This window comes from Streptomyces sp. NPDC033270 (assembly GCF_055576575.1).
The window spans coordinates 225179-280981 of record NZ_JBVIRA010000004.1 but is presented as its reverse complement, the minus strand read 5'-3'; the positions used below and the strand labels follow the sequence as shown (position 1 = coordinate 280981).

Below are 55803 nucleotides of genomic sequence, written 5' to 3'. Positions count from 1 at the left end.
GACGATCAGACTGCCGGACGGCGCCGAGGGGGTTCGTCTGACCGTCGCCGACGACGGCATCGGCATTTCGGACGGCGGCCGCCGCAGCGGCCTGAAGAACCTCGCCAAGCGCGCGGAATCGCTGGGTGGCTCCAGCACGTACGGGCCAGGGCTCGGCACGGACGGAACGGGGACGATGGTGACGTGGGAGGCGCCGCTGTGAGGGCGCACCTCGTCGCGGCGGACGTTGCACGCGCGGGATGTTTCACGTGAAACCGTCCGGCCCGTGCTCGGTCAGGGCCGGTGTCCGCGTTCCAGGATCTCCTCGATGACGATCGCGACGCCGTCGTCGTTGTTGGACGCCGTACGGTGCGTGGTGGCCGCCAGTACCTCCGGGTGGGCGTTGGCCATGGCGTACGAGGTGCCGGCCCAGGTCAGCATCTCCATGTCGTTCGGCATGTCCCCGAAGGCGACGACCTCGTCCGGCGTGATGCCGCGCTCCGCGCAGCAGTGGGCGAGGGTGCCGGCCTTGCTGACGCCCGAGCCGCTGATCTCCAGCAGGGCGGTCGGGCTGGAGCGCGTGAAGGACGCGAGATCGCCCGCGGCCTTACGGGCCAGCGCCAGGAAGGCGTCGGGCTCCAGCTCGGGGTGGTGCGCGAGCAGCTTGATGACGGGCTGGTCGGGGAAGTCGGGGGCGGCGCCGTCAGTGCCGCCCAGCGGCGCCACGAAGTCCTCGGCCAGCAGCTTCTCCGCCGGCGCGACGAACGCGGTGGGATCCAGCAGGAGCGGCGGATACTGCGGCTCGTAGTGGATGCCGCTGGTGCGCTCGACCGCGAACGAGGTGCCTGGCGCGGCGCTGCGCAGCGCGTCCACGACCTGGAGCGCGGCCGTGCGTTCCAGGGGGTTGACCTCGACGATGCGGCCGCCGCGGTGCAGATCGACCACGGCGGCGCCGTTCGCGCAGATCGCCAGGCCGTGACCGTGCACATGGTCGCTGACCGGGCCCATCCAGCGGGCCGGGCGGCCGGTGACGAAGAACACCTCGATACCGGCCCGCTCGGCGGCGGCGAGCGCGGCGATCGTCCGGTCGGAGACCGTCTTGTCGTCATGCAGCAGCGTGCCGTCGAGGTCGGTGGCGATCAGCCGGGGCGCAACGGCTGGTCCGGGCGCCCTGGGCGGCGTGGCGGGGGCATCAGTCACGGCCCCATCTTCCCGTACCCCTGCGCACAGGCGTGCGGTGGGTTGCGCGGATGAGCCCGGAACGTCCGGGTCGAGGGGTGCGAACGGGGGTGGTACGGGTGGGGAAGAAGGCGGATCGCTGCGAGCGTGCGGGCCGCCGTACGCTCGGGGGCATGCGACTGAGCACCGTGATACTTCCCGTCCGCCGTTGGTCCGAAGGCGGGCGGGAGGAGTGGCAGCGCGCCGAGGAGCTGGGCTTCCACGCCGCCTACACCTACGACCACCTCTCATGGCGGACCTTCCGCGACCAGACCTGGTTCGGTGCCCTGCCGACGCTGACCGCCGCCGCGGCGGCGACCTCGCGGATGCGGCTGGGCACCCTCGTCACCTCGCCGAACTTCCGGCACCCGGTCACCCTCGCCAAGGAGCTGATCTCGCTCGACGACATCAGCGACGGCCGGATCACGCTGGGCGTCGGAGCCGGCGGCAACGGCTTCGACGCCACCGCGCTCGGCCAGGAGGCCTGGTCGCCGCGGGAACGGGCGGACCGCTTCGCCGAGTTCGTGCTGCTTCTGGACCGCCTGCTGACCGAGGACGCGGTCTCCTACGAGGGCACGCACTACTCCGCGGACGAGGCGCGCAACATCCCCGGCTGTGTGCAGCGGCCCCGGCTGCCGTTCGCGGTGGCGGCCACCGGGCCGCGCGGGCTCAAGCTGGCCGCCCGGTACGGCCAGGCCTGGGTGACGACCGGCGACCCCAAGGTCTCCAACGGGGGCGGTACGTCGGACGAGTCGCTCCAGGCGGTCCGAGGGCAGGTCGAACGGCTTGCCAAGGCCTGCGCCGAGGGGGGCAGGGACGCCGGTGAGCTGCAGAAGATCATGCTGACCGGATTCACCCCGGACCGTCCGCTGGACTCCGTGGACGCCTTCGTGGACTTCGCGGGCCGGCATGCCGAGCTGGGCTTCGACGAGCTGGTGATCCACTGGCCGATCGCCGACTCGATCTTCGCGGCCGACACCGCGGTCTTCGAGCGGATCGCCACGGAGGGCCTGGCGCAGCTGCGCGAGTAGGCCGTCCCGGGCCGGGCGCCAGGTAGGCGGCCGCGCTCGTCGGAGCCCTCCGGGTGGCCCGACGCGCCCGACCGCCTCTGGCCTCGGCTTTACCCCCTATATAGCCATCAAGAGGGAGAATCGGGACGACGGCGCAGTGCGGCGGGCACGGTGCAGTGTGGGGCTGCGCACCGGCGGGTCGGCGCACTGCGCGAAGCGCGGCGTTTGTGGAGGAGCCATGGCACGGACCCGATTCGCCCCGGACCGCGGACTCACCTCGCGCATGGTCACGACGATGTTCTTCATCGGACTGCTGTACGTCGTGGTCGTCAGCGCGCTGGTCGTGCTGCTCAAGGGCGCCTGGGTGGTGGTCCTGCTGCTCGCGGGCGGCCTGTTCGTCGCGCAGTTCTGGTTCAGCGACCGGATCGCGGCGTTCAGCATGGGTGCGCGCGAGGTCACGCCGGAGCAGGCGCCCGAACTGCACGGCGCGGTCGACCGGCTGTGTGCGCTGGCCGATATGCCCAAGCCGCGCGTCGCGATCGCCGAGTCGGATGTGCCGAACGCGTTCGCGACGGGCCGTAATCAGAAGAACTCCATGGTCTGTGCCACGACGGGGCTGTTGCGGCGGCTGGAGCCGGAGGAGTTGGAGGGGGTGCTGGCGCACGAGCTCTCCCATGTCGCCCACCGCGATGTCGCGGTGATGACCATCGCGTCGTTCCTCGGCGTACTGGCGGGCATCATCACCCGGGCCGCCCTGTGGAGCGGCGTCGGCCGCAACAACCGCGACCAGAACGCGGCCATCGCCGTGCTCATCGTCACCGCCGTCAGCGCGGCCGTCTACGCGATCAGCTTCCTGCTGACCCGGCTGCTGTCCCGCTACCGCGAGCTGTCCGCCGACCGGGCCGCCGCGCTGCTCACCGGCCGGCCGTCGGCGCTGGCCGCCGCGCTCACGAAGGTCACCGGCCAGATCGCGCGGATCCCGACCGAAGACCTGCGCAAGGCCCAGCCGTTCAACGCGTTCTACTTCGCCCCGGCGTTCAACAAGGAGAGCTTCAGCCGGCTGCTGTCCTCGCACCCGACGCTGGAGGCGCGGCTGGAGCAGCTGGGACGCATCGCGGCGCAACTGGGTCGGCCGTGACGGGCCGGAAGCGAAAGGAGTAAGCCGCGCATGGGATTTCTGGACGCCATCCTCGGCCGCAGCAAGCCGGTACGCCCCGATCTCGATCAGCTCTTCGCACTGCCGTCGGCCGCGGTGACTCTCCAGGCCGCGGCCGATTTCGAAGCCACCGGCGTGGGGTCGGTGTGTTTCGCGAGTGTCGAGGGCGGTGCGTTCGCACGTATCCAGGAGGAGGCGCGGGCTCTGCTGGACGGGTCGGTGGAGTTCTCGCAGGACTCCTATGGCTATACGTGGCTGCTCGTACGGCACTCGCCACAGGACGTGGCGGGCCTGGTCAACGACCTGCACGCGGTCAACACCTCCCTGGAGGAGGCGGGGTTCGGGCCGCAGCTGCTGTGCTCGCTGCTCGGCTTCCGCGATGCCCGGCAGCGGTCGCTGGCGCTGGTCTACCTCTACAAGCGGGGCACGTTCTACCCCTTCGCGCCGAAGCAGGAGGGCGGCGAGAAGCGCGACAACCCGCTGGAGCTGCAGGTGCGGGCGATGCTCGGGGACGATCTGACGATCGAGAAGGACCTGGCGCGATGGTTCCCGGTGTGGGGGGCGCCAGGGCTGTGAGCGCCCGCGCGCCGGGGCATACCGGGCTCAGCCCGGAAAGCGCAGGAACCGGGCCGGTACGCGGCTGGTGAGCCAGACGCCGTTGGCGCTGACCTGGAAGACATGGCCGGCCCGGTGCATCGCCGCCGCGTCCACGGTCAGAACCACGGGCTTGCCGCGCCGTGCACCCACCCGGGTCGCGGTTTCGCGGTCGGGCGAGAGGTGGACGGCGTGCCGCGACATCGGTCGCAGCCCTCGTCCCGGATGGTGGCCACGTTGCGGGCCACCGTGCCGTGGAAGAGGTACGGGGGTGGTACGGCCGGGGGCAGATCGAGGTCCACCCGCACGGAATGGCCCTGGCTGGCGCGTATCCGGCCGTCCTGCATGGCGTAGCGCTGCTTGTCGTTGTCGGCCACCACCGACTCCAACTCCGCCCGGGAGAAACGGAATCCATGGTGCGCGGCCGCCGCTATGAGCTCCTCCACGGGCACCCAGCCCTGGGCGTCGAGGGTGATGCCGATCCGCTCCGGTTCATGGCGCAGATGCTTCGCCAGATATTTCGAGATGCGCACGGAGCGCCGGTTGTCCATGTCCCCAGGGTGCCGCGCGGAGGCGACGACGGCACCTGAATTCGCGGCCGGACAACGGCGTCACTCCGCCTCCCCGGGGGCTTCCTCGCGCGGCTTCCCCTCGTGCCTCCCGCGCGCGAGCTCGCTCGCCTTCGTCGCCCGTGCGCTGGTCACCTCTTCGGCCGCCCAGCGGGCCCACTCCTCAAGGGCAGCCGTCATCCGCAGGCCGTACTCCAGGACGATCCGCCCGTGCACCGAGATCATTTCCTCGTCCCAGTCGGTGTTCTGAGCGATCTGCTCGTACGTGGCGTGGGCGCGGGCGGCGAACTCGGCCTTCTGGAGCAGGTACGCCTGCGCTTCGAGCGGGGTGACGATGCCGAGGAAGAAGACGCGCAGCACGCTGTCGTCGCGCGTGGGGCCGCCGGGCGGGACGTCGGTGAGCCAGCGGCGCAGCTCCGCCAGGCCCTCCTCGGTGATCGCGTACTCCTTGCGGCCACGGGGGCCGTGGGCGGCGACCTCGACGAGGCCGGCGGTGGTGAGCTTGGAGAGCTCGCCGTACACCTGACTCTGTGTGGCCGGCCAGACGTTCGAGAGTGAGGCGTTGAACAGCTTCATCAGGTCGTAGCCGCTCGCCGGGGATTCGGCCAGCAGGCCCAGCACCGCATGTCTCAGGCTCATGGTTCGCACTTTACCTTCCACTCTTGACATGTCAAAGGTGGAGCTTCTACATTCGACATGTCGAAGTTGGAATGTGGGCGGGCCGGACCTTCAAGCGTGCGGTCGCGATCGAAATCGGGGGAATCATGAACTACTTGCGCGGCTTCATCCCATGGCTGGTCTTCGCGGGCGTGGGCTCGTTCGGCTGGCAGTGGGGCGCACTGGCCGGCCTGGTGGTTTCGGTCGTGCTGCTCATAGCCGACCGCGCGGCCGGCCTCTCGTTGGACTACCGCCTGCTGGAGTACGGCACGATCGTCTTTTTCGCGGGCCTCAGCGTGCTGGCCTTCGCCCAGCCCGACAGCGGGCTCAAGATGTACGGCAGCTCGCTCTCGATGGGCTGGCTGGCTCTCATCGCCTGGGTGTCGATCGCTGTGCAGCGTCCCTTCACGATGGGGATCGCACGCCGTATGGCCCCGCCGGAGGTCTGGCACACCCCGCTCTTCCGCCGCATCAACGTGGTGCTCACGGCGGCATGGGCGGTGTCCTTCACCCTTACCGCGACCGCTCAGGCGGTCGTCTCCGCCTACGAGCTGAACACGGCCTTCACGATCGTCATCCAGGTCGCCGGGTTCGTGCTTCCCGTCCGCTTCACCTCCAGCTATCCGGAGCGAGCCAGGGCTCGATTCCTGCAGCAGTCCAGTGTGCGTACCGACATCCAGGAAGGCCTGGCGTCATGACCACCACACCCCCCACCACCGCAACCGAATCCACCGCCCCCGCACCGCACATGGCGGGCAACTTCGCGCCGGTCAAGGAGGAGCTGACCGCCTACGAGCTCCCGGTCACGGGCACGATCCCGCCCGAGCTCAGCGGCTGGTTCCTGCGCAACGGCCCCAACCCACGGGACGCCGCCACACCGCACTGGTTCTTCGGTGACGGCATGGTCCACGGACTGCGCCTGGAGGGCGGCCGGGCGGTCTCCTACCGCAACCGCTGGGTGCGCACCTCCACCTTCACCGACGGTGCGCCCGTCCTGGACGCCCAGGGCCGCCGCGATCTGACGGCGGGCGTGGCCAATACCCACATCGTCCGCCATGCCGGCCGCACACTCGCACTGGTCGAGTCCTCGTTCCCCTACGAGATCGACTGCCGGCCCGGCCATGAGCTGGAGACCCTCGGCGTCCATGACTTCGACGGTCGGCTCACCACGCAGATGACCGCCCACCCCAAGACCTGCCCCACGACCGGTGAGCTGCACTTCTTCGGCTATGGCGGCTCCGCCCCGCCCTATCTCACCTATCACCGTGCCGATGCGTCGGGGGAGTTGGTGATCAGCCGCCCCATCGATGTCCCGGGGCACACGATGATGCATGACTTCCATCTGACCGAGGGGCATGTCGTCTTCATGGACCTGCCGCTCGTCCATGACCGCAACCACCCCGGCATGCCGTACCGCTGGGATCCGGAGTACGGCGCCCGGCTGGGCGTGCTGCGTCGCGACGACCCCTATGGCGAGGTCCGCTGGCTGCCCATCGACCCCTGCTATGTCTTCCACGCACTGAACGCCCACGACGACGGCGATCACCGCATCGTTCTCCATGTATCCCGCTATGCCGACTTCGGGGGCAGAACCCCTCCCTGCCTCTGGCGCTGGACGATCGATCTCGCCGCCGGCACCGTCAGCGAGGAACAGCTCGACGACCAGTTCTGCGAATTCCCGAGGGTCGACGACCGACTCACCGGGCAGCCGGCTCGCTTCGGCCATGCCATAGCGGCCGAGGGTCCCGGGAGCGGGCAGATACCGGGCGCCCTTCTTCGCTACGACCTGCTGTCCGGCGCGGTTGTCCGGCACGACTTCGCCGCGGGGCGCACTCCGGGCGAGGCGGTCTTCGCCCCCGCCGACGACCGTCCGGGAGGTCCGGGCTGGCTGATCACTTACGTCTATGACGCCACCACCGACACCAGCGACCTGGTCGTGCTCGACGCCGAGGACATATCCGCCGACCCCGTCGCCACGGTCCATCTGCCGCAGCGTGTGCCCTATGGCTTCCATGGCAACTGGCTTCCGGATGCGGTGGGTTGATGGAGGCGGTACGGAGAGCGGTTTGGGGCGGCGCGGAGCGGCCGCGCCCGACTGATTCTTGACAACTGAAGAGCGGGTGAGAACGGGCACGGGGAGGCCGAGGTGTCCGCCCGCTCCTGCCCGGCCGGGCAGGCCCAGGGCTCTCTTCGACCGGGGGCCCTATGCCTCGGGGGCGTCCGTGCGGCACTCGGCGGAGACCAGTGCGTCCATGGTGCGGGCCTGCACCTCGCGGTGGGCGGCGGCGGTGATGAACGCGGCGGTGTTCTCCGTGCCCACCAGGGCCCGCACGGCCCGCACCGCCTCGGCGGGGAGCACCACTGCCTCGGAGTCCGCCTCCGAGTCGGTCGCGGGACGGGGGTCCGCGACCGACCGGACGTCGGGCGTCCCGGGGGACCTCCGCTCCGCTTCCAGGAGCGCCCCGTTGAGGTGACGGCGCAGATGGCGGGCTGCCAAGGTGCGCATGGCACGGGCGAGTTCGGCGTCGATGGTCTGCTGGGCCAGCGGGCGCAGCCGACGTACCAGGGCGGCGGCCTCCGCCGCCTCGGCATCGGTGGGCGGGTGGTCCAGGAACGGCTGGAAGACATGCTCGGTGGTGAAGTCCAGGAAGCGGGCGGCGATGTGCTCCACCTGGCCGCGCAGCTCCCGAAGATGACCCGAGATGGCGGGCAGCGGGACGCCGGCGGAGTGCAGTTCGGCGGCGACGGCGAGCTCCTGCGGGCTGGGCACGAGGAACTCGTCGTCCCGGCCGGGGACACGTTCCAGGACGCCCAGTTCGACGGCCTCGGCGACCGCCGCCTCGTCGGGGACGCCCCCGAAGGCGGCGCTCAGATCGGCGCGGCTGATGCGGGATGCCTTCTCGTCGGTCCAGGGCCCGTCGATCTCGGCGACCAGCCCCAGGACCCCGCCGAGGTCGAGACCGGCGTCCCAGGCCGCGAGGAGTTCCTTGATGCTGGCGAGGGTGTAGCCGCGGTCGAGCAGATCGGTGATCTGCCGCAGCCGAGCCAGATGGGCATCGCCGTAGACATTGGCGCGGCCGCGGCGTTCGGGGCGGGGGAGCAGCCCGCGGTCCTGGTAGGCGCGGATCGTACGGACCGTGGCGCCGCTGATGTGGGCCAGGTCCTCGATGCGGTATTCGGCGGTGCGGGGTGCGGCCGTCGGCGGCTGCTCGGTCACTGCGGTGCTCCTCACGAGATGGCCGCGCGTGACGAGACGGCCGACCGGCCCACCGCGACCGGCGCGGCCAGGGAGGACGCCAGGTGGGCGACGGCCGTGCGCAGCGACCCTTCCTGCGAGGGATGGTACGACCGCCGCAGACACCGCGGTATCGCCGCTCCCAGCTCACGCCGGGTGGGACGCGGCCCGTTGCGCGACACCGAGCACGACACCGGGCGCGACATGATCGCGTGGTGCTGGTGCTGGTGCTGGTGCTGGTGCTGGTGCTGGTGCTGGTGCTGGTGCTGGCTCTCCTGCGGGTAGGCGGTCCTCATGCGCGACTCCTGACGTGCGCAGTTGTCCGTTCTCGGGGGCCTTGACCCTTCTGCGAGCCCCGGGCCCGGACTCCGGACCCGCGGGGCGCGGGTCCGGAGGCGGGGCCGGGCGGGCCGCTGTTACAGCCGTGGCTCGATGCGGGCGAGGGCGCGCAGGGCACGCGGGGCGAAGCGGGACAGCAGATGGGCGCCGCGTGCCTCGGGAGTGACCGGCACCACCGCCTGGTTGCGGACCACGGCACGCAGGATGGCGTCGGCGACCTTCTCCGGTGGGTAGTTGCGCAGCCCGTACATCCGCGCGGCCTTGGTCTGGCGGCGCTTCTCCTCCTCGGCCGAGACACCGGCGAAACGGGCGCTGGCGGTGATCCCGGTGTTCACCAGCCCGGGGCAGATGGCCGAGACGCCGATGCCCTGGCCGGCCAGCTCGGCGCGCAGACACTCGCTGAGCATCAGGACCGCCGCCTTGGACGTGCTGTACGCGGGCAGCATCTTCGACGGCTGGAAGGCGGCGGCCGAGGCGGTGTTGACGATATGGCCGCCCTGCCCGCGGTCCGCCATCCGCCTGCCGAAGATCCGGCAGCCGTGGATGACGCCCCACAGATTGACGTCCAGCACCTTCTTCCAATCGTCGGTGCTGGTCTCAAGGAAAGAGCCGGACAGGCCCACGCCCGCGTTGTTCACCAGGATGTCGACGGTGCCGTACTCGGCGTCGACCTTGTCGGCGAGCTTCTCCATCGCCGCCTCGTCGGCGACGTCGACCACCTCCGCCCAGGCCTGCGGGGCCCCGATCAGCCGGGACATATCGGCGGTCCGGGCCGCGCCCTCGGCGTCCCGGTCGACGGCGATGATCCGTGCGCCGGCCTCCGCGAAGGCGAACGCCGTCGCCCGGCCGATGCCGCTGGCTGCGCCGGTCACCAGCACCAGCTGCCCGCCGAACCGGTCGGCGTAGGTGCCCGACGCGGCGATCTGCCTTGTCGGATCACCCTCTTCCTTGGCGGTGACGAATTCGGTGATCCAGGAAACGAGCTGGTCGGGACGGGTGCGGGGCACCCAGTGCTTGGCCGGGAGGGTGCGGCGTACCAGCTGGGGCGCCCACTGCTCCAGGTCGTCGTAGAGCCGCTGGGAGAGGAACGCGTCGCCGGTAGGGGTGATGAGCTGGACCGGACAGTGCGCATAGGCGTCGGTGCGCGGGCGGCGGAGCCGGGCGCGGACGTTGTCGCGGTAGAGCCAGGCGCCATGGGCCGCGTCGGCCGGCAGTGACGCGGTGGGGTAGTCGCCGCCCGGTACCTTCTCCACCCGCTGCAGGATCCGCGGCCAGCGTTTGCCGAGTGGCCCCTTCCAGGCCAGCTCGGGCAGCACGGGGGTGTGCAGCAGGTAGACGTACCAGGACTTGGCACCCTGGTTGAGGAGCTGGGCGGCTCGCCGGGGGGTGGGGCGCGCCATCCGCTGTTTGATCCAGTGACCGAAGTGGTCCAGGGAAGGTCCCGACATCGAGGTGAAGGAGGCGATCCGGCCCTCCGTGCGCCGCACGGTGGCGAACTCCCAGGCCTGCACGGAGCCCCAGTCGTGGCCCACCAGATGGACCGGCCGGTCGGGGCTGACGGCATCGGCGACGGCCAGGAAGTCGTCCGTCAGCTTCTCCAGGGTGAAACCGCCGCGCAGCGGCTTCGGGGCGGTGGACCGGCCGCAGCCCCGGACGTCGTAGAGCACCACATGGAAGCGGTCGGCCAAGCCGCGGGCGACCTCGGACCACACCTCCTTGCTGTCCGGGTAGCCGTGCACCAGCATCACCGTGGGCTGCGCCGGATCCCCCAGCTCGGCGACGCACAGCTCGACGCCGCCGGTGCGCACCCGGCGTTCCACCGCCCCGGTGAGCCCCGATCCCTGCCCTGGCGCCGTTTCCTGCCCCCGGACCTGTCCCTGACCCCGGCCCTTGTTCCGTTCGCTTCCCGTGTTCACGCGGCCTTCTCCTCCTGCCAGCGCCGCACGTGCGGCAGATCGTCGTCCAGCCAAAAGGCGCTCTCCTGCGGGTCCTTGGAGTCCGTGACGACCAGGATCTCCTCGAACTTCGCGCCCGTGCCCCGGAACCCGAGGTGGGGTTCGACCGCCCACAGCCCCGGCTGCGGCGGGTGGTCGGAGAAGGTGTACGGGCTCCACAGCGGGGACCAGCCGTCGCGGTGGCCGTGCAGGGCGTCGGAGGCCAGCCCCTTGAGGGACTGGGCGCCGAACCCGAAGAGAGTGGGGGACCAGCGGCGCTGCTTCACCCGGTCGATCTTGTGCGCGATGACGCCGAAGGGGTAGGCGCGGTGGCGGTTCGCGTACCCCTGCCGCACCATCAGCCGGTCGACGTCCTCATAGATCTCCCGCAGCGGCCTCCGCTCGCGCACTTCGCGCAGGATCAGCTCCCGGTGGGCTTCGAGGTCGGCGAGCAGCCGGTCGTGCACGGGGTTGAGACCGAGGCAGCCGGAGTAGCCGATGTCGGCCGTGAAGCCGTTGTGGACCGGTGCCATGTCGAGGATGAAGGCCATCCCCGGTTCCAGTTCGCGATTGGTGGGGAAGAACTGCAGCGGTATGCGGAAGTTGACGAAGGCGGTGCGGTCGCCGAACCAGGCGAACGGCAGATGGAACCAGTCCCGCACCCCGCGCTCGCGCAGCCATTCGCGCTGCATCCGCGCCGCCGCGCGCTCGGTGACCCCGGGCTTGAGCTGGGCGGCCACCGCTTCCGCGCAGGCATAGGCGAGCCGCTGGACCTCTCTGAACCCCCTTAGCTCAGCGGTGAGTTCTCCGGCTGCTGCTGAGGTCGCTGAGGTGACTGAGGCCATCGCCAACCGTCCGTCCGTGAGCGGTTCATCGCGGTACGTGCCCGTAACTTGACACTGATGAATGTGACAATGACCGGCGGCTGCGTCAAGGGGTGCGCACGCACCGACCAGGGAACCAGCCCACCGCCAGCCCACCGCGGACAGTCACCCCGCCCCGGCTCGGTGCCGGCCCGAGCCCCACTCCGGCCCTCCCCCGGCCTCGACCCACCCCCGACGCCGTCCCCGCCCCGCGCCGCAGCTGGCAGGCGGTCCCGCGCCCTGTGAACCCTGACGCCGGACCGCTCGAAGCAGGAGATCCCCTACGGGCCGTAATACCGCAGGGGGAGGCAGATCCCAGCATCTGGGTTGACGACCGGTGTGGCGGACGCCACTACCGTCGATGACGTGACTGTGATCGTGACCGAAAGCCTGAGCAAGCGGTTCCCGCGGGTGACCGCCTTGGACCGGCTCTCCGTTGACATCGCCCCCGGCGTAACGGGCCTGGTGGGTGCCAACGGCGCCGGCAAGTCCACCCTGATCAAGATCCTTCTCGGACTGGCCCCGGCCACCGAGGGGACCGCGCATGTCCTCGGCCTGGATGTGACCAAGGACGGCAGCGCGATTCGTGAGCGGGTCGGCTACATGCCCGAGCACGACTGCCTGCCGCCGGATGTCTCGGCCACCGAATTCGTCGTGCACATGGCCCGGATGTCGGGCCTGCCGCCGACCGCCGCCCGCGAGCGCACCGCCGACACCCTGCGCCACGTCGGCCTCTACGAGGAGCGCTACCGCCCCATCGGCGGCTATTCGACCGGTATGAAGCAGCGGGTGAAGCTCGCCCAGGCGCTGGTCCACGACCCGCAGCTGGTCTTCCTCGACGAGCCCACCAACGGCCTCGACCCGGCCGGCCGGGACGAGATGCTCGGCCTGATCCGACGCGTCCACAGCGACTTCGGCATCTCCGTCCTGGTGACCTCCCACCTCCTCGGCGAGCTGGAGCGCACCTGCGACCATGTCGTCGTCATCGACGGCGGCAAGCTGCTGCGCTCCTCCTCCACCGATGAGTTCACGCAGGTCACGACCTCGCTGGTGGTCGAGGTCACGGACACCGACGCCCACCCGGACGGCACCGAGGCCCTGCGCGGCGCACTGGCCGGCGCCGGGGTCGCGGTGACCACCCGCAGCGCCGGTGCCGAGGGACTCGCCTCCCCCGGCCATCTGCTGTTCGTCGAGGCGGCCGGCGAGGAGACCTACGACCTGGTGCGGGACACCGTGGCCGGACTCGGGCTGGGCCTGGTCCGGATGGAACAACGCCGCCACCAGATCGCCGAGGTCTTCCGCGACGCGGACGCGGCGCACGCCGCCCCCGAAGCCGTCACCACAGGCGCCCCGAGCGCCCCGTACGCCCCCCAGGACGGAGGCGCCCACGATGTCGCCTGAGCCCACGACCTCGGTATCCGCCACGCCAGGCGGCGCCTATATCCACAACATCGGCTACCGCCACTACGACGGCCCGCGGCTGGGCCGTGCCTACGCCCGCCGGTCGCTGTTCTCGCAGAGCCTGCGCGGCGCCTACGGCCTGGGCCGTTCGGCCAAGAGCAAGGTGCTGCCGATGCTGCTCTTCGCCGTGATGTGCCTGCCCGCCGCGATCATGGTCGCGGTGGCGGTGTTCACCAAGGCCGCCAGCCTCCCGGTCGGCTACACCCGCTACGCCATCTTCCTCCAGGCCGTCATCGGCCTCTATCTCGCCTCCCAGGCGCCGCAGTCCGTCTCCCGCGATCTGCGCTTCAAGTCGGTACCGCTGTACTTCTCCCGCCCGATCGAGCGGGGCGACTATGTGGCGTCGAAGTTCGCGGCCATGGCGAGCGCCCTGTTCATCCTCACCGCGACGCCGCTGCTGGTCCTCTACGCCGGGGCGCTGCTGGCGAAGATGGACTTCCTCGACCAGACCAAGGGGCTGGCGCAGGGACTCGTCTCCGTACTCCTGCTCTCGCTGCTGTTCGCCGGGATAGGCCTGGTCATCTCCGCGCTCACGCCGCGCCGCGGCTTCGGCGTCGCCGCCGTGATCGCCGTCCTCACCATTCCGTACGGTGCCGTGAGCGCGGTCCAGGAGATCGCCTTCGTCCAGGGCAACGAATCCGCCGTCGGCTGGCTGGGGCTGTTCTCCCCCATCACGCTCATCGACGGGGTGCAGTCGTCCTTCCTCGGCGGCACCAGCTCCTTTGCCAACAATCTCGCGCCGACGACCGGTGCCGGGTTCGTCTACCTCCTCGTCACGCTGATCGTGATCGCCGGCAGCTATGCCCTGCTGATGCGTCGCTACCGGAAGGCCGGACTGTGACCGCCCGCCCGTCACCCGCCACCCCTCGAAGGAATGGGCCGCGCCCATGAGCACTGTCACCATCGACCACGTCTCCCGCTGGTTCGGCAATGTCGTAGCCGTCAACGACATCACCATGACCATCGGCCCCGGCGTCACCGGCCTGCTCGGCCCCAACGGCGCCGGCAAGTCCACCCTCATCAACATGATGGGCGGATTCCTCGCCCCCTCCAACGGCTCCGTCACCCTCGACGGGACGACGATCTGGCGCAACGCCGGTATCTACCGCCACATCGGCATCGTCCCCGAGCGCGAGGCGATGTACGACTTCCTGACCGGTCGCGAATTCGTCGTCACCAACGCGGAGTTGCACGGCCTCGGCCGGGCGGAGGCGGCCAGGGCGCTGGCCACCGTCGAGATGGAGTACGCCCAGGACCGCAAGATATCGACGTACAGCAAGGGCATGCGGCAGCGCGTCAAGATGGCCTCCGCGCTCGTCCACGACCCGTCCGTGCTGCTGCTCGACGAGCCCTTCAACGGCATGGACCCGCGCCAGCGGATGCAGCTGATGGAGCTGCTGCGGCGGATGGGTGACCAGGGCCGCACGGTCCTGTTCTCCTCGCACATCCTCGAAGAGGTCGAGCAACTCGCCTCGCACATCGAGGTGGTGGTGGCCGGCCGGCATGCCGCGTCCGGCGACTTCCGCAAGATCCGCCGGCTGATGACCGACCGGCCGCACCGCTACCTCGTCCGGTCCGACAACGACCGGGCGCTGGCCGGGGCGCTGATCGCCGACCCCTCGACGTCCGGCATCGAGGTCGACCTCACCGAGGGTGCGCTGCGCATCCAGGCGGTCGACTTCGGCCGCTTCACCGAACTTCTGCCGCGGGTCGCCCGGGACCACGGCATCCGCCTGCTGACGGTCTCGCCCTCCGATGAATCGCTGGAATCCGTCTTCTCCTACCTCGTCGCGGCCTGAGGCCAGAAAGGAGCCCCGAGGCATGTCCACGACCACTCCGACGGCCCGGCCGGCGCCCGCCGGGCCCAGGGCCACGCTGTTCCACCCGACCGTCGCCCGGCTCACCTACCGCGCCCTGCTCGGCCGGCGGCGGGCCCTGATCCTCTTCGCGCTGCCCACCCTTCTGGTGGTCATCGCGGTGGCCGTCCGTACGCTGACCGGCGCCGACGACTCCACCGCCGGCGGCATCCTGGGCGGCTTCGCGCTGGGCACGATGGTGCCGTTGATCGGCGTCATCGCCGGTACGGGTGCCATCGGACCGGAGATCGACGACGGCTCGGTGGTCTATCTGCTGGCCAAGCCGGTGCCCCGGCCGACGATCATCCTCACCAAACTCCTGGTGGCCATAGGTGTCACGGTCGCCTTCTCCGCAGTCCCCGTCCTGCTCGCCGGCTTCCTGCTGAACGGCAACAGCCAGCAGATAGCGGTGGGGTACGCGGTAGCGGCGGCCATCGCCTCGGTCGCCTACAGCGCGCTCTTCCTGCTCTTCGGCACGATCACCCGGCACGCCGTGGTCTTCGGCCTGGTCTACGCCCTGGTCTGGGAGGCCCTCGTCGGCACCCTCGTCCCGGGCGCGAAGACCCTCAGCATCCAGCAGTGGGCGCTGGCGGTCGGCCAGCACACGGCCGCGGAGGGCGCGATCACCTCCGATGTCCAACTGCCCCTTGCAATATGCCTGTTGGTCGCCCTCACGGTTCTCGCGACCTGGTACGCGGGCCGCCGGCTGAAGGCACTGACCCTGGCGGGCGAGGAGTAGAGAGGAATAGAGCCGATCGATCCGGTGGGACCGGTCCGGTGGGATCGGGGAGGCCGGACACCGCTTGGGGCCTGCCCGGCGCATCACGGCCGGACAGGCTCCGGGACCGCCCCCGGCGGCCCCGGACCGCCCCGGACCCACCACCCCACCTGCACTGTCCTGGCCGCGCCCGACCCGACGCCGTCCTACGCGCCGCCCCCGCCGCCGGCACCGTTCTTCTGCTGGGCGTTGAACTCCCGCACGTTGCGCAGATGCTCCTGGTAGTCAGCGGTGAAGCGGGTGTCGCCCGGCTTGACGGTGACGAAGTACAGCCAGTCGCCCGCGGGCGGCGCGCCGGCCGCCTTCAGCGCGTCCGCCCCGGGGTTGTCGATCGGGGTGGGCGGCAGGCCCTCGTGCTTGTAGGTGTTGTACGGGCTGTCGGTCCTGGTGTCGGCGTGGCTGGTGGTGAGCGTGCTGCGGCCCAGCGCGTAGTTGATCGTCGAATCCATCTGCAGTGGCATGTGCCGGGCGATCCGGTTGTCGATGACCCGGGCGACCTTGCCCATATCGGCCGGCCGGTCGGCCTCGGCCTGCACGATGCTGGCGATCACGACCGTGCGGTAGGAGGTGATCTTGTCCGCGGCCAGCCGCTGATTGGCGGTCTTGACCATGTACGAGAGCAGCGACGCCGGCGTGGTGTCCGCGTGGATCGGATAGGTCGCCGGGAAGAGGTAGCCCTCCGGATTGCCCTGTGTCGCGTCGGGCAGCGGGAGCTTCGCGCTCTTGGCGGCCTTCGCGGTGGAGCCGCTGGGCAGACGCAGCGCCTTGTCGACGGCGGCGTAGACCTGGGTGGCCCGCTGCCCCTCCGGCACGGTCAGCTTCTCCTCGCCCCCCGGCCCGCGCAGCAACCGCGGCACGAGCAGCACGGCCAGGACGGTCAGGGCGGCCAGGACGGCGACAACGATGAGCCAGCCGGTGCGGGAGAGCCGCGGGCCTGGCCGGCGGGCGGTGTGCTGAACGTCGCTCATGGGGGCACGGTAGGCCACGGCCGTACGGCGAGGCGGGGGCCACCCCCGGATCGTTGCCGACGACGGAGATCGTTCACTCCCTCGTCATGGGGTGCCCACTCAGGTGGCCACTCAGGCGCCCGCGTGGGTGCCCGCAGGGCCACACAGAGCCCGCATGCCCACAGCGCCCCGGCGCCCCCCAAGTGCTCCCACCGGGCCCTGCGCCCTACGCCCCTAGGCCGTACGCCCCCCAGCCCTACGCCCCGCCCGCGTCCCCGATCCTGCGGTCGCGCCCCGCGCCCATGCCCAGCAGCGCCAGACCGGCGCAGACCCCGAACAGCAGCACGAGGGGAACCGTCCAGCCGCCGGTGGCCTGATGGACGGCGCCCAGGGCCAGGGGCCCGGCGGCGGCGAGGAGGTAGCCGCCCGTCTGGGCCATGCCGGACAGCCGGGCGGCGGTGTGCGCATCGCCCGAGCGCAGGACCATCATCGTCAGGGCCAGCCCCAGCGCGCCGCCCTGGCCGATGCCCAGAAGGGCGGCCCACAGCCATGCGCCCGCCACCGGTGCCAGCAGCAGACCGGTGACGCCACAGGCCATCAGCGCGGACACCGCCACCCCCAGCAGGCGCTGCCGCCGCATCCGTCCCGCGAGCATCGGCACCACGAACGATCCGACCATCTGCACCAGCGTGCTGAAGGCGAAGACCAGCCCCGCCTCGCCCTTGCCCATGCCGTGGTCGGTGAAGACGGTCGGCATCCAGGCGATGACCACGTACGCGATCAGCGACTGCGAGCCCATGAAGAGCGTGACCTGCCAGGCCAGTGGCGAGCGGCTCAGCCGCGGCCCCGCCTCGGCCTGGTGTACGGACGTGGCCGCGGCGGCACCGTGCCGGGTGCCACGGCGGGCCATGAGCGCCTGCGGGATCCAGGCCACCGCGGCGACCGCGGCCAGCAGCGACCAGGAGACCAGCGCTCCCTGCCAGCTGCCGAGCGCGTTCTCCAGTGGGACCGCGGAGGCGGCGGAGACCGTGGCGCCCAGGATCATCGCCGTCGAATACAGCGCCGTCATACCCGCGGCCCGATCGGGGAAGTCGCGCTTGATCAGCCCTGGCATCAGCACGTTCAGCAGGGCTATGGAGGAGCCGACCACCGCACACCCGGCGAACAGCGCCACCACCGGCGGCGCGATCCGCAGCACGATGCCGCCGCACAGCGCCACCAGCGCCGCGCACAGCGTCGCTTCGGTGCCCCATCGCCGTGCCAGCCTCGGCGCGATGATCGAGCCCAGACCCATGAAGATCAGCGGGATCGTGGTCACCAGGCTGCTGGCGGTCGCGGCCAGGTGGAAGTGTGCGCCGATCTCGCCGAGCAGCGGCGAGACCCCGGCCAGCGCCGCCCGCATGTTGAGCGCGGCGAGCACGATCCCGGCCAGCACGAGCGCCGGGTGGACGGCCCGCAGCCGCCGGCGGGCGGCGGCGACGGGCGGTGTCGCGACCAGGTCCTCCTCGGCGTCGATCAAAGGTGCTTGGGGCCTGGACCCTGACATGCGTGCGTTACCTCGCCATGAGTGTGTTCCGCGAAGGAATCCCGGAAGGAAGGGAAGAAAGGGAAGAAAGGGAAGAAAGGAAGGAAGGAAGGGAAGAAGGAGTCGGATGAGCGCAGGGGGAAGGAGAGGGAAGAGGGAGGGAACTGGGCGCGGAAGAGCGGAGAGTGGAGACCGGAGACCGGAGACCGGAGCGAGGAGATCGGCGCCTCAGTGGCCCTCGCCGTCGCCCAGCAGCGCCTCCACGGCCCGCTTCGGTTTCTCCAGCAGCTCGCGGGTGGCGCGCTCCGCGACCTCCGGGTCGCCCGCCGCGATCGCCTCCATGACGGCGCGGTGGTCACCGTGCACGATCTTCGGCATCGCCTGGTCGTCGAGCGCGTTGACCAGCGCCTCCCGTACCGAGCTGCTGAACCAGCCGTAGGTCGCCGTCAGCGCGGTGTTGTGCGCGGCCTCGACGACGGCCTTGTGGAAGGCGATGTCGTGGTCGGCGTAGAGCTCCAGATTGCCGGAGTCGGGCCGTCCGTCCGCGTCGGCCAGGTCCGCCTGGGCGTCCAGGGCCGCCCGCATCCGCTCCAGGTCGTCCGGCCGGTGCCGCAGCGCGGCGAGCCGGGCGGCCTCCGCCTCCAGGGCGATCCGCAGTTCCAGTACGTCGCGGATGCCGGCCCGTTGGACGCCGCGCATGATGTCGCCCGGATCCGCGGTGGAGACGACGAAGGTTCCTTCGCCCTGCCGTGAGCGCAGCATTCCGGCGTGTACGAGCACCCGCACCGCCTCGCGGACGGTGTTGCGGCCGACCTGGAGCTGCTCGGCGAGCGTGTGCTCGGTGGGGATGCGGTCCCCGATCCGCCACTCCCCGGCGGTCAGTTGGGACCGCAGGGCCTCGACGACGGTGTCCACGAGGGATTGCCGTCCTGCCGCCTGCAGTGCCATGTCCGTTCCGCCCGCCCGTCTGCCTGTGGGTGCTCCTGTGCCCCTGTGTCCTCTGTCTGCCCGGTTGCCCAGTCATCCTACAACCAGTTCCATGCATACTACACGGAAGTCGTGGGGGTGCGGGCAACAGTGACGGGCCCCTCGGGGCCGACCGTACTGCGATCGCCGCCCCCGAGGAGCCCCAACTCCTGTCCCCTACAACGGTATTACCGCTCCAACGGGACTGCCGCTCCGAAGGGACTACCGCTCCAACGGGACTACCGCTCCAACAGGATCACCGCTGCATAAGGACCACCGCTCCCTGCCCCGCCCTACAGCCCGACGTCCCGCCCCTGGATATCCGCCAGGGACTCCCGCCGTACGAGGAGGCGGGCGTGGCCGTTGGTGACCGCGATGACCGGTGGGCGGCCGACGAGGTTGTATCCGGAGGCCATGGAGAGGTGGTAGGCGCCGGCGACGGGCACCGCCAGCAGATCGCCGGGCCGGATGTCGCCCGGCAGTCGCACGTCGGTGGCGAGTACGTCGCCGGCCTCGCAGTGCCGGCCGACGACGGTGACGGGCTCCGACGCGGCGAGCGAGCTGCGCCCGACCAGCCGGGGCGCATAGCGCACCCCGTACAGCGCGGGTCGCGGATTGTCGCTCATCCCGCCGTCCACCGCCACGAACGTGTGCGCGCCGGTCCGTTTGACGGACAGCACCCGGTAGAGGACGACACCGGCCGGGCCCACGATGGCGCGGCCGGGTTCGACGGCGAGCCGGGGCACCGGCAGGCCGGCCGCCGCGCAGCTGCTCGCCAGCTCCGCGCGCACCTTGGCGCCGAGCGCGGCGGTGTCGAGCACGGGCTCACCGGGGCGATAGGCGATGCCGTGGCCGCCGCCGAGGTCCAGCTCGGGGAGGGCGACGCCGTGCTGCTCACGGACCCGGGCAAGCAGGCCGACCAGCCGTCGTACGGCCGACAGATACGGCTTGGCGGTGGTGATCTGCGAACCCAAGTGGCAGTGCAGGCCGACCAGTTGGAGGCGCGGCTGGGCGAGCACCCGGGTGACGGCGTGCTGTGCGGAGCCGTCGGCGATCGACAGCCCGAACTTCTGGTCGTCGGTCCCGGTGCGGATCTTGGCGTGGCCGCCCGCGGCGATCCCGGGCACGACCCTGATCAGCACCTTCTGCCGGGAGCCCGCCGGGACCGCGGCCGCCAGCCGGGCGATCTCCGACGTGGAGTCGATGACGATCCGTCCGACGCCGAGCCGCAGCGCGGTCTGCAGGTCGGCCGGGCTCTTGGCATTGCCGTGCAGCACGATCCGCTCGGGCGGGAAGCCGGTGGTGACGGCGAGTTCCAGCTCACCGGCGGAGCAGACGTCCAGGCCGAGGCCCTCCTCCTGCACCCAGTGGACCAGGGCGCGGCACAGGAACGCCTTGGCCGCGTAGTAGACGTCGGCGTCGGGGAAGTCCCGTAGGTAGGCGCGGCAGCGGTGGCGCACCTCGTCCTCGTCCAGGACATAGGCGGGGGTGCCGAAGCGGTCGGCCAGCTCGGTGAGCGGGACACCGCCCACGGCGACGTCGTCGTGGCAGAGGGGCACCGCGGAGCCGGGCCATATGGCGAGCGGACCGCGGTCGGCGGTGGGTCGGGCGGCGGCCGGCGGCTCGCCCTCAGGGGACGTGAGCAGGGCGTCCGGTCCGGCGGCCGGCGACGCCGTGGTGGGTGCCACCGCGGCGGCCGGCGGCGGAACGGCGGGCTCTTGGGCGGTCCGGGGCAGTGTGCTGTGGCTCATGGTGTCGCCCCTCCCTCAGACAGCCCGTAGGTGATGGTGCGTACGGGCCGTATGGAGCACCTCGGGGGTGCGCGCCGTACGGGGGACCTCAGGGGTGCGCGAGGGGCGCGAGACCTCGGGAGTGCGCGCCGTACGGGACACCTCGGGGGAGAGCCGCGGGTCGACGGTCACCACAGTCGCGCCGACGGGCTCGGCCAGCGCACGCAGTGCGGGCTCGGACAGCCTGACCCAGGGTTGGCCTCCGCCCAGAGCCGCGGCGAGCAGCTGGGCGGAGGTGAAGCCGACGGCCGTCCGGCCGCCGAGCGGGGTGCGGAACAGGCGGGCCGTGCAGCCCGCGGGGCCCGACCGGACGGGGACGAAGAGAGGCCCGGCCGGGACACGATCAGAGGGCTCAGGATCTTCCGCGTACAGATGGTGGGACACGGCGTTGCTCCTCGAACAGGACATCGGCGGCCCCGGACCAGTGGATGACGCATGTGCCGGGGCTCGGCTCTGACGACGCTATGCCCGGGGAACGGGCCCCTCCGCCAGTCGCTGACGCGTCATTGACGGGTTGTGGACACTGTTTGACGCGATGCTGCCGGGTGGTGGCCGATTGTGGGGCGGCGGTGACGCTGCGCGGCAGCCGGGGCGCGGCCGGACCGCAGCCGGATCCCGGCCGACGCGGCCCGAAACCAATGGCCCCGGACAAAGGCCCCGGATATCGCCCTACGGACCCGATGCCCCGGCTTCGGAAACCGCCTGACGACCCCGACGCCCTGGCGCGGCCCCGGACGTCGCCGACCGCGCAGCCCCTCGCGCACCGGAGGCGGGCCGCTGCTCACGGCCACCGCCGAGACACGCCGTGACCGTCTCCGCGAACTCCACCGCCGCCGGGCTCAGCGCCGCCCACGTGCGCACCGCCCAGCCGGTGGCCAGTGGGGGCAGCGCGGGTATCGGGACCAGGCGCAGGGACGAGTCGGCGGTGGACGCGAGACCTGGGAGGCGCGGGACGACCGCGTGGCCGACGCCGAGTTCGGCCAGCAGCAGGGCGGTGTCCCAGTCGGCGACGCTGGTGGTGCTCGGGGGCGGCAGCTGCCCTGCGTCCCGGTGGCTGAGGTGGCCGTCGAGCCGCATACGGGAGGTGGAGTTCTCCGGCAGCCGGATGGGCCGGAGGGCGGCCAGTTCCTCCGGCTCGATCCGCTCCCGGGTCGCGAGCGGGTCGTCGGCGCGTACGGCGAGCACCCAGGGCAGGCCGATGACCGGATGCTGCTCGATGCCGCGCACGGGCGGGCCGATGGTGATCCAGGCCAGTTCGGAGCCGCCGTCCGCGACCGCCTCGAAGCAGCGGCTGCTGGAACTCTCGGTCTGGAACTCCAGGTTGACGTGCGGATGGCGGGTGCGGAAGGCGACCACCGCGTCGGCCATGAAGTGCCGTACGGTCGTGGCACCGGTGGTGACCCGGACCGTGCCGCCGTCGCCCGCGCGCAGATCGCCCAGTTGACGCAGGGCCACGTCCAGGCCGCTGAGGCCGTCCGCCGCCGCGCGGTTGAGGATCCGGCCCGCCTGGGTCGGTGCGACACCGCGCGGCCGGCGCTCCAACAGGCTGATGCCCGCCTCGCGTTCGAGGCGTTTGATGCGCTGGCTGACGGCGGATTGCGTGCAGCCGAGACGTCGGGCGACGGCGCTGAGGCTGCCCGTCTCGCACACGGCCACGAAAGCGCGCAGGTCATCGAGGGTCACCCGGGTACGGTAGCCCCCTCCTGGTGGCCCTACCCAAGCTGTGGCTAAGGGATTTGGAACGAAACCAGAGGATTGACTGGGGTGTGGCATCGCCGCGAAGATCGTCACAGGGCCCAGGGCGGCAACCCGGAACCGCGCACGGCCGTACGGTTCCGGGTGCCGACCCGCACGTCCGGCCCTCCCGTAGGGGGGGCCACCCTCTACCCTCAAAGGGTGAAGACCGACCGAAAAGCCGTCAGATCCACCGACGGCCTCGGCAGTACCCACGGCCTCGCCGAACCCGACGACCGGCGAGGGGACCGCTGATGGAGCCGTTGCGCGGCGGCCGGTCGTGGTGGTCCGGGCGCGCCCTTGCCGACCGGGTCAAGGACTGGGTGCGGACGAGCCCGGGCACCCATATCTGGCTGCTGGTCATCGGCGTCACCAGCCTCGTGATCGCCTCCGCCTCCGAGGGGCTGGGGCAGTTCCTCGTCCACCGCACCAGCAGCAACATCCACGAGCTGAACGAGCATCCGCTGCCCTCGCTGCTGATCAGCGGCTTCTGGATCGAACGGCCGGAGTCGTTCCTGCTCTACGCGGTGATGTTCGAGTTGGTGCACGCCAACGTCGAGCGCTGGGTGGGGACCTGGCGCTGGCTGCTGACCGTCGGCGGCGCGCATGTCGCCGCCACCCTCGCCAGCCAGGAACTCGTCCTGCTGGCCATCGAGGGCCACCAGCTGCCGCGCTCGATGACGCATGTCGTCGACATCGGGGTCTCCTACGGGCTGGCCGCGGCCGCCGGCGTACTGACCTACCGGCTGCCCCCGCCCTGGTGCTATGTCTACCTCGTCGCGGTGCTGGTGTTCTTCGGCGTTCCGCTGACGACCGGCGCGACCTTCACCGACTTCGGCCATGCCATCGCACTGGTCATGGGTTTCGCGGCCTGGCCGCTGACCCCGGCGGCGGCCGTCGCCGACGAGGCGGAACCGGAGGCCGGTCAGAGCCCGTAGATCCGCTCCAGCACGACCGCGATCCCGTCGTCCTCGGGCGAGGCCGTCACCTCGTCCGCGACGGCCTTCAGCTCGTCATGGGCGTTGGCCATCGCCACGCCGTGCGCCGCCCAGGCGAACATCGGGATGTCGTTGGGCATATCGCCGAAGGCCACGGTCTCCTTGGCGGTGATGCCCAGGCGGCGGGCGGCCAGCGAGAGGCCGGTGGCCTTGGACAGGCCGAGCGGCAGCAGTTCGACGACGCCCGGCCCGGCCATCGTCACGCCCACCAGATCACCGGCGACCTGGCGTGCGGCCTGTGCCAGCGCGTCGTCGTCCAGCGTCGGGTGCTGGAGGTAGACCTTGTTCAGCGGCGCTGCCCACAGCTCGCCGGGGTCGTCCATCACAACGTTCGCCAGCGGGCCTTGCTGTACGCGGTAGCCGGGACCGACCAGCACCCGACCGTCCAGGCCGTCCCGGCTCGCGGCCAGGAACAGCGGGCCGACCTCGGCCTCGATCTTGGACAGCGCCAGACCTGCCAGCTGCCGGTCGAGCGTCACCGATGTCAGCAGCCGCTGCTCACCGGCGTGGTAGACCTGCCCGCCCTGGGCGCACACCGCGAGGCCGTGGTAGTCCAGGGCTTCGAGGATGTGCCGGGTCCAGGGCACCGAACGGCCGGTGACGACGATGTGCGCCGCGCCCGCCGCGGTGGCCGCGGCGAGCGCCCGGCGGGTGCGCTCGGAGACGGTCTCGTCGGGGCGCAGCAGCGTCCCGTCGAGATCCGTCGCGATGAGCTTGTACGGCAGCGGTGCGGCTGCCGCCGGAGCCGATGCGCTCACTTGGCGACGGGCTCCAGGATCTCCCGGCCGCCCAGGTAGGGGCGGAGCACCTCGGGGACGCGCACGGAGCCGTCCGCCTGCTGGTGGTTCTCGAAGATCGCCACGATCGTGCGGGGTACGGCGCAGAGCGTGCCGTTGAGGGTGGCGAGCGGCTGGACCTTCTGCTTGCCGTCGACGGTCTCGCGCATCCGGACCGAGAGCCGGCGGGCCTGGAACTCGTCGCAGTTGGAGGCCGAGGTCAGCTCGCGGTACTTGCCCTGGGTCGGGATCCACGCCTCGCAGTCGAACTTGCGGGAGGCCGAGGCGCCGAGGTCACCGGTGGCGACGTCGATGACCTGGAACGGCAGCTCCAGGGAGGTCAGCCACTGCTTCTCCCAGTCCAGCAGCCGCTGGTGCTCGGCCTGCGCGTCCTGCGGCGCGACGTAGGAGAACATCTCCACCTTGTCGAACTGGTGGACCCGGAAGATGCCGCGGGTGTCCTTGCCGTACGTGCCGGCCTCGCGGCGGAAGCACGGCGAGAAACCGGCGTAGCGCAGCGGCAGCTTGGCCGCGTCGACGATCTCGTCCATGTGGTACGCGGCGAGCGGGACCTCGGAGGTGCCGACCAGGTAGTAGTCGTCCTTTTCGAGGTGGTAGACGTTCTCGGCGGCCTGGCCGAGGAAGCCAGTGCCCTCCATGGCGCGCGGGCGGACCAGGGCGGGGGTCAGCATCGGCGTGAAGCCGGCCGCGGTGGCCTGGGCGATGGCGGCGTTGACGAGGGCGAGCTCCAGCAGCGCGCCGACGCCCGTCAGGTAGTAGAAGCGGGAGCCGGAGACCTTGGCGCCGCGCTCGACGTCGATCGCGCCGAGCAGCTCGCCGATCTCCAGGTGGTCCTTGGGGGCGAAGCCCTCGGCGTCGAAGTCGCGGATCGTGCCGTGCGTCTCCAGGACCGTGAAGTCCTCCTCGCCGCCGACCGGTACGTCGGGGTGGACGAGGTTGCCGAGCTTCAGCAGCAGCTGCTGGGTCTCTTCCTTGGCCTCGTCCTGGGCGGCGTCGGCGGCCTTGACGGCGGCGGCCAGCTCGCCGGCCTTCTTCAGCAGCTCGGCCTTCTCGTCGCCACTGGCCTTGGGGATGAGCTTGCCGAGCGCCTTCTGCTCGGCACGCAGCTCGTCGAAGCGGACGCTGGAGGACCTGCGCCGCTCGTCGGCGGAGAGAAGCGCGTCGACGAGCTCGACGTCCTCTCCACGGGCGCGCTGGGACGCGCGCACACGGTCGGGGTCCTCACGGAGCAGGCGAAGGTCAATCACACCCCCAGGCTACCGGGGCCGCGCACGGCTCCTCGACGCGATATTCCCCGGCATATCGATTTGCCCGTTTTGGGGTATTTATTCCCTTAGGGGTGCGGGGTGGAGGCGGAGGTGCCTGAGGGGTCGACCGGTAAGCGGCGGATAAGTGCGAGGGGGTGTGCGGCGGAATTCCCGATGTCCGCGATGGGGGCTTTCGTGGGGGCGGGCGCCGGGTGATCCATTATGTGGACAGCGGGAGTTGGGGCCCTGGTTTTCCCCGGAGATCCCTCGGTTGTCCACAGGGGGCAAGGGTTCTCCGACTCTTATCCACAGGCTGTGTGTGAGATCTGTGGAAGTCGGAGTCGATCATTCCGCTGTCGAAATGCTCGGCTATGGATTCTCGCCCCAAACCCCGCTCCCGCACTCTTTCGTGTGGGATTGCCTCGCTCTAAAGGATTGATCGCATGAATTGTGCTGACGGGGGGCGCGGTAGGGGGCTGTGGAACGATGTGGTGTCAGTAGACCGATTTGTCGACTCCGTACGGCTTTCATGTCGACTTACCCACAGGTCGAGAACCGCGCCTGTGGATAACTTTGTGGACAACCCACAGGCCACGGAAAGCCGCAGGTCGTGCCGGGACCGCGGGCGGCTCAGCCCCGCCCGTCGAGGCAGCGCGCCAGCCAGTCCGACGCCTCGGTGAACGCCGAGTCCGTCATCTGCCGCCGCACACTCGGCGTCGTCTCGTCCGCCCGCGGATACGAACCGAGGAACCGCACCTCGCGGCAGACCCGCTTGAGTCCCATCAGCACCTCGCTCACCCGGCGGTCGGTGATGTGCCCCTCGCAGTCCACCGAGAAGCAGTAGCGGCCGATGCCCTCCCCGGTCGGCCGGGACTCGATCCGCATCATGCTGACGCCGCGCACCGCGTACTCCTGCAGCAGCTCCAGCAGCGCACCGGGGTGGTCCTCGGCCAGCCACAGCACGACCGAGGTCTTGTCCGCGCCGGTGGGCGACGCGGGCCGGGCCGGGCGGCCCACCAGGACGAAGCGGGTGGCCGCGTTCTGCGCGTCGTGGATGTCGGTGACCAGCGGCTCCAGGCCGTACGTCGCCGCCGCGAACTCGCCCGCGAAGGCGCCGTCGTAGCGGCCCTCCTGCACCAGCCGCGCGCCGTCGGCGTTCGAGGCCGCCGACTCCCACACCGCTTCCGGGAGTTGAGCCGCCAGCCACTTGCGCACCTGCGGCTGGGCGACCGGGTGGCCGGTCACCGTCTTGACGTCGCCGAGCGCCGTGCCCGGGCGTACGAGCAGGGCGAAGGCGATCGGCAGCAGCACCTCGCGGTAGATCATCAGCGGCTCGCCGGAGGCCAGTTCGTCCAGGGTGGTGGTCACCCCGCCCTCGACGGAGTTCTCGATCGGCACCAGGGCGGCCGCGGCCTCACCGGCGCGCACCGCGTCCAGGGCGGCCGGCACCGACACCATCGGCACCAGCTCGCGGGTCGCCGCCTCGGGAAGGCTGCGCAGCGCGGCCTCGGTGAACGTGCCCGCGGGGCCGAGATAGGTATAGCGGCTGGCCGACATCCTTGAGCACTCCCTCGCGCAACTGCGGGGGCACCCCGCCGATCTTCTCCCTGCCCTGCCACGATACCGAGCCGTTCCGGCCGCCGGGCGGGGCTTCCAGCCGCTGGACGGCCCGGGGACGGCCCCGGGGGCGGCCCTGCCGCCGGGGAATCACCCCTCCAGCAGCGGCCGGCCCACGTAGTCGCCCGGTTCCGCGGCCGGCGGCACCGCGAACAGCCCGCTCGCCTCGTGCCGCAGGAACGGCGACAGCGCGTCCCCGCGGTCCAGCTTCCGCTGGATCTGGGTGAAGGCGCGCAGCGGATCGGCCTGCCAGCAGACGAACAGCAGCCCGGCGTCCGGGGCGCCGTCCTCGCGGTAGCCGTCGTGGAAGGAGAACGGGCGGCGCAGCATCGCCGCTCCCTGGTTGGACTCCGGCGCCGCGATCCGGGCGTGCGCATCGGCCGGGATGACCGGCAGCCCGTCCGGGCCGGTGGCGTCCAGCCGCATCGGGGTGGTCTCCGAGCCGCCGGTCAGCGGCGCCCCGTCGTCCTTGCGGCGCCCGATGACCTTCTCCTGCTCGTGCCGGGAACGCTTCTCCCAGTCGTCCAGCAGCATCCGGATCCGGCGGACGACGGCGTACGACCCGCCGCGCATCCACTGCTGCTCGGCGTCCCGTCCCACGAAGATCCGCTGGTCGAAGTCCTCGTCCGACGGCTTGGGGTTGTTGGTGCCGTCGACCTGGCCCATCAGGTTGCGGGCGGTCATCGGGTGCGCGGTGGCACCCGGCGTGCGGTTGAACCCGTTCATCTGCCAGCGCAGCCGGGCGGTGCCGGCCGCGTCCTTCTGCAGTGCCCGCAGCGCGTGGAAGGCGACCAGCGCGTCGTCGGCGCCTATCTGGATCCACAGATCGCCGTTGCTGCGCCCGGGGTCCAGCGCGTCCGCGGAGAATTCGGGCAGCGGGTCGAGCTGTACGGGGCGCCGCTTCGTCAGGCCCGTACGGCCGAAGAAGCTGTGGCCGAAGCCGAAGGTGACGGTCAGCGAGGACGGGCCGGCGTCCAGGGCGACCCCGGTGTCGGCGTCCGGGGCGCGTCCGGCCATCAGCTCCTCGGCCGTCCGCGACCAGCGGCGCAGCAGCGCCGCCGCGGCCTTGCGGTCCGCGCCGGGCGCCAGGTCGAAGGCGGCGAGATGCCCGTTGGCCTGCAGCGGCGTGGTGATCCCCGCCTGGTGCCGGGCACGCGCCGCCCGGAACGGCACCTCGGTCGACCCGATGGTGGTGAGGGCCTTGGGCGCGTCCTGCTGGGAGGCGGAGGCGCCGAGGGCGCCGCCGGCCCCGCCGACGACCAGCCCGGCCGCGCCGGCCGCACCGACGGTGCCCAGCAGCCGGCGGCGGGAGAGCTCCAGCGGGGCCTGTGGGGCACCGGAGGTCTTCGCGCCGCCGGAGGCCTTCGACTCGCCGGAGGCCTTCGCGCCGGCGGCCCGGGGAGCGGCGGCGGCTTGTTCGGTTCGCTTGCTCATCAGCCGATCTTCACGTTCTTGGTCTCGGTCACCTGGTCGATGTCGGAGGTCCGTACGAGCAGCGAGAGCTGCCACTGCCCGGAGACCGGCAGCTGGACGCCGCTCGCGCGCCAGTGGCCCTTGCCGACGTGTCGGGGGACGAAGGGCAGCGGCCCGATCTTCTGGGACTTCTGGGTGAAGGAGACCTTCACCTCGGCAACGTCCATGGCCTTGCCCGACGGGTCGGAGAGCCGCAGCCGCAGCTCGTTGGCGTTGCCGCTGCGCCCGGGGTCGAGGTCGAGGCGGGCGGTGCCCTTGCCGCCCGGACCGCCGGTGTCGAACGGGATGGTCAGCACCTGCGGCTGGTTGGCCGCGGTGGACTGCCCACCGGAAGCGGCCCTGACCGCCTCTTCCGTACGGGCCGGTTCGGTGGCCGTCAGCACCGTCGTGACCACCAGCAGGGCGACGGCGACCGTCGCCTCGGCCAGGACCGACCGGCGCAGCCCCAGCCGCTCGGGGTCCGCGTCGCGCAGCCGCTTGGTCCGGGCGGTGCGCAGGGCGGCTCGCTGACGGGCCAGTTGAGCGGCGCGGGCGGCGTCCGGAGCGGTTCCGGCGGCCGGGTCCTCGTCGGGCTCGGCCGCCGGGCCGTGGTCGGGGACGAGGGCGGGAACGGGCTCGCGGTCGGGCGCCTGGCGTGCCTCACCCAGGCGCCCCGTCCACCGCCGCGACACCGCGGCGATCCCGACGAGGACCACGACCAGGCCCACCTTGAGCAGCAGCAGCCGCCCGTAGGCGGTGTCGGTGAGCGCGTGCCAGGTGCCGACCTGCCGCCAGGACTGATAGACGCCCGTGGCCACCAGCACCACCACGGAACCGAACGCGATCCGCGAGAAGCGGCGTACGGCGCTCCGCTCGACCGGCGGGCCCCAGTACAGGGACACCACCAGCGCCGCCAGCCCGCCGAGCCAGGCGGCGACCGCGAGCAGATGCAGCACGTCGACCGGCATCGCGACGGCGGGCTGCAGCCCGGTCGAGGCGTGTTCGGCCATCGCCCAGGTCGCGGCGAGCCCGATCGCGACGATCACCCCGCCGATGCCCAGCCCGAAGGTGAGGTCCTTGCGCCGCCTGGCCTCCTCGGCGGGGTCCGCGGCTTGCCCGGCACCGTCGCCGGCCTCGTCGCCGGCCTCTGCGGTCCCGTCCCCCTCGGCTCCCTCCTCCTGCGCCCGCTCCGGTTCCTGCAGCCGCGCGTACGCCCCGAAGAGCACCGCGACGAACAGCGCCGCGGCCGCGAGCAGCAGCAGCCGGGAGACCAGCGCCGCGCCCGGCTTGGTGACCAGGACCTGCTGGAGGCCACCTAGGTCGAAGACGTCGGCGAGATCACCGGACCCGGTGTACGGGGTGCGCAGCAGCAGCATCGCGAGCGTGGTGGCGGTCAGCGCCACCCAGCCCTGGACGACCAGCCGCTGCACCGACCGTACGAGCGCGGCGGCCGGCCGGCAGGCCACCACGAAGGCGGCACCGCCGACCAGCAGCACGAACCCGGCGTAGGCCAGATAGCGGGCGATGCCGTAGAGCGCGCCCACCAGCCCGCCGCCGACCTCCTGTTGGGGGAGCGGGGCGGCGGACTTGGAGGGCGCGCCGACGGAGAAGGTGAAGGCGCCGGAGACGGGGTGGCTGTCGGCGGAGACCGCCTGCCAGGCGACGGTGTACGTACCGTCGCGGAGCCCCGGCGGCAGCCCCGTGCCGTATTTGACGACGCTGCCGCTGCACAGGTTGCGCAGCTTGCCGCGGTCCACCCGTTTGCCCCGCGGATCCAGGACCCGGATGGAGTCGTCGCCCATCGCGACGCCCTCGGAGAAGGTGAGCGTCACCTGCTCGGGTGCGCGGTCGACCACCGAACCCTGCGCCGGCGTGCTGCCGGTCAGCGCGGCGTGCGCGGACGCCGGGGCGGCGCCGCCGAACAGCGCGCCGGCCAGCGCCACCGCGACGATCAGCAGCCGCAGCGCGGCGGACCGTCGTGGCGGTAGCCCGGTGGTGACCATAGTGATCGCTCCCCTCAACTGCCGTGTGAGTGCTGTTGCCGTGACCTGCGGTGCCGCCCGTTACTTCTTCGGCTGGTAGTCGGCGGCCTTGACCTGGAGGTCCACGTTGACGGGCTCGGCGTGGGCGAACTGCAGCTGGACGCGGATGATGTCGCTCTTGGCCGGCTTGTACTTCAGGCCCATGAGCATCAGGTGGTTGCCGCCGCGTTCGAGCCTGAGCTCGCCGCCCGCCGGTATGGGCAGGGACTTGACCTGCTCCATCTTGTTGCCGGCGGTCTTGTGGATCGTGACGTCCTTGGCCTCGGCGGTGGTGACCGCGGTGAGCTTGTCGGCCGCGCCACTGTTCTTGATCGTGAGGAACCCGCCGGCCATGTCCTGGGTGACCGGCTGCGGCATATAGGCGCCGTCGACCGTCATCTGCGAGTCGGACTCCCCGGCGCCGCAGCCCGCGAGGGCGAGAGAGGCGGTCAGGGCGAGGGCGGCGGCGAGGGTGGTACGGCGGTTCACGGGTTCTGTCCCTTGATGATCTTCGGAAGTGCGGTGGTGTAGTTGTCGGAGGTCGCCTCCTGCATGCCCATCCAATGGACCTTGTCGTCCTTGGGGGAGCTCAGCAGGACCTGCGCGCCATGGGTGGAGACGACATCGCCGTTCTTCTTCTTGACCGGCTTCTCGATCCCGATGTTCACGCTGCGCGCGCCCGCCTGGATGGTGTCGAACGCGCCGGTCAGCCCGACGAAGTCCTTGTTGATGCCGGCGAGCCACTTCTTGAGGGCGGCCGGGGTGTCGCGCTCCGGGTCGGAGGTGACGAACACGACCCGCAGGTCCTTCTGCTCGGCCTTGGGCAGCTGCTTCACGGCGACCGCGATGTTGGCCATCGTCAGCGGGCAGACGTCCGGGCAGTTGGTGTAGCCGAAGTAGATCAGCGTCGGGTGGCCCTTGGTCCGCTCCAGCAGGTCGTACTTCTTGCCGTCGGTGCCGGTCAGGACCAGGTCGGGCTTCTCCAGCGGGCTGTCGAGGGTGACGATCGGCTTGGCGGTCGTCCCACCGGAGACGACGGCGGCGGGCTTGCTCTCGTCGCCGCCGCAGGCGGTCAGGCTGAGGGCCGCGGCCGCCGCGAGGGCGGACGCGAGCAGGGTCCTTCTATGCATTGCAGATAAATCCCATACGTTCTTCCGAGGGGAGCCGGGCCGGCGCGGGTCGGGCGCCGGCCCCGCGGTGGTCAGGCGCTGCGGCGACGGCCGGCGAACACGCCGAAGCCGACTCCGGCGACGCCGACCACGATGCCGATGACGCCCAGGACGCGCGCCGTGGTGTCGCTGGCGGACGTCTCCGCGGCGGCCGTCGTCATCTCGGCGTCGCTCTTGGCGCCGGCGTGCTTCGCGCCGGAGGAGCCGTGGCCGTCGTCCTCGGCCGCGGTGAGCTTGAGCACCGGCGCCGGGTTCTCGGGCTCCGCCGCGCCCTCCTTCGTCGGCTCGATCCAGCGCACGACCTCCTTGTCGTCGTACGTCTGGAGGGCCTTGAAGACGAGTTCGTCGGCGTCCTCGGGCAGCTGCCCGACGGAGACCGGGAACTGCTGGAACTGGCCGGGCTCGACGCCCTTGTCCTCGGCGGTCCAAGTGATCTTCGAGGGCGCCTCGTTGATCTTCTCACCGTGCATCTCGATCGGCTTGGCGAGCTTGGACTTGGTGACCGAGACCTTCCAGCCGGGCACCGGCTGCGGCATGGCGGACGCCAGCGGGTGGTCGGCCGGCAGCGTCACCTCCAGCTTCACCGTCGAGGCGTCGTCCCGCTCGTTGGGCACCTTGAAGTTGACGACCGCGTAGCCGCCCTTGGGTGCCTCGCCGGGCTGCACGCTGACGTGCGCGAAGGCCGGGCCGGCGAGCAGCAGCACGCTGCCGGCCGCGACGCCGCCCACGAGCGACAGGCGGGAAAACTTGGACATACGAGACTTATTCGACATCGAAACGCTCCACAGGAAGAGGAAAGGCACGGGTGACGCTGACGGTGGTGTGGCGGCGCGCGCACGGCGACGGCGCGCGAGCCCGTACCCTCCCCCAGGCCTCAAGGGCATGGGAGGGAGCCCCACGTGGGAGCGTGCTGCGCGACGTCAGGCCGCGAGGGCCAGGGCGGCCGGGGAGGGGGGTCCTCGCCTGACGACACTGTGGTGGAGCGCGACGTCCTTCGGGCCGGGTTTGTCATCCCCGTACGAAACGGAGGCGCGCAGCGCATCGTCGTGCGCCGCGCCGAGGACCGCGAGCAGGGCGCGGACCAGCGCGAGCGCTCCGCGCAGCGCACCGACCAGCGCCGCCACGGTGATCTCGTAGGCCGCCGGAGCCGACAGCCGGACCACTCGCCACAGCGCCGCCTCGCCCCGCCGCAGCAGCCAGCCGAGGGCGAGCGCGGCGAGCAGATGGCCCAACAGCATGGGCACGGACGGCACCACGCAGTGCGCCATGGACGGGTCGCCGGCGCCACCGGCCGCTCCGTGCGCGGCCGGTGCGGTGGCGGAGGCGGCGTCGAAGCCGGCCGTGCCGAGCATCCGCCGCGCCTGGTCGCCGTCCACCCGGCCCGCACCGAGCCCGCAGGTCAGGTGCCGGGCGAGCGCGATCGCCGCCGTATCGGACAGCGCGCCGCCGAAGCCGCTACCGACCCGGCCGCTCGTCGTCATCCCCGCCATGTCCGCCATTCCGGTCATGGCCGCCGTGCGGGACGCCGGAAGGACGGGCGCCTGCCCCCACGTGAACAGCGAGTGCAGTACGAGCTGGCCCACCGCGAGCCCCGCCGCGATCCCCGGCAGCGAGCGTTCCCGCCCGGCCAGCGGGGCCGCCACCGCGAACACCACGGCGGCCGCGACACCCAGCGTCCACAGCGGGACGGTCGCGCACGACGCGATCATGTGCCCGGCCGCGGACAGCGCGACGCAGACCACGGTGAAGACCGCAGCCCTCAGCAGCCGCAGGTCGGCGGCTGCGCGCGCGGTCGGGGCAGGTGGGGCAAACATGGCCGCGCCATCATCCCACTGCCCCTGCCCGCCGCCTACGGCAGGGCGGTGGGCAAGGGGCGCCTCCCGGGGCGTCAAGGGTGGCAGGCGGGGCGCGCGACAGCGCGTACGCGGCGCTTCACCTACACCGATGCGCTCAGTCTTCGCATCCGCCGAATGAGCGGTATCACGTCCCGGACATGCTTACGGACCTTGTGGCACGGCAATAGGTAACGATATGTCGAGCCGCGGCCAGGAGGCTGGAGCGATGAGCATCTGGTGGTCACTCCACTTGCGGCGTGAGGCGGCAAGCGTGCCGCTCGCCCGTCGCCTGTTGCTGGGCACGATGGAGACCGCGGGCGTCGACCCGGACATCTGTTACGACCTGTCGGTGGCCCTCACCGAAGCCTGCGCCAACGCCGTCGAACACGGCGGGGACGCCGCCACCGAGGACTACCGCGTCACGGCCTTCATCGACGGCGACACCTGTCGGATCGAAGTCGCCGACTCGGGTCCCGGCTTCCACGGCAGCTCCGCACCCCCGGCCCCTCCCCATACCGCCGCGGACCGCGCCGCCACACCGGCCCCCGTGCCCACCCCCGCGCAGGCTCCCGTGTTTGCCGAGGAAGGCCGGGGGCTCTTTCTGATCGAGGCCCTCACCGACCACGTCCGCTACCGCAACCGCACGGGCCGCCCCGGCGCGATCGTCAGCTTCGACAAGATCCTCAAGTGGCGGGACGGCGCGGCACTGCCGATGGCGTCGTGACCAGGTCGTCTCGGGCGGACTGTGACGGCGAGGGTGACGGCAGGGTGCTTGTTCAGCCGACCGGCGTGCTTTCCCCGGCCCAGGCTGCCAGCAATCGCAGCGCGGTGTGCGAGGGTGAGCCTTCCTCCACGGTGTGGGCGATCAGGGCCTGGTCCGGGTCGTCCGGCAGACGCAGGGTCTCGAAGCCGAGGTCCAGCCCGCCCACCACAGGGTGTCGGTAGACGTAGCGCCCGTGGGTCTTGTCCTTGAGGCGGTGCTCCGCCCAGACCGACCGGAACACCGGGCTGGCGGCGGTGAGTTCGTCGAGCAGCTCCGCCGTGTGGGGATCGTCGGGGTGGCGTGCGGCGTCGAGACGGAGGTAGGCGGCCACGTCACTGGCCTTGCCCCGCCAGTCGGCGTACAGATCGCGCATCCCCTCGTCAAGGAAGACCAGGCGAGCCAGGTTCCGCTGCTGGGGAGGCAGCGCGCCGAAGTCGGTGATCAGAGCCGCCGCGAGGCGGTTCCAGGCCAGGACGTCGGTGTTGCGGCCGACGATGTACGCCGGGACGTCAGGCGTCGAGTCCAGGAGCCGACGCAGGCCCGGCCGCACCTGCTGCGGGCGGGGTGAGCCCTCCCCGTACGCCGGTTCCGACCGGGGCGCCGGGCGTGCCAGCCGGTACAGGTGCTCGCGCTCCACCGCGTCCAGGCGAAGGGCGCGGGCGACCGCGTCCAGCACCTCCGACGAGAAGTGCAGCGTGCGGCCCTGTTCCAGCCGGACGTAGTGATCCACGCTCACCCCGGCCAGTTGGGCCAGCTCCTCGCGGCGCAGCCCGGGGACCCGGCGGCGGGCCCCGTAGTCCGGCAGCCCCAGTTCCTCGGGGCGCAGCCGTGCCCGGCGGGAGCGGAGAAACTCGCCCAGTTCGGTACGTCGGTCCAGTGCCATGCGGCCAGTATTCACGGCCCGGTGCCGTGCGCGGTGGCCTTTGCCTGGTCATGCCGTGCCCAGGCACGGGCTGCCACTGGGTGGGCTCGGCGGCCGGCAGCACAGTGGTGGACGCCGGAACGTTTCCGGCCGACCGGAGGCCACTTGGCCCCGGCCCCTCTCCAATCGCACTGGGAGTTCCGCGACATGAGCGCAACCAACCTGCCCGCCCTTCCGCTCGGCACCACCGGCATGGACATCACCCGCGTCGGCTTCGGATCCTGGGCGGTGGCCGGCTCGGGATGGTTCTTCGGCTGGGGCGCCACCGACGACGACGAGTCCATCGCTGCCATCCGCCACGCGGTCGCCTCGGGCGTCAACTGGATCGACACCGCCGCCGTGTACGGGCTGGGGCACTCCGAGGAACTGGTCGGCAAGGCCGTCGCCGATCTGCCCGAGGCCGAGCGCCCCTACATCTTCACCAAGGCCGGGCTGGTCTGGGACCCGGACAACCCGCAGGCCGCACCCCGCCGGATCATGAAGCCGGCCAGCGTCCGCCGCGAGATCGACGACTCCCTCCGGCGCCTGGGCGTCGACCGTATCGATCTGTACCAGGTGCACTATCCGGACACCGGCGAGTCGCTGGAGTACGCGGGAGGCGGCTTCGGGGCCGTCTCCCCGAATGCCACCCCGCTGGAGGAGTACTGGCAGGTCATGGCGGATCTCAAGGCCGAGGGGAAGGTCCGCGCGATCGGTCTGTCCAACCACTCGCCCGAGCAGCTTCAGGCCGCCGAGCAGATCGCCCATGTCGACGTCATCCAGCCTCCGTTCTCGGCCATCAACCGCTCGGCCGCACCCGAGATCGACTGGGCTCACGCCCACGACACGGGTGTGATCGTCTATTCCCCGCTCCAGTCCGGCCTGCTCACCGGAGCCTTCTCCGCCGAACGCGCCGCGAGCCTGCCCGCCGACGACTGGCGCTCCGCCCACCATGACTTCACCACGGGCCTGACGGCCAACCTCCGCCTCGCCGACGCGCTGCGGCCCGTCGCCGACCGGCACGGCGTCACCGTCGCCGAAGTGGCCATCGCCTGGACCCTGGCCTGGCCGGGCATCACCGGCGCGATCGTCGGCGCCCGCAACTCCCGCCAGGTCGACGGCTGGATCGCGGCCGGCGCCGTTCACCTGACGCAGGCCGACCTCGACGAGATCGCCACAGCGATCACCGACTCCGGCGCGGGCACTGGCCCCGCGCGCCCATAGCCGGCCGACCTCACACCACCCCGACCTCGCAAGGAGATCGCCGCCCATGACCCTCGTCGTCCTTGCCGAATGTCTGGCCGCCCCGGGCCAGGAGGACCGTCTGCGCACCGCCCTGGAGGCGATGATCGAACCATCCCTGGAAGAACCCGGCTGCCTCGCGTACAGCCCCTATGCCGATCCCAATCGCCCGGCCCGCATGGTGATCGTCGAGGAGTGGGCCGACCAGGAGGCTCTGCGGGAACACTTCGCCACCGCCCATTTCTTGCATGTCGAGCAGGTCCTGGACCGCGTCCTGGCCGAGCCCATGACCCTGCGGACGCTGGTGGCCACCCCCACCGGGTGACGACGCTGCCGGGCACATCCAGGGCACAGTGCAGCGGAAAACCCTGCGGACCAGTGAGAACTACCGAGCGTAGTTTTCCCTGGTCCGCAGGGTTTCCGGCGCGTACCCGCAGGTCAGCCCCTACCCCACCCCATTCGATCCTCAAGTGGCGGGACGGCGCGGCACTGCCGATGGCGTCGTAACTGATCGGTCTCTGCTCCGGCGCCTGCTCGGCCGCCCGCACCCCCTGCGCCGGGCCTGCCGAGGGGCTTGTCATTCGTCTCGCCCCGTGCTGCCCTGGTGAGTCAAGTGGCCTAGACCAAGGGGGAGTTGTGGCTACGTTCAGGAACGCGTGCGGCGAGTGCCGCTACATCACACCCTGGCTCAGGGAATCCGAGGCGGAACGGCGGATCATCGAGCACTACGCCCGCCACCATCCGGACGTCGTGCCGGGCGGCGCCCAGCAGATCAAGGGAGGCGGCGGCGGAGGGGGCTGCGGCGGCTGCGGCGTCATCGCACTCGGGCTGCTCGTCCTGCTCATCATCATCAGCCTGGCCGGCCAGAAGTAGCACGAGCGCGCCGGCACGGCGGACTTCCCCGGATGGCCAAGGCCCAGGTCCGAAGACCTGGGCCGTGAGCTTCCGGTGCTGGGCGGGTGGCGCGTTCGCCCCCGTGTGGGGAGGAACCGCCGGGGCTACCGCTCGATCGTGGTGATGGCTGCGGCGGGGCAGAAGCCGGCGGCCTGGCGGGCGGCGGTGGTGTGGGCGGCGGACGGTGCGGTGGTGCGGAGCAGCACCCGGCCGTCCTCGTCGTCCTGGTCGAAGACCTCGGGGGCGGTCAGTACGCACATTCCGGCGCCGACGCAGCGGTCGCGGTCGATGCTGAGGGTGAGGGCCATCGGGTTACTCCTTGTCCCAGGTGACCGGGAGCCGGCGCACCCCGTAGATGTTCGAGAAGGTGCGCAGCGGGACCTCGTCGGCCGGGATGGCCAGGCGCAGCGTGGGGAAGCGGGTGACGAGCGCCGGGAGGGCGACGCGCATCTCGACACGGGCCAGTTGCTGGCCCAGGCACTGGTGGATGCCGTGGCCGAAGCCGAGGTGGCCGGTGGCCTTGCGGTGCAGGTCGAGGCTGTCGGGGTCGGGGAAGCGCCGCGGGTCGCGGTTGGCGGCCTCCATGGACATGGTGACCGTCTCGCCGGCCCTGATCAGCTGGCCGTCCAGCTCGACGTCCTCCAGCGCCGACTTGAGGGAGGTGTGGGCGATGGTCAGGTAGCGCATCAGCTCCTCGACGGCCCGGTCGGCGAGGTCCGGATCGTCGCGCAGGGCGGCGAACTGGTCCGGGTTGCTCAGCAGCGCGAAGGTGCCGTGCGCGATCATGTTGGCGGTGGTGTCGAGGCCGGCGCCGAGCAGGAAACCGCCCAGGCCGGTGAGTTCCTCGTCGGTGAGATCGCTGGTGGTCAGGTCGCTGAGCAGGTCGTCGGTGGGCTCGGCACGCTTGGCCAGCACCAGCGCGTGCAGATACTCCCCCATCCCCGTCATGGCGGCGTACCGCTCCTCGTCGGTGGCCCTGAGGTCGGTGATCGTGTGCGTCTGCCGCTGGAAGGTCTCCCGCTCGGACGAGGGCACGCCGAGCAGTTCACAGATCATCAGGGCCGGGACGGGCTGGGCGAACGCCTGCACCAGGTCCACCGGGCCGCCTTGGCGTTCCATCGCGTCCAGGTGCTGCGCGGTGATCTCCGCCACGCGATCGGTCAGTGCGCGCATCCGCCGGACCGTGAACTTGCCGGCGAGCAGCTTGCGGTAGCGGGTGTGCTCGGGGGCGTCCATGCCGGTCATGTCGCCGACCGGTGCCGGGGGCAGGCCGCCTTCGGGGCCGCCGGGAAGCGGATAGTGCATCAGCTCGTAGCGTGCGCTGAAACGGGGGTCGGCGAAGATCGCGCGGACCGTGGAGTAGCCGGTGGCCAGCCAGCCCACGTGGCCGTCGGGGTAGGTCATCCGGCGCAGCGGCTGCTCCTCGCGCAGCTGCGCCAGTTCGGCGGGCGGGTCGAAGGGGCAGCCGGTGGGGCGGTTGATCGGCAGCTCGGAGAGCGGTGCCGGGTCCCCGGCGGTCGTCTCGGGCGCGTTCGTCGACGGTTCGTTGTGCATGGTGTCCTCCGGATACGGGGTCAGATGCGGTGGGCTAAGGCGTGGTGCCCGGCGCGGTGCGCAAGGGTGCGAAGTGGCCGGTGGGGCGGGGGAGTCACCGCTTGGCGTCCCGGTTGAAGGCCGAGCGCGCCCACAGGTAGCCGACCAGGGTGAGGCCGACGCACCAGGCGAGGGCGACGATCCCGCTGTTGCCGATCTCGGTGCCCATGAGCAGGCCGCGCAGGGTCTCGATGACGGGGGTGAAGGGCTGGTACTCGGCGAACCAGCGCAGCCCGGTGGGCATCGACTCCGGCGGGACGATGGCGCTGCCGAGGAAGGGCAGGAACGTCAGCGGCATGGGCATGTTGCTGGCGGTCTCGACGGTCTTGGCGATCAGGCCCATAGCGGCGGACAGCCAGGTGAGCGCCAGGATGAGCAGGATCATGACGCCGAGGAACGCGAGCCATTCCACGGCGGTGGCGTCGGGGCGAAAGCCCATCAGCAGCGCGACGCCGACCACGAGCGCGACGCTGAACAGCGTCTGGATGACGCTGCCGACGACATGACCGGTCAGGAACGAGGCGCGGGAGATCGACATCGTGCGGAAGCGGTTGACGATGCCCTCGGTCATGTCGGAGCAGACGCTGATGGCGGTGGACAGGGCGCCGGAGGTCGCGGCCATCAGGATGATGCCGGGCGCGACGTAGTCGATGTACTCACCGCCGCCGGTGGGCATCGCGCCGATCCCGCTCCCCAGGGCGCCGCCGAAGACGTAGTTGAACAGCAGCAGCATCACCAGGGGCATCGCGACGACCGACACCGTCATGGACGGGTACCGCAGGGCGTGCTTGAGGTTGCGCCGCAGCATGGTCATCGAGTCGCTGACGGCGTAGGACAGGGAGCTCATCGCACGCTCTCCTTCTGGGAGTCGGCCCCGGCGCCCGACTGGGTCTGACCGGTGAGGTTGAGGAAGACATCGTCGAGATCGGGCGTGTGCACCGTGAGGGACTCGGCCTTGACCGACGCGTTGTCGAGGACGTCGAGGACGGCACGCAGCGTGGGGATGCCGCCGTCGCCGGGGATCTGAAGGGTGAGCTCTTCGCTGTCGCGCGCGGCGGAGGCGAAGAGGGCCGCGGCCGTTTGGAGGCCGTCCGCGTCGCCGAAGCGCAGCCGGATGTGGCCGCCGGGGATCAGGCGCTTCAGCTCGTCCGCGGTGCCCTCGGCGACCAGCTTGCCGTGGTCGAGTACGGCGATGCGGTCGGCGAGTTGGTCGGCCTCCTCCAGGTACTGCGTGGTCAGGAAGATCGTGACGCCGTGGTCGGCGACCAGGCCGCGGATGATCTCCCACATGGTGCGGCGGCTGCGCGGGTCCAGGCCGGTGGTCGGCTCGTCGAGGAAGATGATGCGCGGATCGCCGACCAGGGTCATCGCGAGGTCGAGCTTGCGCCGCATGCCGCCCGAGAACGCGGCGACCGGCTTCTTGGCCGCCTCGGTCAGCTCGAAGCGGTGCAGCAGCTCCGCGGCGCGCCGTCGGCCCTCGCGGCGGGGCAGGTGCTGCAGGTCCGCCATGAGCATCAGGTTCTCTTGGGCGGTCAGCAGGTTGTCCACCGCCGCGAACTGGCCGGTGACGCCGATCGCGGCACGTACGGCATCGACGTCGCCGGCCAGGTCGTGCCCGGCGATCCGCGCCTGGCCGGCGTCGGCGGAGATGAGGGTGGAGAGGATCTGGACGGTGGTGGTCTTGCCGGCGCCGTTGGGACCGAGCAGCGCGAAGACCGTGCCCTCGGGGATGTGCAGGTCGATGCCGTCGAGCACCACTTTGTCGCCGAAGGACTTGGACAGGCCGGTGGCGGTGATCGCCGGTGCGGCGGTGGTCCGGGCCGGGGCGGGTGGGGGAGCGGCAGCTGACCGGGTCTTCATGGGCATGACAGGGCATCCTCCGTGCGGTGTGGTCTGGTGGTTGGGCGGGGAGCGGTGGCTCGCGCGGCCCGCAGCGCGTTCAGCGGGGTCAGCCGGGCGGCCGACTCCAGGGATCCGGTCAGCCGCTCGGCCAGGGCGCGGGCTCGTCACCGCCGGCGTCCGCGGCGACCGCGAGCTGGTGCCGAAGCGTGTCGACGTAGGGCGTGAGGTCCATGGCTCCACTATGGCATCACCGTGGTGCCATGACAAGTCATTGTGGTGTCACGTTGGCATGCGTGGCGCCACGGCGGCGTCATGGCGGCGCCATCGAGGCGCGGTGAGGTGCGGTGAGGGGTGGGAGGCGCAGTGAGGTGAAGGGTGGCGAGCAGCCCTGAGGGCGCGTACGAAGCCCGTTCGTGCGGTTCCGCGACCCGGAGTCCGGCGTCATGGCCTGGGTGGCGCGGCCCTGGGAGGTGTACCGCGGCGTCAACTCCCGTTGAGCGGCGGTGCGAACACGTGGCGCTGCTGCGGCGGGAGGTCCTCGTCCTGGACGGCGGGCGGATCGTGAAGTCCGGGCGCCATGCGGGGTTGCTGTCCGGGGCTACCGTTGAGAGTGTCAAACCAGGGCGAACATCGGGGGTCTGACGACCGGCCGGAAATCGCCCCGGGGCAGCGCGGTCTCGCGGTGGGAGGACCTCCCCCGCGGCGTCCCCTGTCCCAACGAGACCAGCGCACACCAGGGCTAACGCGAAGCCAATCGCGTTAGTCTTTGTCGGACAATACTTGGCGTGAACCCGCACTGCAATACGGAGCCGTCGTGACGACAGCGCACCATGCCCCGGGCGCGACCCGGCCCGGCGGGCGTACGGCCCGCACCCGGCAGGCCGTACTGGCCGCCGTCTTACAGGAGTTGGACGACGGCACCTTCGCCGAACTCACCATGGAGAAGGTCGCGCAGCGGTCGGGTATCCACGTGGCGACGCTCTACCGTCGCTGGCGCTGCACCGAGGGGTTGGTCTGCGAGCTGCTGACCGACCTGAGCGCCGATGTGCCGCTGCCGGACACCGGCACGCTGCCGGAGGATCTGCGGGTGCTGGCCCGCTCGATAAGCGCCTTCTACGGGGAGGCGCGGATGACCCGGCTGATCGAGGCGGTGGTCTCCGCCGCCGCCCGCGACCCGCAGGCGGCCCAGGCGCTGCGGTCCTTCTTCGACGAACGGCTGGTGCTGGCCGGACAGATGGTGCGGCGCGCCGTCGAACGCGGCGAGCTGCCCGAGGAGACGGATCCGGAGGAGGTGCTGGCAGCCCTCGGCGCGCCCTTCTACTACCGGATCCTGATCGCCCGTCGCCCCGTCGACGCCGCCCTCGCCGAGTCCGCCGCCACCGCCGTATGGGCGGCGGCCCGCGCGGGCGCGTACGCGCGGCGGGCCGACGCGCCGTCCTACGGACCGTCTCCCGGCGACGCCTGACGTCACCGGGAGACGGAACGGGGTGGTGTCGCGGCCTACTTCGCGAGCAGGCCCGCCATCCACGCCTCGACCTCGTCCGACCGCCGCGGCAGCCCCGCCGAGAGGTTGCGGTTGCCGTCCTCGGTCACGAGGATGTCGTCCTCGATCCGGATGCCGATGCCGCGGTACTCCTCGGGCACCGTCAGATCGTCCGCCTGGAAGTACAGGCCGGGCTCGACGGTCAGCACCATGCCGGGCTCCAGGGTGCCGTCGACATACGCCTCGGTACGGGCCGCGGCGCAGTCGTGGACGTCCAGGCCGAGCATGTGGCCGGTGCCGTGCAGGGTCCAGCGGCGCTGCAGCCCCAGCTCCAGCACCCGCTCGACCGGGCCCTCGACCAGGCCCCACTCGACCAGCTTCTCGGCGAGCACCCGCTGCGCGGCGTCGTGGAAGTCGCGGAAGGCCGCGCCCGGCTTGACCGCCGCGATGCCCGCCTCCTGGGCCTCGTACACCGCGTCGTAGATCTTGCGCTGGAGGTCGGTGTAGCGGCCGTTGATCGGCAGGGTGCGGGTGACGTCGGCGGTGTAGAGGGTGGTGGTCTCCACGCCGGCGTCCAGCAGGAGCAGGTCGCCGGAGCGGACCTGGCCGTTGTTGCGGACCCAGTGCAGGGTGGTGGCGTGCGGGCCCGCGGCGCAGATCGAGCCGTAGCCGACGTCGTTGCCCTCGACGCGGGCGCGCAGGAAGAACGTGCCCTCGATGTAGCGCTCGCTGGTCGCCTCGGCCTTGTCCAGGACCCGTACGACGTCCTCGAAGCCGCGCACCGTGGAGTCCACGGCCTTCTGCAGCTCGCGGATCTCGAACTCGTCCTTGACCGCCCGGGCCTCGGAGAGGTGGACCCGCAGTTCCTCGTCGCGCTCGGCGGTGACCTTGTCGGTCAGCGCGGCCTCGATGCCGGCGTCGTGGCCGCGCACGACGCGGACCGGGCCGGTGGCCTCCTTGAGCGCCTCGGCCAGCTCGCGTACGTCCTTGCAGGGGACGCCGAGCAGCGCCTCGGACTCGGTCAGGCTGTGGCGCCGGCCGACCCACAGCTCGCCCATGCCGTTGAGCCAGAACTCGCCGTTCTCGCGGTTGGAGCGGGGCAGCCGGTAGATCGTGGCGTCGTGGCCGTCGGCGCCCTCGCGGGGCTCCAGCACCAGGACGCTGTCGTCGGTCTGGTCGCCGGTGAGGTAGACGTACTCCGTCGCGGCGCGGAAGTCGTACTCGGTGTCGTTGGAGCGGGTCTTCAGATTGCCCGCCGGGACCACCAGGCGCTCGCCGGGGAAGCGCGCGGACAGCGCGGCGCGGCGGCGGGCGGCGTTCGGGGCCTGCTCGATCGGCTGCAGATCGCGCAGCTCGGTGTCGGCCCAGCCACCCTTCATGTTCTCCGCGAGCTCGTCCGAGAGACTCGGGTAAAGGCCGTTCTTGCGCTGCTTGATCGGCTGCTCGTCCTCGTCCGGGGTCTCCGGCGTGAGCTCGTCGGTCACTATGCCTCCTTTTAAGACTGAACCGCATTCCATCGTATGTGCGGATGGAAGGCCGTCCAGGGGGAAGAAGGTGTGACTTCTCGGGCATTCAGGCCATGAGGCGCACGGTTTCGGAGGCGTTCCGCCGCGCTACTCCTTGTAGTGCGTCGCGCTACTCCTCGAAGTACGCGACCAGCAGCACCACGTCCTCCTCCGACGACTCGTCCTCCAGGCCCCGCGGCAGCATCGCGCGCACGATGTGATCGGCCACCGCCTCCGGATCATGGCGGCTCGCCCGGGGGACGCCCGCGGCGGCCGCGTGCAGCCGGGCGAAGGCGCGGTCCATGGGCTCACCGGTGCGGTGCAGCAGCCCGTCGCTGTAGAACAGCAGGGTCTCCCCGCCGGCCGGTTCGATCTCCACGCTCGGCGCCTCCCAGCAGCCCAGCATGCCCAGCGGCGCGGACAGCGAGGTCTCCACGTACTCGGTCCGCAGATCGCCGAGGATCAACGGCGGGCAGTGGCCGGCCCCGGCGAGCACCACCTTGCGGGCGAAGGGATCGGTGATACCGCCGGGCATCGGGGGCGCCGGCGGCCCGCCCGGCGCGCCGGGCGGCGGCTCGGTGAAGGCGAACAGCGCGGTGGCGCTGCGCGCCGGCTCGGTCAGCCGCATCAGCAGTTCGAGGTCGGAGAGGACCGCGACCGGGTCCTCGCCCTCCATGACCGCGTACGCGCGCAGCGACGCCCGCAGTCGTCCCATGGCGGCCACCGCGCTCGGCCCGGAGCCGGTCACCGAACCGATGGCCAGGCCCAGCGCGCCGTCGGGCAGCGGCAGCGCGTCGTACCAGTCGCCGCCGCCACGCGGCCCGCTGCTGTGCCGCGCCGCGAGGCGTACGCCGGGGATCCGTGGCAGCCGGCGCGGCAGCAGCTCCTCGCGGAGGGTGCGGTTGGCCTGCCGGGCGCGGTGGAGTTCGAGGAGGCGGGCGAGGTGCTCGGCGGCGTGCGCGCGGTAGAGGCCGACGAGGTGGCGCTGGCGTTCGGTCGGCTCGGCCGGTTCGTCGTAGAGCCAGACCGCCGCGCCGGTCCGGCCGATGGGGTCGGCGGTGAGCGGGACGGCGTAGCTGGCGGCGTATCCGAGGCGGGCGGCGACCTCGCGCAGGCGGGGGTCGAGGTCCTTCTCGCCGGGGATGTCGGGCTCGGCGATCTCGGAGGTGTCCTCGCCGTCGGCGCCCGGCTCGGGGAGGCCGTCCAGTATCCGCGCGTACGACAGGGCGCGGCGCGGGATGGTCTCGATGTGGCCGATCTCGGCGTGGCCCAGGCCGAGGCCGACGGTGGTCTCGGGGCCGAGTCCGTCGGCCGGTGCGAGCACGACCATGCCGCGGCGGGCGCCGACCAGTGAGGCGCCGGCCCGCAGCAGCTCGTGGAGCGCGTCCTTGAGCGTACGGGTGCGCACGAGCTGTTCGAGCAGGTCGTGCAGGGTGCTCAGGTCGGAGATCCAGCCGGCCAGCCGGTCCTGGATCGCGGCGAGTTGATCGATGGCGGAGGCTTCGGGGGAGGTGCCGGACGGGAGGGCGGCGGCGCCCTGGGGGGTGGCCGGAAGGGTGCCGGACACGCCGTCCGACGAGGTGCCGGAGGGGGCGCGGGCGGCGGGGTCCGCGGGGGCCTGCGCCACGCGCGGGTCCGTAGTGTGCGTGGGGGCGGGAAGAGCTGGTTCGATTCCAGCCACTTTCGGTACGTGGGGCGCGGTCATGACTGGCGGCTATCGTCGCGACAGTCATTACCCCAGGTCAGGCGGGAGTTTGGTAGAGGGTGTGGCATTTCGTTGAGTGATGCTGTGCGGTACGTTTGGCCGCGCAAAGTCCTCAATAGCATCGCAAACCCCCATGTCATGTTGCTCCGCTATCAATGCTCCACATGTACACGCACCAGCGATGTGATGTCCAGCACTGTCCCCATGGGGTTTGTGGTGTCAACGAGGTCTGTAGATTGGCCTGAAAACAGCCCCCGGAGCGTCAATTTGATGTCGACTGACGGCGATCAGCAGCGCGTCATCACCACAGTGGCGGGTACGTAATCGGAAAGGTGCGGGGCCAGTTGGGGCCGCACCGGAACTCTCCGGCGGGCACCGGCGTCTCATAGGGCGACCACCGCGACGCACTCCCAAGTGGCGGGACTGCACTACGGAAGCGCAAGCGCCATGCGCGCGCCACCCCCCGCCACGTTTCCCGCTCGGCGTACGGCGTGATGCGCTGCCCTGTACACGCGGTGACCGAGATCCACGTGGCGTGATCGATGCGCGATCGACCCCGGAGCGCTTTGCCGGGCCGCAACAGACGCCACACCACGGCATGAAGCGGCGCGGCGCGAAGCGCAGGTGAACCGGTGAGCAGTGCCCTGTAGTGCCCAGTAGTGCCCTGTAGTGCGATGGACGAAGCCCTCGGCGTTAACGGAAAGGAACGAGCGCTCATGCGCGAGATCCTCGGAAGGCGACGCAAGCTCCTGTTCCGGCGCGGCGGAAGGTCGGCGTTGCTCGGTGCGGCGCTGCACTGCGCCACCGAGTGGCAGTGGCCCGTACTTCCCGGTGTGGGACTCAGGTCCGGCGGCCGCCAGCCGGCGGGCGCCCGGCTCGGCCTCACCGAGCGGCCCGCCCGTCAGTGCCACTGCCTCGACCCCGACTGTGTGGTCCCCGGCGCGCACCCCTTCGACCCCGGGCTGCTGGCGGCCACCACCGATCCCCGGATGGTGCGGTGGTGGTGGAGCAACCGCCCCGACGCCCCGGTCGTGCTGGCCACCGGCGGCCGCGCGCCCTGCGCGGTGAGCCTGCCCGCCGTCGCCGGCGCCCGCGCCCTGGCGGTCCTGGACCACTTCGGCGTACGCCTCGGCCCCGTGGTGGCCACCCCCAGCCGTTGGTCGCTGCTCGTATCGCCCTACGGCCTCCCGGAGTTGGGTGAGCTGCTGTACTCCCAGGATTGGGTGCCCAGCTCGCTGCGCTTCCACGGGGAGGGCGGCTATGTGGTGCTCCCGCCGTCCCAGATCGGTGCCGGCCGGGTGCGCTGGGAGCGGCCGCCGGCAGCCATCTCGGCGGCGCCCTGGCTGCCGAAGGTGGACACCATCGTCGACGCCCTGGTCATGGCGAGCACCGCCACTCCGGACGGCGGCAGCCGGCTCGCGTACTGAGCCGCCGGGCGACCCGCGCCCTGTTCACCCGTACGGGTGTGACCGCCCCGGATCACTACGGGAAACGGGTGTCCGGGCGGCCGGGTGGCCCCTTCCCGGCCGATAGGTTCGGCCCACCGTCAAGCCGCCGTCGGCGGCAACTCAATCGCAGGTGGGGCCCATGCAGCGTGCGCAGAAACTCCGCATGACCGGCCTCGGCGGGGCGGCGGTGCTCGCCATCGCTGTTCCGCTGGGCGCCGCGATCGCCGGTCCGGCGGACTCGGCGATGCCGGACAAGCCGGCGTCGGGCGCCGAGTCCGGGGCGAGAGCCAAGGCCGAAAACAGCCGTATGGAGGAAACGGGCGCCAAGGGGGAAGTGGGGGCCAAGCCGGGCAAGAAGCCCGCCGGCGCGGATCACTCGATCGGCCCCCTCGACGGCCTCGGCCTCCCGCTGCTCTCCGGGCGCACCACCCGATGCGGCCCCGAACTCGCCTCCCCCCAGGGCATCGAGGTGCAGACCTGTGTACTCGCCGAGCGCGGCCGGACCTGGGCGCGCACGTACTACCGCAACATCACGGGCAGCCCGCTGCGCGCCGTGCTGACCCTGATGCGGCCGGACGGCGGGACCGTCCAGGTGAACTGCGACCTGCCGGCGGCCGACGCCCCGGGCCTGTGCGAGACGCCGGCCGGGGGGACCGTGCGCCGGGGCCGGGAGGCGTACGGAGCGGTGGCGGAGATCGCCGACGCGGCGGGGGAGCGGCTGCTGCTGCGCTCCGGCAGCAACTCGGCTGCGGGCGGCGGGGGTTCGGACCGGCGGGGGCACGCGGGCCGCTGACGGCCGGCCCGGCCGATCGGAATACCTGGTTCCGGACATGGAAGCGCCCGGTCGCTGGCGACGGGGGATGCACCAGCGACCGGGCTTTTAGAACCGTAACAAGAGATCGGCGGTTAGCAAATTCGATCGTGGATTTCCGGACGCCTATTTACCGGCAGGTACGGGGAGTTGTGACCGGTGTCACGCGAGTCTCCCGAGGGGCGTACGGTCCCCACGATCGGAGCCGTACGGTCCCCACGACCAGGGCCGTACGGTCCCCACGACCGAGGCCTCCCCCGAGCTCTGTGCAGGGGGAACCCCACGGTCAGCTCAGGGTGATCTGACGGTTGGTGAGACCGCCGCGCGCCCGGCGCTCGTCGGGCGTCAGCGGGGCGTCGGTCGCGAGGGCCTTGGCCAGCCGCTCGGCGAACTCCTCGGCCGGCTTGGCTACCTCCTCGGCGCCCATCGACCGGGGCAGGTCCCAGACCGGCACGACGAGGCCGTGCGCGCGGAACGAGCCCACCAGCCGGGTGCCTTCGCCGAGCGAGGAGGTGCCCGCGGCGTGCAGCCGGGCGAGCGCGTCCAGCAGCTGCTCCTCGGGGTGGGAGGTGACCCAGCGCAGATGGTTCTTCTCCGGGGCCTTGCACCAGTAGGCGCCCTCCAGGCCGGGGATCCGGGCGGTCGGGATGGCGGCCGCGTTGGCCCGCTCCAGGGAGGCGGCGACCTCTCCCGTGGCGTTCTCGGCGTTCTCCACCCAGAACTCGAACCCGGTGTGGACGGTCGGCTCAAAATCCGCGTCCAGGTCGAGCAGATCCTGCAGCCGCGGTCCCTCGGGGGAGGGCCGCCCGGCAGCGACCGGATTGCCCGGTTCCGTCGCCAGTGCGCGCTGCAGGGCGTCCGCGAGACCGCGGCTGAGGTCACCGGACGCGGTGTCGTTCTGCACGCCGAGCATCACCGCGCCGTTCTCGCGGCGCAGCGCGGGCCAGGCCATCGGCAGTACGGTCGCGAGTGTCACGGAGGGCACGCCCTCGGGCAGCCCGCCCTTGAGCGTCAACTCCGCGGTGGCGGCGGGGACCAGCTCCCGCAGCGCCACCCAGTCGCACTCCCCGGGCAGGCCCTCGAAGGGGCGCTGCACCAGCTCGGTCGCGGCGTGCGCGGCGCGTCGCCCGTGACACGCCTTGTACCGGCGGCCGGAGCCGCAGGGGCAGGGCTCACGAGCGCCGACGACCGGGTAGTTCTCATCAGCGGCTCCGCCGCGCGCCCCGTCCTTGGTGCGGGCGTGTGCTGCGGCCTGGGGCTGAGGGCGGCGCTTCTTGGCCATGGCGACGGCTTCTCCTGGTCGATCCTGGACGTACGGACGCGTTTCGGCGCGAGCCTAGAGGATCGCGTACGAGGTCGCGCTCGGCTGTGGACAACGCCGTGTCCCGCCCTGGTGTCCCTGGCGTGTCCTGCACCGTGTCAGGAGGCCGTGCCGCATCCACCCGAGAGCCCCGCGCCCGGCGCGCGGCCGCTACGTCAGGTCGTCGAGGTCCGCGAAGGCCGGCCCCAGCGGCATCACCGGCCGCCCGCCGGCGGTGACCGACGACGGCATGTCGGGCGTCAGCTCCACGCGCGTAGCGAACGCGCCTTGAAGGGAGAGCACCGCCCAGACCGTCACTTCACCGGCCGTGGTGTCGCGTACGCCCCAGTCCTTGGCGAGCGACCGGATGATCGCCAGCCCGCGGCCGCCGTGTGCGGTGACCGACGGAGTGGCCGGAAGTGGTCGGGTCGGGCCGCCGCCGTCCGTGACCGCGACGGTCAGCCGGCCCTGTGCGTCGACACGCCATGACGCGCGTACGGATGCCAACGGGGCGCCCGGCGAAGCGTCCTTGGGCGGCGTCTGCGACGTGTCACCCGCCACGGCTCTTGCGGAGCCCGGTGATCCGCTTTCGTATATCGGACGCGCATGGCGACACGAATTGCTCAGCAGCTCCGAAAGGATGAGCACCGCGTCGTCGACGACATTGTCCTGAACTCCGCTTGCCAACAGCTCTTCTCGCATGCGTCGCCTGGCCATGCCCACACCCGCTGGGCCATGGGGTACGGCCATGATCGACGACGTCGGCACCTCTTGTGCCATCACCAACGCCACCCCCGAGACCTCCTTTGCCCCACGCCACGGGATGAATGCCCCAATGGACTGGACCGGAAACCGGCCAAGCGGCACGCAGTGACGCACTAGACACGATCGAATACGAGTCGAATGCGCCGGTGCACACCCTGTGATGGGCTTTAGCCAAGGCCGAGTTGCCTTCGCACCTGTTTGGGGCGGTTCGTAATGACCGCGTCCACGCCCAACTCCTGGCACAGCTCGACATCCGCGGCGTCGTTGACCGTCCATACATGGACGCGGTGGCCCGCGCGGTGCGCCTTGGCGACGTACTCCGGGTGCGCCCGGATGATCCGCATCCCCGGGCCCGCGATGCCCACGCCGATCGGCAGCCGGCCGTCGCGGTAGCGGGGGGTGAGGAACTGCATGAGGTAGACGCCGGGGATACCGGGCGCCGCGGCCCGCAGCCGGTGCAGTGAGCGCGCCGAGAAGCTCATGACGCGGACCGGGGAGGTCCAATCGGTGCGCTTGGCCGGTTTCGCATAACCGAACCGGTCGAGCAGCTCGACCAGCCGCTCCTCCACCTGTCCGGCCCAGCGCGTCGGGTGTTTGGTCTCGATCGCCAGCTCCACCCGCCGGTCCGCGTCGGCGACCAGCTCCAGCAGCCGCTCCAGCGTCAGCACGGACGTCCGCTCGGGGTCCTCGTGCTGCCGGTCCGGCGCCTCCCCGTACCCGTCCTCGGCGCCTTCCTTCCACGATCCGAAGTCGAGGGTGGCCAGATCGGCGAGCTCCAGGGCGGAGACCGCGCCGCGCCCGTTGGAGGTGCGGTTCACCCGCCGGTCGTGGACGCACACCAGATGGCCGTCCGCGGTGAGCCGGATATCGCACTCCAGGGCGTCCGCACCGTCCTCGATCGCCTTACGGTAGGCGGCCAGGGTGTGCTCCGGGGCATCCTCGGAGGCACCTCGATGGGCTACGACGGAGATCGTCGGACGATCCGGACGGGTGTCCTGGGCGGGGCGTACAGATGTCACCGAGTTATCGTGCCATTCCGTCGCCGACCGGCCGCCGGTGCGTACCCCCGGGGCACGGAACAGGCCATGCGTCTGTTTTGTCCGACATAAAGAATGAGGGGACAGTCACAGCCTCGGCTTACGGCGCTCTGACGCGCGGTGGGCAAGGCTGGGACACAGACTTGTCCGTACTGGCCGGTCCGGCCTTTCGGCCCTGGACCGGCCCACCGGGACTCGCCCGGATCGTCCGGATCCTGAATCCTGGGTGACGGGGCACGGGTTCCCGGTGGACCCGCGGCGAGGAGCTGTACACCCGCAAGACCCCGTACGGGCACCGCCGGCCCGGTACGGGACCGTAAGGCCCGCGTGAAGCTGAGGAGAGAGCTGTGAGCACCGAGAACGAGGGAGCCGCCGTCCCGCCGGAGGCCACGCCGCCGACCGGGCCGCAGTCGGACCGCGCCCCCGCGTCCGCCTCCGGCGCCCAGGCTCCCCACGCGCCCGCCGCGGCGCCCCCGCCGCCCCCCTTCGCCCCGACAGTCGCCGGTCCCCTCGGCGGCGGCCCCGGTGAGCAGGAACGTGCCCCGGGCTCCCCCGGGCACGCCCCGGACCCGGCCCACCCCGGAGGCGAACCCGCGACCGGAGCCGAGCAGACCGCCCAGATCCCCGCGTACGCGACCGCCGGCCACGGCTCGTCCGGTGGCGGCTGGGGCCAGCCCCCGTACGGTGGCCACCCCTGGGGCGCGCCGCCCGACAGCCCCGCCCCCAAGCGGCGCAACGGCGGCCTGATCGCCGCCGTCCTGGTGGCCGCACTGGTCGCCGGCGGGATCGGCGGCGGCATCGGCTTCTGGGCCGCGGGCCAGAACGACAGCGCCTCGACGACGGTCTCCGCGGCCGGTGACGCCGGCGCGCTGAACCGCAAGCCCACCTCGGTCGCGGGCATAGCGCAGAAGGCGCTGCCGAGCGTCGTGACGATCGAGGCGCAGGGTGCCACCGGCGAGGGTGGCACGGGCACCGGCTTCATCTACGACAAGCAGGGCCACATCCTCACCAACAACCACGTCGTCGCCAGCGCGGCCGGCGGCGGCAAGCTCACCGCGACGTTCTCCAACGGCAAGAAGTACGACGCCGAGGTCGTCGGCAACGCCCAGGGCTACGACGTCGCCGTGCTCAAGCTCAAGAACGCCTCCGACGCCACCCTCAACCCGCTGCCCCTGGGCAAGTCGTCCCACGTCCAGGTCGGCGACGCCACCATCGCGATCGGCGCGCCCTTCGGCCTCTCCGGCACGGTCACCACCGGCATCATCAGCGCCAAGGACCGCCCCGTGGCCTCCAGCGACGGCGGCGGCAGCAGCGCCTCGTACATGAGCGCTCTGCAGACGGACGCGTCGATAAACCCCGGCAACTCCGGCGGTCCCCTGATGGACGCCGCCGGCAACGTCATCGGCATCAACTCCGCCATCCAGTCGGCGGGCAACGGCGGCCTGGGCGGCGAGTCCGGCCAGTCCGGCAGCATCGGCCTGGGCTTCGCCATCCCCATCGACCAGGCCAAGCGCGTGGCCCAGGACCTGATCAAGACCGGCAAGCCGGTCTACCCCCAGATCGGCGTCCAGGTCGGCATGCGGGACACCGGCGACGGCGCGACCATCGCCCAGACCGGCAACAACGGCTCCGACGCGGTCACCCCGAACGGCCCGGCCGACAAGGCGGGCCTCCAGCCCGGCGACACCATCACCAAGCTCGACGACACGGTCATCGACAGCGGCCCCACCCTCATCAGCGAGATCTGGCAGCACAAGCCCGGCGACACGGTCACCCTCACGTACAAGCGCGCCGGCAAGGAGCACACCACCAAAGTGACCCTGGGCCAGCGCACCGGCGACAAGTGACGCGCTAGTCTGATCCCCGCGACACCCGCGCGACTGCGCGCCGGTGCAGCGGGGAGGCTTGCCCGAGCGGCCTAAGGGAACAGTCTTGAAAACTGTCGTGGCGGCAACGTCACCGTGGGTTCAAATCCCACAGCCTCCGCGGCTCAGCACAGCGAAAGGGCCCCTGACCAGGAAGATCGGTCGGGGGCCAACGCTTTGCCTGCATCCCGCGACCGTCCCGTGTTCCCCGTGGTTCCCCGGTCGTTCGGGCACGCAGGGGGCACCTGCGTCCTCTGGTCCGGTAGCTCCGTATAGAACGTCCCCTGGGGACAGCGTGCCAAGAATGCCTACCGTTCGGGATTGCCGTGCTTCGCCGATGCTCTGCCGACTACTTGACGGTAACTCAATGTCGAACTAAAGTTCGAGCAGACCCGGTTCCAAATTTTGGCCCTCGCGTGAGGTACGATTTTTGGAACGTAGATCGGGGAGGACTGCATGGAAGCCGTGTGCCACGTTGGGGTCGACGCAGAGCAGCGACTGCATACCCTCGGACTTCGGCCCGACGACATCTATACGCCGCTGGGTAGGGCGTCCGCCGAAGCAAGGCTCTCGACGGAACTGGACTCTCCCGGCATGGCCGGGTACACCTTCTGGTCGCGCTGCAACCGCTTCTTCCGTGAGCAGATGATGCAGGAGCAGCGTGGCTGGACCTACAGCAACTCCCAGCAGATCCTCCGCTGTATCCACCCGTCGGGGCGCTTCGCCGTCACTGCCGTGAGTGCTTCAGGGGGCGTCGGCGAAGAGGGTGCCTCTTGGTCCGGAGACATCCGTACTAAGAACCCGAAAGGTCCTGCTGTTGCAAGGCTGGTGCAGCGTAACGGCGAGCAGCTTGCCTTGTTCCACGTCCCGGGACAGCGGCTTGAAGCCCCCGACGTCAGCGAGATCCCCACATGGTTCCTCCTTTACAAGTCCACCAAGGAGGGGCTTTCGTTCGAACTCTCGATGCCGGTCGAAATGCACGGGAAGTTCGTGGACACCTGGCGGGAGCGGATCATCCTTCCGGACAACCCGTTCCGTGGATCGGAGTTCGACATCAAGAGGCTTGACGAAACCGTGGAAGACGTAATTGTCGACGTCCCGGTGGAGTTCAAGGGAGCAATTTAACCCACCTAACCTATGGAGATGGTTGTCATGCTGACTTCCTCGCGGCTAATTCTTGCGCGAAAGCGAAGGCGCATGACCCTATCCAGATTGTCGCAACAGTCCGGCGTTTCGGTGCGCAGTTTGACCGCATTCGAGAACGGTCATAAAGAGCCCTCGACTGAGACGCTGGGACTGCTTGCGGCGGCACTAGATCTACCCACTGATTTCTTCGTTGCCTCAGAGGTCGAAGAAATTGAGATTGACGCTCTTTCGTTTCGGGCGCTCTCTAAGATGAGTGCACTTGATAGGGATGCTGCGCGAAGTGCCGGCCGGTTGGCGGTTGAGATCAACCGTTGGATGGAAGAACGCTTCACGCTCCCTAAGTCGGATGTACCGACCCTTCCGCATCTGAGCCCTGAGGAGGCCGCGGAGAGGGTGCGGGCTCTGTGGGGGTTGGGGGAAGCTCCAATCCCCAACATGGTTCACCTCCTCGAATCCCATGGAGTAAGAGTCTTTTCCCTTGCTGCGGACTGCGCGGCAGTGGACGCTTTCTCCTTGAGGTGGAAAGAGGAGACTCCGTTCGTGTTCTTGAACCTCGAAAAAAGCGGAGAGCGGGGCAGGTTTGATGCTGCCCACGAACTGGGCCATCTCGTAATGCATGCGGCTCATAGAATTCCCCACGGCCCGGAATCTGAACAAGAAGCGCAGCAGTTTGCATCAGCTTTCCTGATGCCGCGAGCTGGAATTCTTGCGCAAGTGCTTCAGAATGCAGATTCTAAGAGGATTTTGAGTGCGAAGAGAAAATGGAAGGTTGCTGCAGTTGCGCTGGCGTACCGCCTAAAAGACCTCGGTCTTGTCACCGACTGGGGGTATCGAACCACTGTCAAGCAACTGTCACAGATGGGGTATCGGCGGGGTGAGCCGGATGGGATTGTGCGTGAAACGTCTCAGCTTCTGAGCAAGGTATTCTCTGCGCTTCGCTCCGGAGGCTTTTCGCCTTCCAAAATGGCAGACGATTTGAAAATGAATGTTGACGAGTTGAACCGGCACGTGTTCGGACTTGTGCCTTTGGCTCTCGACGGGGAACAGGAAGCTGGGCACGCCTCGGGGCGCCCGAATCTTCGGCTGGTCAGTAGCTAAGTACCAGGTGCAGAGTCGAAGCCCACGATGGTGGCGCGCTGAGCGGAGCGCCCATGACGGGCTCGGCCACATCGCGGCAGCAGACAGCTCCCCCTCAGCTACGTATCAGGGGCCCGGTCCGCTCACGCTCCCGCATCTGTGACGGTGGCGGTACGGCGGCCCGCTCATGGCGTCCTGCACGCCCGGAGTGCTCGCCCCGCCCGGCCCCACCCCTTCCGTAGCCAGCTCTCTTGACGGAACCGCGGCTTATGGGTCGGTCGGCAATGCGCCTGTCACATAAGCCGCTCACCTCTTCCGCCCACGCTCATGCACTCTTCTCCCTTCGCCGTGGCTGCTCCCCTCACTTGGAGCTGTGGTGTGTGCGGCGTGGGCATGCGATCTGGGGGCGTTGGGTGGTGGCGGCCTCGGTGCTTCAGGGGTGTGCTGCTGGGGGGCTTTGGTGTTACGGCCAGTGGCGCCCTGGTTGTTCGGCGGGTGGTCATCGGTGCGGCGGTGGTGTGGTGGGGGTGTGCCTGGAGCTTTGCTCCTAGCCTCCGGCATGTGTTTCCGCCTCTTGTGGGCGCCGGCCCGCGGCCGGCGCCGGGGGGGGGGGGGGGGGGGGGTTTTGGGGGGGGGGGGGGGGGGGGTTCCCCTGCCTGTTTGGGGGGGGTGAGAAGAG

Annotated in this window: 52 protein-coding genes, 1 tRNA gene and 2 pseudogenes (1 of these 55 running past the window's edge); 23 read left to right on the top strand and 32 right to left on the bottom strand. The window is 71.0% G+C overall.

All coding sequences use genetic code 11. The annotated features are described in order from the left end of the window. A protein-coding gene (locus ACZ5XZ_RS09450; RefSeq protein ID WP_468975980.1) for a GAF domain-containing sensor histidine kinase crosses the window boundary here: on the top strand, positions 1–202 show its final stretch. It extends 1478 nt beyond the left edge of the window; 202 of the gene's 1680 nt are visible here — the last part of the coding sequence; its start codon lies off the left edge, out of view; its stop codon occupies positions 200–202. Between the two features lie 71 nt (positions 203–273). On the opposite strand, the gene ACZ5XZ_RS09445 is transcribed toward ACZ5XZ_RS09450, so the two are convergent. Beyond that, the gene (locus ACZ5XZ_RS09445; protein ID WP_468975761.1) at positions 274–1179 is read right to left on the bottom strand and encodes a Cof-type HAD-IIB family hydrolase; all 906 of its coding nucleotides are present in this window, start codon (positions 1177–1179) and stop codon (positions 274–276) included. A gap of 152 nt (positions 1180–1331) precedes the next feature. Between ACZ5XZ_RS09445 and ACZ5XZ_RS09440 the strand changes: the two genes are divergently transcribed. The 3 genes from ACZ5XZ_RS09440 (at position 1332) to pspAB (ending at position 3939) form a co-directional block, all read left to right on the top strand. Continuing rightward, positions 1332–2228, top strand: coding sequence for an LLM class flavin-dependent oxidoreductase (locus ACZ5XZ_RS09440; RefSeq protein ID WP_468975759.1), 897 nt, complete (start codon positions 1332–1334; stop codon positions 2226–2228). 217 nt (positions 2229–2445) lie between these two features. Further along, positions 2446–3345, top strand: a complete 900-nt coding sequence (htpX, locus tag ACZ5XZ_RS09435) for a zinc metalloprotease HtpX (protein WP_468975756.1) — start codon at positions 2446–2448, stop codon at positions 3343–3345. A gap of 30 nt (positions 3346–3375) precedes the next feature. After that, positions 3376–3939, top strand: a complete 564-nt coding sequence (gene pspAB, locus ACZ5XZ_RS09430) for a PspA-associated protein PspAB (RefSeq protein WP_468975754.1) — start codon at positions 3376–3378, stop codon at positions 3937–3939. A gap of 27 nt (positions 3940–3966) precedes the next feature. On the opposite strand, the pseudogene ACZ5XZ_RS09425 reads toward pspAB, so the two are convergent. Both ACZ5XZ_RS09425 and ACZ5XZ_RS09420 read right to left on the bottom strand, forming a co-directional pair. Further along, positions 3967–4508 (bottom strand): annotated as a pseudogene (locus ACZ5XZ_RS09425) (RNA 2'-phosphotransferase). A gap of 60 nt (positions 4509–4568) precedes the next feature. After that, a complete protein-coding gene (locus ACZ5XZ_RS09420; RefSeq protein WP_468975752.1) occupies positions 4569–5165 on the bottom strand; it encodes a PadR family transcriptional regulator in 597 nt (198 codons plus the stop codon). 125 nt (positions 5166–5290) lie between these two features. Between ACZ5XZ_RS09420 and ACZ5XZ_RS09415 the strand changes: the two genes are divergently transcribed. Continuing rightward, positions 5291–5881: a hypothetical protein gene (locus ACZ5XZ_RS09415; RefSeq protein ID WP_468975749.1), complete on the top strand. Its 591-nt coding sequence runs from the start codon at positions 5291–5293 to the stop codon at positions 5879–5881. Then, complete coding sequence (locus tag ACZ5XZ_RS09410) at positions 5878–7227, top strand: carotenoid oxygenase family protein (RefSeq protein ID WP_468975747.1); 1350 nt, start codon at positions 5878–5880, stop codon at positions 7225–7227. Before ACZ5XZ_RS09415 ends, ACZ5XZ_RS09410 begins: the two co-directional genes overlap by 4 nt. A 159-nt stretch (positions 7228–7386) precedes the next feature. Here ACZ5XZ_RS09410 and ACZ5XZ_RS09405 read toward each other — a convergent pair whose 3' ends face one another. The 4 genes and pseudogenes from ACZ5XZ_RS09405 to ACZ5XZ_RS09390 all read right to left on the bottom strand — a co-directional run bounded on the left by ACZ5XZ_RS09405 (position 7387) and on the right by ACZ5XZ_RS09390 (position 11536). After that, on the bottom strand, positions 7387–8400 hold the full coding sequence (locus tag ACZ5XZ_RS09405) for a MerR family transcriptional regulator (RefSeq protein ID WP_468975744.1): 1014 nt from the start codon (positions 8398–8400) through the stop codon (positions 7387–7389). Positions 8401–8411: 11 nt separating this feature from the next. Next, positions 8412–8594, bottom strand: a pseudogene (locus tag ACZ5XZ_RS09400) (metal-dependent hydrolase); the annotation flags it as partial. Between the two features lie 240 nt (positions 8595–8834). After that, positions 8835–10577 carry an SDR family oxidoreductase gene (locus tag ACZ5XZ_RS09395; protein ID WP_468975977.1) on the bottom strand — a complete coding sequence of 581 codons (1743 nt, stop codon included), beginning with the start codon at positions 10575–10577 and terminating at the stop codon, positions 8835–8837. A 92-nt stretch (positions 10578–10669) separates the two neighbouring features. After that, positions 10670–11536 carry a M24 family metallopeptidase gene (locus ACZ5XZ_RS09390; RefSeq protein WP_468975742.1) on the bottom strand — a complete coding sequence of 289 codons (867 nt, stop codon included), beginning with the start codon at positions 11534–11536 and terminating at the stop codon, positions 10670–10672. A 357-nt stretch (positions 11537–11893) separates the two neighbouring features. On the opposite strand from ACZ5XZ_RS09390, the gene ACZ5XZ_RS09385 reads away from it, so the two are divergent. Genes ACZ5XZ_RS09385 through ACZ5XZ_RS09370 form a run of 4 tightly spaced genes read left to right on the top strand, consistent with a single transcriptional unit; the run spans position 11894 to position 15610 of the window. Then, positions 11894–12955 (top strand): ABC transporter ATP-binding protein, encoded by a 1062-nt coding sequence (locus ACZ5XZ_RS09385; RefSeq protein ID WP_468975739.1) that lies wholly within the window; start codon positions 11894–11896, stop codon positions 12953–12955. After that, entirely contained in the window at positions 12945–13856 is a 912-nt protein-coding gene (locus tag ACZ5XZ_RS09380) for an ABC transporter permease (RefSeq protein ID WP_468975737.1), read from the top strand. The genes ACZ5XZ_RS09385 and ACZ5XZ_RS09380 overlap by 11 nt, the downstream gene beginning before the upstream one ends. A 46-nt stretch (positions 13857–13902) precedes the next feature. Then, on the top strand, positions 13903–14814 hold the full coding sequence (locus ACZ5XZ_RS09375; RefSeq protein ID WP_468975734.1) for an ABC transporter ATP-binding protein: 912 nt from the start codon (positions 13903–13905) through the stop codon (positions 14812–14814). Between the two features lie 22 nt (positions 14815–14836). Beyond that, on the top strand, positions 14837–15610 hold the full coding sequence (locus ACZ5XZ_RS09370) for an ABC transporter permease subunit (protein ID WP_468975732.1): 774 nt from the start codon (positions 14837–14839) through the stop codon (positions 15608–15610). Between the two features lie 185 nt (positions 15611–15795). Here ACZ5XZ_RS09370 and mltG read toward each other — a convergent pair whose 3' ends face one another. From mltG to ACZ5XZ_RS09340, 6 genes are all read right to left on the bottom strand, one after another. Continuing rightward, the gene (gene mltG / locus ACZ5XZ_RS09365; protein WP_468975729.1) at positions 15796–16617 is read right to left on the bottom strand and encodes an endolytic transglycosylase MltG; all 822 of its coding nucleotides are present in this window, start codon (positions 16615–16617) and stop codon (positions 15796–15798) included. A 235-nt stretch (positions 16618–16852) separates the two neighbouring features. Then, positions 16853–18142, bottom strand: a complete 1290-nt coding sequence (locus ACZ5XZ_RS09360) for a CynX/NimT family MFS transporter (RefSeq protein WP_468975727.1) — start codon at positions 18140–18142, stop codon at positions 16853–16855. Between the two features lie 207 nt (positions 18143–18349). Continuing rightward, complete coding sequence (locus tag ACZ5XZ_RS09355; protein ID WP_468975724.1) at positions 18350–19069, bottom strand: FadR/GntR family transcriptional regulator; 720 nt, start codon at positions 19067–19069, stop codon at positions 18350–18352. Between the two features lie 311 nt (positions 19070–19380). Next, positions 19381–20838 (bottom strand): diaminopimelate decarboxylase, encoded by a 1458-nt coding sequence (gene lysA, locus ACZ5XZ_RS09350; RefSeq protein ID WP_468975721.1) that lies wholly within the window; start codon positions 20836–20838, stop codon positions 19381–19383. Positions 20839–20853: 15 nt separating this feature from the next. After that, a complete protein-coding gene (locus ACZ5XZ_RS09345; RefSeq protein ID WP_468975719.1) occupies positions 20854–21261 on the bottom strand; it encodes an SAV_915 family protein in 408 nt (135 codons plus the stop codon). Positions 21262–21546: 285 nt separating this feature from the next. After that, the gene (locus tag ACZ5XZ_RS09340; RefSeq protein WP_468975717.1) at positions 21547–22560 is read right to left on the bottom strand and encodes a LysR family transcriptional regulator; all 1014 of its coding nucleotides are present in this window, start codon (positions 22558–22560) and stop codon (positions 21547–21549) included. 305 nt (positions 22561–22865) lie between these two features. Between ACZ5XZ_RS09340 and ACZ5XZ_RS09335 the strand changes: the two genes are divergently transcribed. After that, positions 22866–23549 (top strand): rhomboid-like protein, encoded by a 684-nt coding sequence (locus ACZ5XZ_RS09335; protein ID WP_468975715.1) that lies wholly within the window; start codon positions 22866–22868, stop codon positions 23547–23549. Here the strand turns inward: ACZ5XZ_RS09335 and ACZ5XZ_RS09330 are convergent. From ACZ5XZ_RS09330 to ACZ5XZ_RS09290, 9 genes are all read right to left on the bottom strand, one after another. Next, the gene (locus tag ACZ5XZ_RS09330; RefSeq protein ID WP_468975713.1) at positions 23537–24367 is read right to left on the bottom strand and encodes an HAD family hydrolase; all 831 of its coding nucleotides are present in this window, start codon (positions 24365–24367) and stop codon (positions 23537–23539) included. The genes ACZ5XZ_RS09335 and ACZ5XZ_RS09330 overlap by 13 nt on opposite strands. Beyond that, the gene (gene serS / locus ACZ5XZ_RS09325) at positions 24364–25653 is read right to left on the bottom strand and encodes a serine--tRNA ligase (protein ID WP_384424317.1); all 1290 of its coding nucleotides are present in this window, start codon (positions 25651–25653) and stop codon (positions 24364–24366) included. The genes ACZ5XZ_RS09330 and serS overlap by 4 nt, the downstream gene beginning before the upstream one ends. 630 nt (positions 25654–26283) lie before the next feature. Continuing rightward, on the bottom strand, positions 26284–27210 hold the full coding sequence (pheA, locus tag ACZ5XZ_RS09320) for a prephenate dehydratase (RefSeq protein ID WP_468975710.1): 927 nt from the start codon (positions 27208–27210) through the stop codon (positions 26284–26286). 150 nt (positions 27211–27360) lie between these two features. Continuing rightward, a complete protein-coding gene (efeB, locus tag ACZ5XZ_RS09315) occupies positions 27361–28704 on the bottom strand; it encodes an iron uptake transporter deferrochelatase/peroxidase subunit (RefSeq protein ID WP_468975707.1) in 1344 nt (447 codons plus the stop codon). Then, the gene (locus ACZ5XZ_RS09310; RefSeq protein WP_468975704.1) at positions 28704–30725 is read right to left on the bottom strand and encodes a copper resistance CopC/CopD family protein; all 2022 of its coding nucleotides are present in this window, start codon (positions 30723–30725) and stop codon (positions 28704–28706) included. The genes efeB and ACZ5XZ_RS09310 overlap by 1 nt, the downstream gene beginning before the upstream one ends. 60 nt (positions 30726–30785) lie before the next feature. After that, entirely contained in the window at positions 30786–31232 is a 447-nt protein-coding gene (locus tag ACZ5XZ_RS09305) for a copper chaperone PCu(A)C (protein ID WP_468975702.1), read from the bottom strand. After that, positions 31229–31873, bottom strand: a complete 645-nt coding sequence (locus ACZ5XZ_RS09300) for an SCO family protein (protein ID WP_468975700.1) — start codon at positions 31871–31873, stop codon at positions 31229–31231. Before ACZ5XZ_RS09300 ends, ACZ5XZ_RS09305 begins: the two co-directional genes overlap by 4 nt. A 71-nt stretch (positions 31874–31944) precedes the next feature. Continuing rightward, positions 31945–32667 (bottom strand): YcnI family copper-binding membrane protein, encoded by a 723-nt coding sequence (locus tag ACZ5XZ_RS09295; protein WP_468975697.1) that lies wholly within the window; start codon positions 32665–32667, stop codon positions 31945–31947. Positions 32668–32832: 165 nt separating this feature from the next. Next, complete coding sequence (locus ACZ5XZ_RS09290) at positions 32833–33726, bottom strand: hypothetical protein (RefSeq protein WP_468975695.1); 894 nt, start codon at positions 33724–33726, stop codon at positions 32833–32835. Positions 33727–33973: 247 nt separating this feature from the next. Here ACZ5XZ_RS09290 and ACZ5XZ_RS09285 point away from each other — a divergent pair, with 247 nt between their 5' ends. Further along, entirely contained in the window at positions 33974–34471 is a 498-nt protein-coding gene (locus tag ACZ5XZ_RS09285; protein ID WP_468975694.1) for an ATP-binding protein, read from the top strand. A gap of 52 nt (positions 34472–34523) precedes the next feature. Here the strand turns inward: ACZ5XZ_RS09285 and ACZ5XZ_RS09280 are convergent, their stop codons facing one another. After that, complete coding sequence (locus ACZ5XZ_RS09280) at positions 34524–35393, bottom strand: helix-turn-helix transcriptional regulator (protein ID WP_468975691.1); 870 nt, start codon at positions 35391–35393, stop codon at positions 34524–34526. A 186-nt stretch (positions 35394–35579) separates the two neighbouring features. Between ACZ5XZ_RS09280 and ACZ5XZ_RS09275 the strand changes: the two genes are divergently transcribed. From ACZ5XZ_RS09275 to ACZ5XZ_RS09265, 3 genes are all read left to right on the top strand, one after another. After that, positions 35580–36635, top strand: a complete 1056-nt coding sequence (locus tag ACZ5XZ_RS09275; protein ID WP_468975688.1) for an aldo/keto reductase — start codon at positions 35580–35582, stop codon at positions 36633–36635. Between the two features lie 46 nt (positions 36636–36681). Further along, the gene (locus ACZ5XZ_RS09270; protein ID WP_468975685.1) at positions 36682–36978 is read left to right on the top strand and encodes a putative quinol monooxygenase; all 297 of its coding nucleotides are present in this window, start codon (positions 36682–36684) and stop codon (positions 36976–36978) included. Positions 36979–37289: 311 nt separating this feature from the next. Then, entirely contained in the window at positions 37290–37526 is a 237-nt protein-coding gene (locus tag ACZ5XZ_RS09265) for a hypothetical protein (protein ID WP_468975682.1), read from the top strand. A gap of 125 nt (positions 37527–37651) precedes the next feature. Here the strand turns inward: ACZ5XZ_RS09265 and ACZ5XZ_RS09260 are convergent, their stop codons facing one another. The 4 genes from ACZ5XZ_RS09260 to ACZ5XZ_RS09245 all read right to left on the bottom strand — a co-directional run bounded on the left by ACZ5XZ_RS09260 (position 37652) and on the right by ACZ5XZ_RS09245 (position 41006). Beyond that, a complete protein-coding gene (locus ACZ5XZ_RS09260; protein WP_468975680.1) occupies positions 37652–37855 on the bottom strand; it encodes a ferredoxin in 204 nt (67 codons plus the stop codon). Between the two features lie 4 nt (positions 37856–37859). Continuing rightward, positions 37860–39101 (bottom strand): cytochrome P450, encoded by a 1242-nt coding sequence (locus ACZ5XZ_RS09255; RefSeq protein ID WP_468975677.1) that lies wholly within the window; start codon positions 39099–39101, stop codon positions 37860–37862. Between the two features lie 94 nt (positions 39102–39195). Further along, a complete protein-coding gene (locus ACZ5XZ_RS09250; protein WP_468975675.1) occupies positions 39196–39987 on the bottom strand; it encodes an ABC transporter permease in 792 nt (263 codons plus the stop codon). Next, on the bottom strand, positions 39984–41006 hold the full coding sequence (locus tag ACZ5XZ_RS09245) for an ATP-binding cassette domain-containing protein (RefSeq protein WP_468975672.1): 1023 nt from the start codon (positions 41004–41006) through the stop codon (positions 39984–39986). Before ACZ5XZ_RS09245 ends, ACZ5XZ_RS09250 begins: the two co-directional genes overlap by 4 nt. Positions 41007–41796: 790 nt before the next feature. On the opposite strand from ACZ5XZ_RS09245, the gene ACZ5XZ_RS09240 reads away from it, so the two are divergent. Then, entirely contained in the window at positions 41797–42447 is a 651-nt protein-coding gene (locus tag ACZ5XZ_RS09240) for a TetR-like C-terminal domain-containing protein (RefSeq protein ID WP_468975669.1), read from the top strand. A gap of 35 nt (positions 42448–42482) precedes the next feature. On the opposite strand, the gene ACZ5XZ_RS09235 is transcribed toward ACZ5XZ_RS09240, so the two are convergent. Both ACZ5XZ_RS09235 and ACZ5XZ_RS09230 read right to left on the bottom strand, forming a co-directional pair. Continuing rightward, the gene (locus ACZ5XZ_RS09235) at positions 42483–43949 is read right to left on the bottom strand and encodes an aminopeptidase P family protein (protein WP_468975666.1); all 1467 of its coding nucleotides are present in this window, start codon (positions 43947–43949) and stop codon (positions 42483–42485) included. Positions 43950–44100: 151 nt separating this feature from the next. After that, positions 44101–45675, bottom strand: coding sequence for a PP2C family protein-serine/threonine phosphatase (locus tag ACZ5XZ_RS09230; protein ID WP_468975663.1), 1575 nt, complete (start codon positions 45673–45675; stop codon positions 44101–44103). A 716-nt stretch (positions 45676–46391) separates the two neighbouring features. Between ACZ5XZ_RS09230 and ACZ5XZ_RS09225 the strand changes: the two genes are divergently transcribed. Continuing rightward, positions 46392–47102, top strand: coding sequence for a bifunctional DNA primase/polymerase (locus tag ACZ5XZ_RS09225; RefSeq protein ID WP_468975660.1), 711 nt, complete (start codon positions 46392–46394; stop codon positions 47100–47102). 160 nt (positions 47103–47262) lie between these two features. Further along, the gene (locus tag ACZ5XZ_RS09220; RefSeq protein WP_468975657.1) at positions 47263–47916 is read left to right on the top strand and encodes a hypothetical protein; all 654 of its coding nucleotides are present in this window, start codon (positions 47263–47265) and stop codon (positions 47914–47916) included. Between the two features lie 304 nt (positions 47917–48220). Here ACZ5XZ_RS09220 and ACZ5XZ_RS09215 read toward each other — a convergent pair whose 3' ends face one another. Beyond that, positions 48221–49216: a DUF5926 family protein gene (locus ACZ5XZ_RS09215; RefSeq protein ID WP_468975655.1), complete on the bottom strand. Its 996-nt coding sequence runs from the start codon at positions 49214–49216 to the stop codon at positions 48221–48223. 189 nt (positions 49217–49405) lie between these two features. Then, positions 49406–50026, bottom strand: a complete 621-nt coding sequence (locus tag ACZ5XZ_RS09210) for an ATP-binding protein (RefSeq protein WP_468975652.1) — start codon at positions 50024–50026, stop codon at positions 49406–49408. Between ACZ5XZ_RS09210 and ACZ5XZ_RS09205 the strand changes: the two genes are divergently transcribed. Beyond that, positions 49983–50108 (top strand): hypothetical protein, encoded by a 126-nt coding sequence (locus tag ACZ5XZ_RS09205; protein WP_384484945.1) that lies wholly within the window; start codon positions 49983–49985, stop codon positions 50106–50108. The genes ACZ5XZ_RS09210 and ACZ5XZ_RS09205 overlap by 44 nt on opposite strands. Positions 50109–50166: 58 nt before the next feature. Here ACZ5XZ_RS09205 and ACZ5XZ_RS09200 read toward each other — a convergent pair whose 3' ends face one another. Beyond that, positions 50167–51018, bottom strand: coding sequence for a glycerophosphodiester phosphodiesterase (locus ACZ5XZ_RS09200; RefSeq protein WP_468975650.1), 852 nt, complete (start codon positions 51016–51018; stop codon positions 50167–50169). Positions 51019–51383: 365 nt separating this feature from the next. Between ACZ5XZ_RS09200 and ACZ5XZ_RS09195 the strand changes: the two genes are divergently transcribed. The 4 genes from ACZ5XZ_RS09195 (at position 51384) to ACZ5XZ_RS09180 (ending at position 55145) form a co-directional block, all read left to right on the top strand. Further along, positions 51384–52883 (top strand): S1C family serine protease, encoded by a 1500-nt coding sequence (locus ACZ5XZ_RS09195; RefSeq protein ID WP_468975648.1) that lies wholly within the window; start codon positions 51384–51386, stop codon positions 52881–52883. 52 nt (positions 52884–52935) lie between these two features. Continuing rightward, positions 52936–53022 (top strand) — tRNA-Ser (locus ACZ5XZ_RS09190). 335 nt (positions 53023–53357) lie between these two features. After that, a complete protein-coding gene (locus ACZ5XZ_RS09185; protein WP_468975645.1) occupies positions 53358–54026 on the top strand; it encodes a hypothetical protein in 669 nt (222 codons plus the stop codon). A gap of 12 nt (positions 54027–54038) precedes the next feature. Further along, the gene (locus ACZ5XZ_RS09180; protein ID WP_468975643.1) at positions 54039–55145 is read left to right on the top strand and encodes a helix-turn-helix domain-containing protein; all 1107 of its coding nucleotides are present in this window, start codon (positions 54039–54041) and stop codon (positions 55143–55145) included. The last annotated feature ends 658 nt before the right edge of the window (positions 55146–55803 follow it).

Bases quoted from the DNA above. Each gene is read 5' to 3' on its own strand.
- ACZ5XZ_RS09355 (WP_468975724.1), bottom strand. From the start codon at position 19,069: ATGGCACTGCAGGCGGCAGGACGGCAATCCCTCGTGGACACCGTCGTC.
- ACZ5XZ_RS09250 (WP_468975675.1), bottom strand. From the start codon at position 39,987: ATGAGCTCCCTGTCCTACGCCGTCAGCGACTCGATGACCATGCTGCGG.
- ACZ5XZ_RS09180 (WP_468975643.1), top strand. From the start codon at position 54,039: ATGGAGATGGTTGTCATGCTGACTTCCTCGCGGCTAATTCTTGCGCGA.
- ACZ5XZ_RS09440 (WP_468975759.1), top strand. From the start codon at position 1,332: ATGCGACTGAGCACCGTGATACTTCCCGTCCGCCGTTGGTCCGAAGGC.
- ACZ5XZ_RS09280 (WP_468975691.1), bottom strand. From the start codon at position 35,393: ATGGCACTGGACCGACGTACCGAACTGGGCGAGTTTCTCCGCTCCCGC.
- ACZ5XZ_RS09295 (WP_468975697.1), bottom strand. From the start codon at position 32,667: ATGTCCAAGTTTTCCCGCCTGTCGCTCGTGGGCGGCGTCGCGGCCGGC.
- ACZ5XZ_RS09310 (WP_468975704.1), bottom strand. From the start codon at position 30,725: ATGGTCACCACCGGGCTACCGCCACGACGGTCCGCCGCGCTGCGGCTG.
- ACZ5XZ_RS09285 (WP_468975694.1), top strand. From the start codon at position 33,974: ATGAGCATCTGGTGGTCACTCCACTTGCGGCGTGAGGCGGCAAGCGTG.
- pspAB (WP_468975754.1), top strand. From the start codon at position 3,376: ATGGGATTTCTGGACGCCATCCTCGGCCGCAGCAAGCCGGTACGCCCC.
- ACZ5XZ_RS09275 (WP_468975688.1), top strand. From the start codon at position 35,580: ATGAGCGCAACCAACCTGCCCGCCCTTCCGCTCGGCACCACCGGCATG.
- ACZ5XZ_RS09380 (WP_468975737.1), top strand. From the start codon at position 12,945: ATGTCGCCTGAGCCCACGACCTCGGTATCCGCCACGCCAGGCGGCGCC.
- mltG (WP_468975729.1), bottom strand. From the start codon at position 16,617: ATGAGCGACGTTCAGCACACCGCCCGCCGGCCAGGCCCGCGGCTCTCC.
- ACZ5XZ_RS09290 (WP_468975695.1), bottom strand. From the start codon at position 33,726: ATGTTTGCCCCACCTGCCCCGACCGCGCGCGCAGCCGCCGACCTGCGG.
- ACZ5XZ_RS09215 (WP_468975655.1), bottom strand. From the start codon at position 49,216: ATGGCCAAGAAGCGCCGCCCTCAGCCCCAGGCCGCAGCACACGCCCGC.
- ACZ5XZ_RS09255 (WP_468975677.1), bottom strand. From the start codon at position 39,101: ATGCACAACGAACCGTCGACGAACGCGCCCGAGACGACCGCCGGGGAC.
- ACZ5XZ_RS09220 (WP_468975657.1), top strand. From the start codon at position 47,263: ATGCAGCGTGCGCAGAAACTCCGCATGACCGGCCTCGGCGGGGCGGCG.
- ACZ5XZ_RS09205 (WP_384484945.1), top strand. From the start codon at position 49,983: ATGATCGACGACGTCGGCACCTCTTGTGCCATCACCAACGCCACCCCC.
- ACZ5XZ_RS09410 (WP_468975747.1), top strand. From the start codon at position 5,878: ATGACCACCACACCCCCCACCACCGCAACCGAATCCACCGCCCCCGCA.
- ACZ5XZ_RS09270 (WP_468975685.1), top strand. From the start codon at position 36,682: ATGACCCTCGTCGTCCTTGCCGAATGTCTGGCCGCCCCGGGCCAGGAG.
- ACZ5XZ_RS09225 (WP_468975660.1), top strand. From the start codon at position 46,392: ATGCGCGAGATCCTCGGAAGGCGACGCAAGCTCCTGTTCCGGCGCGGC.
- ACZ5XZ_RS09300 (WP_468975700.1), bottom strand. From the start codon at position 31,873: ATGCATAGAAGGACCCTGCTCGCGTCCGCCCTCGCGGCGGCCGCGGCC.
- ACZ5XZ_RS09260 (WP_468975680.1), bottom strand. From the start codon at position 37,855: ATGGCCCTCACCCTCAGCATCGACCGCGACCGCTGCGTCGGCGCCGGA.
- ACZ5XZ_RS09370 (WP_468975732.1), top strand. From the start codon at position 14,837: ATGTCCACGACCACTCCGACGGCCCGGCCGGCGCCCGCCGGGCCCAGG.
- ACZ5XZ_RS09360 (WP_468975727.1), bottom strand. From the start codon at position 18,142: ATGTCAGGGTCCAGGCCCCAAGCACCTTTGATCGACGCCGAGGAGGAC.
- ACZ5XZ_RS09420 (WP_468975752.1), bottom strand. From the start codon at position 5,165: ATGAGCCTGAGACATGCGGTGCTGGGCCTGCTGGCCGAATCCCCGGCG.
- ACZ5XZ_RS09185 (WP_468975645.1), top strand. From the start codon at position 53,358: ATGGAAGCCGTGTGCCACGTTGGGGTCGACGCAGAGCAGCGACTGCAT.
- htpX (WP_468975756.1), top strand. From the start codon at position 2,446: ATGGCACGGACCCGATTCGCCCCGGACCGCGGACTCACCTCGCGCATG.
- ACZ5XZ_RS09230 (WP_468975663.1), bottom strand. From the start codon at position 45,675: ATGACCGCGCCCCACGTACCGAAAGTGGCTGGAATCGAACCAGCTCTT.
- ACZ5XZ_RS09415 (WP_468975749.1), top strand. From the start codon at position 5,291: ATGAACTACTTGCGCGGCTTCATCCCATGGCTGGTCTTCGCGGGCGTG.
- ACZ5XZ_RS09390 (WP_468975742.1), bottom strand. From the start codon at position 11,536: ATGGCCTCAGTCACCTCAGCGACCTCAGCAGCAGCCGGAGAACTCACC.
- ACZ5XZ_RS09245 (WP_468975672.1), bottom strand. From the start codon at position 41,006: ATGCCCATGAAGACCCGGTCAGCTGCCGCTCCCCCACCCGCCCCGGCC.
- ACZ5XZ_RS09335 (WP_468975715.1), top strand. From the start codon at position 22,866: ATGGAGCCGTTGCGCGGCGGCCGGTCGTGGTGGTCCGGGCGCGCCCTT.
- pheA (WP_468975710.1), bottom strand. From the start codon at position 27,210: ATGTCGGCCAGCCGCTATACCTATCTCGGCCCCGCGGGCACGTTCACC.
- lysA (WP_468975721.1), bottom strand. From the start codon at position 20,838: ATGAGCCACAGCACACTGCCCCGGACCGCCCAAGAGCCCGCCGTTCCG.
- efeB (WP_468975707.1), bottom strand. From the start codon at position 28,704: ATGAGCAAGCGAACCGAACAAGCCGCCGCCGCTCCCCGGGCCGCCGGC.
- ACZ5XZ_RS09375 (WP_468975734.1), top strand. From the start codon at position 13,903: ATGAGCACTGTCACCATCGACCACGTCTCCCGCTGGTTCGGCAATGTC.